General features: G+C 49.7%; 48 protein-coding genes (1 of these 48 running past the window's edge). 14 read left to right on the top strand and 34 right to left on the bottom strand.

The genetic code is table 11. The features are described 5' to 3' along the window. Window positions 1–1,077, top strand: partial view of an FMN-binding glutamate synthase family protein gene (locus WCX19_RS07775; protein WP_373006868.1) — the 3' portion only. 516 nt of this gene lie to the left of the window's left edge; only the last 1,077 of its 1,593 coding nucleotides appear in the window; its start codon lies beyond the left edge, outside the window; it ends in the stop codon at window positions 1,075–1,077. Window positions 1,078–1,153: 76 nt separating this feature from the next. Here WCX19_RS07775 and WCX19_RS07770 read toward each other — a convergent pair whose 3' ends face one another. After that, window positions 1,154–2,302: a hypothetical protein gene (locus tag WCX19_RS07770; protein ID WP_373006828.1), complete on the bottom strand. Its 1,149-nt coding sequence runs from the start codon at window positions 2,300–2,302 to the stop codon at window positions 1,154–1,156. Between the two features lie 325 nt (window positions 2,303–2,627). Here WCX19_RS07770 and ppk1 point away from each other — a divergent pair, with 325 nt between their 5' ends. From ppk1 to WCX19_RS07755, 3 genes are read left to right on the top strand one after another with little or no spacing between them, the layout of a single operon-like run. Continuing rightward, window positions 2,628–4,730 carry a polyphosphate kinase 1 gene (gene ppk1 / locus WCX19_RS07765; RefSeq protein WP_373006826.1) on the top strand — a complete coding sequence of 701 codons (2,103 nt, stop codon included), beginning with the start codon at window positions 2,628–2,630 and terminating at the stop codon, window positions 4,728–4,730. Beyond that, window positions 4,717–6,288, top strand: a complete 1,572-nt coding sequence (locus tag WCX19_RS07760; RefSeq protein ID WP_373006824.1) for a CHAD domain-containing protein — start codon at window positions 4,717–4,719, stop codon at window positions 6,286–6,288. Before ppk1 ends, WCX19_RS07760 begins: the two co-directional genes overlap by 14 nt. Then, complete coding sequence (locus WCX19_RS07755; RefSeq protein ID WP_373006822.1) at window positions 6,285–7,895, top strand: HD domain-containing protein; 1,611 nt, start codon at window positions 6,285–6,287, stop codon at window positions 7,893–7,895. Before WCX19_RS07760 ends, WCX19_RS07755 begins: the two co-directional genes overlap by 4 nt. 136 nt (window positions 7,896–8,031) lie before the next feature. Here WCX19_RS07755 and WCX19_RS07750 read toward each other — a convergent pair whose 3' ends face one another. From WCX19_RS07750 to WCX19_RS07725, 6 genes are all read right to left on the bottom strand, one after another. Then, window positions 8,032–8,760, bottom strand: a complete 729-nt coding sequence (locus WCX19_RS07750; RefSeq protein WP_373006820.1) for a hypothetical protein — start codon at window positions 8,758–8,760, stop codon at window positions 8,032–8,034. A 172-nt stretch (window positions 8,761–8,932) separates the two neighbouring features. Further along, window positions 8,933–9,763, bottom strand: coding sequence for a HEAT repeat domain-containing protein (locus WCX19_RS07745; protein WP_373006818.1), 831 nt, complete (start codon window positions 9,761–9,763; stop codon window positions 8,933–8,935). Continuing rightward, the gene (locus tag WCX19_RS07740; RefSeq protein ID WP_373006866.1) at window positions 9,760–11,118 is read right to left on the bottom strand and encodes a protein kinase; all 1,359 of its coding nucleotides are present in this window, start codon (window positions 11,116–11,118) and stop codon (window positions 9,760–9,762) included. The genes WCX19_RS07745 and WCX19_RS07740 overlap by 4 nt, the downstream gene beginning before the upstream one ends. Then, complete coding sequence (locus WCX19_RS07735) at window positions 11,112–12,041, bottom strand: PP2C family serine/threonine-protein phosphatase (protein ID WP_373006816.1); 930 nt, start codon at window positions 12,039–12,041, stop codon at window positions 11,112–11,114. Before WCX19_RS07735 ends, WCX19_RS07740 begins: the two co-directional genes overlap by 7 nt. A 7-nt stretch (window positions 12,042–12,048) precedes the next feature. Then, a complete protein-coding gene (locus tag WCX19_RS07730; RefSeq protein WP_373006814.1) occupies window positions 12,049–12,831 on the bottom strand; it encodes a tellurium resistance protein in 783 nt (260 codons plus the stop codon). A 78-nt stretch (window positions 12,832–12,909) separates the two neighbouring features. Beyond that, window positions 12,910–13,152, bottom strand: a complete 243-nt coding sequence (locus WCX19_RS07725) for a hypothetical protein (RefSeq protein ID WP_373006812.1) — start codon at window positions 13,150–13,152, stop codon at window positions 12,910–12,912. 220 nt (window positions 13,153–13,372) lie between these two features. Here WCX19_RS07725 and WCX19_RS07720 point away from each other — a divergent pair, with 220 nt between their 5' ends. The 3 genes from WCX19_RS07720 (at window position 13,373) to WCX19_RS07710 (ending at window position 18,050) form a co-directional block, all read left to right on the top strand. Beyond that, window positions 13,373–14,641 carry an ABC transporter ATP-binding protein gene (locus WCX19_RS07720; RefSeq protein WP_373006810.1) on the top strand — a complete coding sequence of 423 codons (1,269 nt, stop codon included), beginning with the start codon at window positions 13,373–13,375 and terminating at the stop codon, window positions 14,639–14,641. Window positions 14,642–14,670: 29 nt separating this feature from the next. Then, complete coding sequence (locus WCX19_RS07715; protein ID WP_373006808.1) at window positions 14,671–16,464, top strand: methyltransferase domain-containing protein; 1,794 nt, start codon at window positions 14,671–14,673, stop codon at window positions 16,462–16,464. 74 nt (window positions 16,465–16,538) lie between these two features. Next, entirely contained in the window at window positions 16,539–18,050 is a 1,512-nt protein-coding gene (locus WCX19_RS07710; RefSeq protein ID WP_373006806.1) for a class I SAM-dependent methyltransferase, read from the top strand. Between the two features lie 57 nt (window positions 18,051–18,107). On the opposite strand, the gene WCX19_RS07705 is transcribed toward WCX19_RS07710, so the two are convergent. The 3 genes from WCX19_RS07705 to WCX19_RS07695 form a co-directional block, all read right to left on the bottom strand. Beyond that, window positions 18,108–18,872: a class I SAM-dependent methyltransferase gene (locus WCX19_RS07705; protein WP_373006804.1), complete on the bottom strand. Its 765-nt coding sequence runs from the start codon at window positions 18,870–18,872 to the stop codon at window positions 18,108–18,110. 352 nt (window positions 18,873–19,224) lie between these two features. Continuing rightward, window positions 19,225–20,421, bottom strand: a complete 1,197-nt coding sequence (locus WCX19_RS07700) for a glycosyltransferase family 4 protein (protein ID WP_373006802.1) — start codon at window positions 20,419–20,421, stop codon at window positions 19,225–19,227. Between the two features lies 1 nt (window position 20,422). Beyond that, window positions 20,423–22,039: a glycosyltransferase gene (locus WCX19_RS07695; RefSeq protein ID WP_373006800.1), complete on the bottom strand. Its 1,617-nt coding sequence runs from the start codon at window positions 22,037–22,039 to the stop codon at window positions 20,423–20,425. A gap of 34 nt (window positions 22,040–22,073) precedes the next feature. Between WCX19_RS07695 and WCX19_RS07690 the strand changes: the two genes are divergently transcribed. Both WCX19_RS07690 and WCX19_RS07685 read left to right on the top strand, forming a co-directional pair. Further along, window positions 22,074–23,786, top strand: coding sequence for a glycosyltransferase family 4 protein (locus WCX19_RS07690; RefSeq protein ID WP_373006798.1), 1,713 nt, complete (start codon window positions 22,074–22,076; stop codon window positions 23,784–23,786). 2 nt (window positions 23,787–23,788) lie between these two features. Next, window positions 23,789–24,595, top strand: a complete 807-nt coding sequence (locus tag WCX19_RS07685) for a methyltransferase domain-containing protein (protein ID WP_373006796.1) — start codon at window positions 23,789–23,791, stop codon at window positions 24,593–24,595. Window positions 24,596–24,813: 218 nt separating this feature from the next. Here WCX19_RS07685 and WCX19_RS07680 read toward each other — a convergent pair whose 3' ends face one another. Next, entirely contained in the window at window positions 24,814–26,997 is a 2,184-nt protein-coding gene (locus WCX19_RS07680) for a hypothetical protein (protein WP_373006794.1), read from the bottom strand. 107 nt (window positions 26,998–27,104) lie between these two features. On the opposite strand from WCX19_RS07680, the gene WCX19_RS07675 reads away from it, so the two are divergent. Beyond that, window positions 27,105–28,070, top strand: a complete 966-nt coding sequence (locus WCX19_RS07675) for a lysylphosphatidylglycerol synthase transmembrane domain-containing protein (RefSeq protein WP_373006792.1) — start codon at window positions 27,105–27,107, stop codon at window positions 28,068–28,070. Here the strand turns inward: WCX19_RS07675 and WCX19_RS07670 are convergent, their stop codons facing one another. From WCX19_RS07670 to WCX19_RS07645, 6 genes are all read right to left on the bottom strand, one after another. Next, window positions 28,071–28,823 carry a class I SAM-dependent methyltransferase gene (locus WCX19_RS07670; RefSeq protein ID WP_373006791.1) on the bottom strand — a complete coding sequence of 251 codons (753 nt, stop codon included), beginning with the start codon at window positions 28,821–28,823 and terminating at the stop codon, window positions 28,071–28,073. A gap of 151 nt (window positions 28,824–28,974) precedes the next feature. Then, window positions 28,975–30,084, bottom strand: a complete 1,110-nt coding sequence (locus WCX19_RS07665) for a glycosyltransferase family 4 protein (protein WP_373006789.1) — start codon at window positions 30,082–30,084, stop codon at window positions 28,975–28,977. Continuing rightward, window positions 30,084–31,025, bottom strand: coding sequence for a glycosyltransferase family 2 protein (locus WCX19_RS07660; protein WP_373006787.1), 942 nt, complete (start codon window positions 31,023–31,025; stop codon window positions 30,084–30,086). The genes WCX19_RS07665 and WCX19_RS07660 overlap by 1 nt, the downstream gene beginning before the upstream one ends. Further along, complete coding sequence (locus tag WCX19_RS07655; RefSeq protein WP_373006785.1) at window positions 31,004–31,936, bottom strand: SDR family oxidoreductase; 933 nt, start codon at window positions 31,934–31,936, stop codon at window positions 31,004–31,006. The genes WCX19_RS07660 and WCX19_RS07655 overlap by 22 nt, the downstream gene beginning before the upstream one ends. A gap of 503 nt (window positions 31,937–32,439) precedes the next feature. After that, window positions 32,440–35,949 carry a beta strand repeat-containing protein gene (locus WCX19_RS07650; RefSeq protein ID WP_373006783.1) on the bottom strand — a complete coding sequence of 1,170 codons (3,510 nt, stop codon included), beginning with the start codon at window positions 35,947–35,949 and terminating at the stop codon, window positions 32,440–32,442. 690 nt (window positions 35,950–36,639) lie between these two features. Beyond that, on the bottom strand, window positions 36,640–36,963 hold the full coding sequence (locus WCX19_RS07645) for a hypothetical protein (protein ID WP_373006781.1): 324 nt from the start codon (window positions 36,961–36,963) through the stop codon (window positions 36,640–36,642). A gap of 1,228 nt (window positions 36,964–38,191) precedes the next feature. On the opposite strand from WCX19_RS07645, the gene WCX19_RS07640 reads away from it, so the two are divergent. Then, on the top strand, window positions 38,192–39,391 hold the full coding sequence (locus tag WCX19_RS07640; RefSeq protein ID WP_373006779.1) for a zinc-ribbon domain-containing protein: 1,200 nt from the start codon (window positions 38,192–38,194) through the stop codon (window positions 39,389–39,391). Window positions 39,392–39,924: 533 nt separating this feature from the next. On the opposite strand, the gene WCX19_RS07635 is transcribed toward WCX19_RS07640, so the two are convergent. The 3 genes from WCX19_RS07635 to rnhB form a co-directional block, all read right to left on the bottom strand. After that, window positions 39,925–42,189 (bottom strand): lectin like domain-containing protein, encoded by a 2,265-nt coding sequence (locus tag WCX19_RS07635; RefSeq protein ID WP_373006777.1) that lies wholly within the window; start codon window positions 42,187–42,189, stop codon window positions 39,925–39,927. A gap of 346 nt (window positions 42,190–42,535) precedes the next feature. Beyond that, complete coding sequence (locus WCX19_RS07630; RefSeq protein WP_373006775.1) at window positions 42,536–43,831, bottom strand: site-2 protease family protein; 1,296 nt, start codon at window positions 43,829–43,831, stop codon at window positions 42,536–42,538. 351 nt (window positions 43,832–44,182) lie between these two features. After that, the gene (gene rnhB, locus WCX19_RS07625; protein WP_373006864.1) at window positions 44,183–44,824 is read right to left on the bottom strand and encodes a ribonuclease HII; all 642 of its coding nucleotides are present in this window, start codon (window positions 44,822–44,824) and stop codon (window positions 44,183–44,185) included. 55 nt (window positions 44,825–44,879) lie between these two features. On the opposite strand from rnhB, the gene WCX19_RS07620 reads away from it, so the two are divergent. Further along, on the top strand, window positions 44,880–45,545 hold the full coding sequence (locus WCX19_RS07620; protein WP_373006773.1) for a TrkA family potassium uptake protein: 666 nt from the start codon (window positions 44,880–44,882) through the stop codon (window positions 45,543–45,545). Here the strand turns inward: WCX19_RS07620 and WCX19_RS07615 are convergent. The 12 genes from WCX19_RS07615 to WCX19_RS07560 all read right to left on the bottom strand — a co-directional run bounded on the left by WCX19_RS07615 (window position 45,537) and on the right by WCX19_RS07560 (window position 54,551). Beyond that, on the bottom strand, window positions 45,537–46,733 hold the full coding sequence (locus WCX19_RS07615; protein ID WP_373006771.1) for an NAD(P)/FAD-dependent oxidoreductase: 1,197 nt from the start codon (window positions 46,731–46,733) through the stop codon (window positions 45,537–45,539). The two genes, WCX19_RS07620 and WCX19_RS07615, sit on opposite strands and share 9 nt — an antisense overlap. After that, window positions 46,723–46,899 (bottom strand): 4Fe-4S binding protein, encoded by a 177-nt coding sequence (locus tag WCX19_RS07610; protein ID WP_012107516.1) that lies wholly within the window; start codon window positions 46,897–46,899, stop codon window positions 46,723–46,725. The genes WCX19_RS07615 and WCX19_RS07610 overlap by 11 nt, the downstream gene beginning before the upstream one ends. Window positions 46,900–47,122: 223 nt before the next feature. Then, window positions 47,123–48,247 (bottom strand): endonuclease Q family protein, encoded by a 1,125-nt coding sequence (locus WCX19_RS07605; RefSeq protein ID WP_373006769.1) that lies wholly within the window; start codon window positions 48,245–48,247, stop codon window positions 47,123–47,125. Between the two features lie 117 nt (window positions 48,248–48,364). After that, the gene (locus WCX19_RS07600) at window positions 48,365–49,123 is read right to left on the bottom strand and encodes a proteasome assembly chaperone family protein (RefSeq protein WP_373006767.1); all 759 of its coding nucleotides are present in this window, start codon (window positions 49,121–49,123) and stop codon (window positions 48,365–48,367) included. After that, the gene (locus WCX19_RS07595; protein WP_373006765.1) at window positions 49,120–49,284 is read right to left on the bottom strand and encodes an RNA-protein complex protein Nop10; all 165 of its coding nucleotides are present in this window, start codon (window positions 49,282–49,284) and stop codon (window positions 49,120–49,122) included. The genes WCX19_RS07600 and WCX19_RS07595 overlap by 4 nt, the downstream gene beginning before the upstream one ends. Next, window positions 49,281–50,078: a translation initiation factor IF-2 subunit alpha gene (locus tag WCX19_RS07590; protein WP_373006763.1), complete on the bottom strand. Its 798-nt coding sequence runs from the start codon at window positions 50,076–50,078 to the stop codon at window positions 49,281–49,283. The genes WCX19_RS07595 and WCX19_RS07590 overlap by 4 nt, the downstream gene beginning before the upstream one ends. A gap of 8 nt (window positions 50,079–50,086) precedes the next feature. Continuing rightward, complete coding sequence (locus tag WCX19_RS07585) at window positions 50,087–50,275, bottom strand: 30S ribosomal protein S27e (RefSeq protein WP_373006761.1); 189 nt, start codon at window positions 50,273–50,275, stop codon at window positions 50,087–50,089. A 6-nt stretch (window positions 50,276–50,281) separates the two neighbouring features. Then, the gene (locus WCX19_RS07580) at window positions 50,282–50,560 is read right to left on the bottom strand and encodes a 50S ribosomal protein L44e (protein ID WP_292423937.1); all 279 of its coding nucleotides are present in this window, start codon (window positions 50,558–50,560) and stop codon (window positions 50,282–50,284) included. Window positions 50,561–50,833: 273 nt separating this feature from the next. Continuing rightward, the gene (locus WCX19_RS07575; protein ID WP_373006759.1) at window positions 50,834–51,529 is read right to left on the bottom strand and encodes a hypothetical protein; all 696 of its coding nucleotides are present in this window, start codon (window positions 51,527–51,529) and stop codon (window positions 50,834–50,836) included. 27 nt (window positions 51,530–51,556) lie between these two features. Continuing rightward, window positions 51,557–52,690: a DNA primase small subunit domain-containing protein gene (locus WCX19_RS07570; RefSeq protein ID WP_373006757.1), complete on the bottom strand. Its 1,134-nt coding sequence runs from the start codon at window positions 52,688–52,690 to the stop codon at window positions 51,557–51,559. Beyond that, on the bottom strand, window positions 52,687–54,267 hold the full coding sequence (locus WCX19_RS07565; RefSeq protein WP_373006755.1) for a tRNA uridine(34) 5-carboxymethylaminomethyl modification radical SAM/GNAT enzyme Elp3: 1,581 nt from the start codon (window positions 54,265–54,267) through the stop codon (window positions 52,687–52,689). The genes WCX19_RS07570 and WCX19_RS07565 overlap by 4 nt, the downstream gene beginning before the upstream one ends. A gap of 5 nt (window positions 54,268–54,272) precedes the next feature. Next, window positions 54,273–54,551, bottom strand: a complete 279-nt coding sequence (locus WCX19_RS07560; protein ID WP_373006753.1) for a UPF0058 family protein — start codon at window positions 54,549–54,551, stop codon at window positions 54,273–54,275. A gap of 95 nt (window positions 54,552–54,646) precedes the next feature. On the opposite strand from WCX19_RS07560, the gene WCX19_RS07555 reads away from it, so the two are divergent. After that, the gene (locus WCX19_RS07555) at window positions 54,647–55,498 is read left to right on the top strand and encodes an ADP-ribosylglycohydrolase family protein (protein ID WP_373006751.1); all 852 of its coding nucleotides are present in this window, start codon (window positions 54,647–54,649) and stop codon (window positions 55,496–55,498) included. A gap of 513 nt (window positions 55,499–56,011) precedes the next feature. Here WCX19_RS07555 and WCX19_RS07550 read toward each other — a convergent pair. Continuing rightward, the gene (locus tag WCX19_RS07550) at window positions 56,012–56,458 is read right to left on the bottom strand and encodes a UPF0179 family protein (protein WP_373006749.1); all 447 of its coding nucleotides are present in this window, start codon (window positions 56,456–56,458) and stop codon (window positions 56,012–56,014) included. A gap of 38 nt (window positions 56,459–56,496) precedes the next feature. Next, the gene (locus tag WCX19_RS07545; RefSeq protein ID WP_373006747.1) at window positions 56,497–57,576 is read right to left on the bottom strand and encodes an NAD(P)-dependent glycerol-1-phosphate dehydrogenase; all 1,080 of its coding nucleotides are present in this window, start codon (window positions 57,574–57,576) and stop codon (window positions 56,497–56,499) included. A gap of 11 nt (window positions 57,577–57,587) precedes the next feature. Between WCX19_RS07545 and WCX19_RS07540 the strand changes: the two genes are divergently transcribed. After that, a partial coding sequence (locus tag WCX19_RS07540; RefSeq protein ID WP_373006862.1) for a DUF63 family protein occupies window positions 57,588–57,671 on the top strand: 84 nt, incomplete at its 3' end.

The raw sequence follows: 57,671 nt of genomic DNA, 5'->3' as shown, positions 1-57,671 counted from the left end.
ACCGCATCACCCGAGATGGACAGGCGGATCACAACCTACCAGAAATATAACGAAGGCTACGGGGAAATTCTCGTCCAGATGAATGTTGAAGACACCCGGCTTGGAACCGCGGAGTATGTCGCAAGCAAGCACAACCTGGACACTATCGAGCTCAAGTGGGGCCAGGGTGCAAAATGCATCGGTGGAGAGATCAAGGTCACCTCGCTCGAACGGGCAATCGAGCTCAAGAAGCGGGGCTATATCGTTCTCCCCGACCCGACATTAAAGGAGAACCAGGCCGCATTCAAGGCCGGTGCAATCAAGGAATTCGAGCGCCATTCGCGCCTCGGTTTTGTCACGAAGGAAGGATTTTTGGAAGAGATCGACCGGCTCCGCGACATCGGATTCAAACGCGTCACGTTAAAGACCGGCGCGTACTCCATGGTTGAGCTCGCGATGGCGCTGCGCTACTGCTCCGAAGCAAAGATCGACCTCCTCACGATTGACGGCGCTCCCGGTGGGACCGGCATGAGCCCGTGGCCGATGATGAATGAATGGGGTATCCCGACATTCTACCTCCAGTCGCTCACGTACGAGTTCTGCCAGAAACTGGAGAAGAAAGGCATGAGAGTGCCGGACCTCGCCATGGCCGGCGGGTTCTCGGACGAGCCCGGCGTTTTTAAGGCGCTTGCGATGGGCAGCCCGTATTTCAAGGCAGTCTGCATGGGCAGGGGCCTTATGATCCCCGGCATGGTGGGTAAGAACATCGAGAAATGGCTTGCCGCCGGCGATCTGCCCAAGTCAGTCTCGAAATATGGCAGCACGGTTGATGAGATCTTTGTCTGCTATGAGGAGCTCAAGGAGAAATACGGCTCGAAAGTCAAGACGATCCCGATGGGCGCGGTGGGCATCTACACCTACGCGCAGAAATTCAGGACCGGCCTCCAGCAGATCATGGCAGGCAGCCGCAACTTCCGGCTCTCGACCATGTCGCGCGACGACCTGATGGCACTTACCGAGGACGCATCCGCAGTCTCCGGCATCCCGTACGTCATGGAAGCCAGGTACGACGAGGCCATGGGCGCGCTGCTGGACTAAACCTGCAACAAAAATATATGCGGGGCTAAAAAAGGCAGGGCCGGGGGAAATCCTGGTTGCCTCCCCGGTCGTTTCCTTATTTTTTTACCGGATCAGTTATAGAAAATGTTTTGAGGATCTCTAATGAGATCCTGGTCCCGAGTGTTGGCTGGAGCGATTCTATCCAGAGGAAAAAACCCACCCGTGACGGTGTCGGACGTTCAAACCGGAAATTGCCAGCCTTTGTCTGTACCATCTTGAGGTACTCTGTTTTCTGCCGGGATCTGAGGTAGATTATCAGCTCGTAGCCGGGGAGATCTGTTGCGAGGATCGCTTTTGAAAAATACGTGAAAAATTCATTGTACTCGATACGCTTGCCTTTGACGACGAGGCCGTACTGGTCGCAAACCGCCTTGATCGCATGCGGGTAGAGTGCCCCGTAGAGGATCTTTTTTACGAGCGCCTCGGTATCGGTTGCCGGTGTCACATTCTTCCTGCCCCGGCCGTGCGTGATCTCGGAAAAGATCCGGTTCCTGAACTCATCGTGGTATTCCCGGTAGTCGATCGGGTGTTTGATCGGGATATCGGTGGCGCGGATCAGTTTGGGGTGGTTGGTGGGTTTTGTGTACAGGATCCGGGGCCGGTAGTGTTTCACGAGCCCCTTTATTTCCTCGCAGGAACTGGTGTTGATAATGGCATTGTCCGGATCCTTTGCAAGTCTCTTTACGACAGAGTAGTTGGAGATGTCAAAGGAGGAGATGAGAAGGAATGAAACATGCCCCTGGCCGTACAGGTACCCGAGCAGCCGTTTCTTGAACGCAATCTCGATCTCGAATTCCTTTAAGTCTGCCGGAGACGTCACGACTTCCCCAAAGGCAACATGATCATCTGAATCAACGAGGATCAGGTCAAATTCCGCAAGGTCCTGGCCGTTTCCCCGGAACGTGATGTCTCCGTACTTTGAGTAAAAGATCCCATTTTGTCCCAGGCATGCCGGTGCACCGGCGCGTGGTGCGTCCGCCCCTTTACGGGCGATGTACTTTATGCAGTCGGATTTCAGGGAGATCCCAAGGAACATCTCGTAAATGATTGCTTCGAACCAGCGTCCCTCAGCGGTTCGCATGGGCTCAATATCGGGAGAAAAAAGTTTTTTGCGCTCGACTGTGTTCATGTGCCGCGTGGCGTTGAGCGCTATCGCTGCAGTGGGTTTAAAATTTTTAAAATTCCCATTCAGCCACGTGATCATGATTGATTCTTTAAGTTTTTGCCGGCAGAGTAAATAACAATCTGCATGAAATATACCAGTTGAGTCAGAGACTCTCCAATCAGCCCAAACTGACCGATTACTACTTTTGAGGGCATTATCATCGACATTTGCCGGCGTGACCGGGAAAAGGATAGACAAAAACTGGTGGCAGGAGTCAGATTATCTTTGCACTCTCTAATGGGAGAGACTCTAAAAAAGCGGACTCCTGCCGGGTGCAGGCTTGATAAACCCGGCCTCCCTACCATGAGTACAATAAACAATATCTCCTGCATGACACCGTTTCGTGCAGCATTCCGGTGATCTCATGACCGATTCCGCACCTCCGCTGGATTCTCCCTCGCTCTACATCAACCGTGAACTGAGCTGGATCCGGTTCAACCACCATGTGCTGGAGGAAGCACAGGATGAGAGACACCCGCTCCTTGAACGGGTAAAGTTCCTTTCCATCTTTGCAAACAACCTTGACGAATTTTTCATGATCCGGGTCTCGGGTCTCCAGCGTCAGGCAGCCCAGGGAGTGCTGAAGGCTCCACCAGACGGGATGACCGCGTCCGAGCAGCTCCTTGCGATAGAAAAAGTCCTTCTCCCCGAGCTTGCTCACCAGTACGACTGCTGGACAAAGGAGATCCTCCCCCGGCTTTCCGACGCCGGGATCTTCATCCATCCCTACCATGCGCTCGACGCAGAGCAGAAAAAAGCGCTCCGCACGTTCTTTATCGAGGAAGTATTCCCAGTTCTCACCCCGCTTGCCTTCGATTCCGCCCACCCGTTTCCCTTCATCTCGAACCTCTCCTTAAATCTCGCCATCATCATCCGTGACCCGCAGGGAAAGGAACTCTTCGCACGCATCAAAGTGCCCACCGGTCTCTTTCCCCGGCTTATCCGGGTGCCGGCGACCAGTGCCGGTGGCCATCGCGATGACAAGCAGGTGCACCTGGTGTATCTCGAAGACCTCGTGGCGGCGCACCTCGACCTGCTTTTCCCCGGCCTTGAAGTAGTGGGAGCCTCTCCCTTCCGGATCACCCGGGATGCGGACCTCGATATTGAAGTCGACGAGGCGTCCGATCTCCTGACCACGGTCGAGGAGATCATGGAGCAGCGCGCCCGGGGGACCCCGGTCCGGATCGAGGTCGACTCCTCGATGCATGAGAGCACCTGCCACATGCTTGAAAAGAAACTGGGTGTCGGGTCCCACATGCTGTACCGGATCGGCCACCCGGTGGGCATGGCCGACCTCATGGAACTCCTCTCGCTTGACCGGCCCGATTTAAAGGATCCCCCCTTCCAGCCGTCAATCCCCCCGGAACTTGCCGAGGAAAAAGACATCTTTTCCGCGATAAAGAAAAAAGATATCCTCCTCTTCCACCCGTACGACAGTTTCTCACCGGTTATTAATTTTATCCGGCAGGCGGCACATGACCCGGCCGTCCTTGCGATCAAGATCACCCTGTACCGGGTGGGTTCGAAATCGCCGATTGTCCGGGCACTCATGGAGGCCCGCGAGAACGGGAAGGCGGTGGCGGCGTTGATCGAGCTCAAGGCCCGGTTTGACGAGGAGAACAATATCGGGTGGGCCCGGGCGCTCGAACGGGCCGGCGTTCACGTGGTCTACGGGGTTGTCGGCCTCAAGGTGCACGCGAAGCTCTGCATGGTTGTCCGGCGCGAGAAAGACGGGATCCGGAAATACATGCATCTCGGGACCGGCAACTACAATGCGACGACAAGCCGGGTCTACACGGATTTCGGGATGTTTACCTGCGACCGGGATATCGGGTACGACGTAGCAAACCTCTTTAACTTCCTGACGGGCTACGCCCGCATCGACCAGTACCGGAAGCTTGCCGTGGCGCCGGTCACCCTTCGTTCCACCATTATCTCCCATATCGACCGGGAGATCGCAAACCACCGGGAGCACGGGGGTGGGCGCCTTATCTTCAAGATGAACGCTCTCGTGGATCCGGAATGCATCAACGCCTTGTACCGCGCCTCGCAGGCCGGGGTAAAGGTGGATCTTCAGGTCCGGGGTATCTGCTGCCTGCGGCCCGGCCTTTCCGGCACGAGTGAGAACATCACGGTCAGCGCGATTGTCGGCCGGTTCCTTGAGCATGCACGGATCTATTATTTCAGGAACAATGGCGGGGATGATGTACTCCTCGGGAGCGCCGATCTCATGCCCCGAAACCTCGACCGGAGGGTGGAGGTGCTCTTCCCGGTCACCGATCCCGCGATCAAAAAGGCCCTCCTTACCACTATCCTCGATACTGAGCTGAAGGACAACCAGCAGTTGCGGCTGATGTCCGGCGACGGGACGTACGTACGGAAACATCCGGAACCGGGAGAGGCACCGGTCGATTCGCAGTTATGGTTCCTCGAACACCCCGGGATATGGTACAATGCTGGCCCCTGATCAAAAAGAGGCGGAGCCGGGCCCCTATGTATTCGGTGCAGGCCGGCTTCTGCCCCTCATTGAGGTTATCTCGACCGAGTGCGCCGGCGTACGGGCCAACGACGATATCGAGCATATCCACCGCATGCGGGTCGCCTCCCGCCGGCTCCGTGCGGCGCTCCCGCTCTTTTCTTCCTGTTTTAGTGAGAAAGATTTCCGGCACTGGATACACGAGATAAAAAAGATCACCCGTGCCCTTGGCGAAGCCCGGGATACGGATGTCCAGGTTGCGTTTTTGAAAAAGTACCTGAAGGCCCAGGCAGTTCCGGTGCCGGCACACTCGGATGATCCCATTGCCGCGCTCCTCTCGCAGCTCCAGAAACGACGCGGGATTCTCCAGCAGGAGGTTGTCTCGGTGCTCGATGAGCTGGAGAAAACGCAGGTGCTCTCCGGGATGCGGGCGGCTTGTCCTGCGCCTGCTGCAACGGGGCGGGGAAGGAAACGGGAGCGGCATTTTGGGACACTCCCGGTTGCCGCCGACCGGATCGGCACGCGGCTGGCCGGGCTGGACCGGTTTGAACCCTTCGTGCACAACCCGGACGCGGTGTTCGAGCACCACGCCCTGAGGATTGCGGCAAAGAAACTCCGGTACACGCTGGAGATCTACGCCCCGCTCTACCGTCGCGGGTTTGAGAAGCCGATCGCACGGGTAAAGAGACTCCAGGATCTCCTCGGTGACATCCATGACTGCGACGTCTGGATCGAGCAGATGACCCTTGCGATCATAAAACAGCGTGCCCGCCGGCACCCAAAAGGAGGTGCAGAGGTATCTTCGGTTGCCCCCCTACGGGAACTCCTGATCAACCGGGAACGGCGCCGGGCCCGGCTCTACCGGCAGTTTGTCCGGTACTGGGACACCCTTGTCCGTACCGGGTTCCGTGATGAGCTGCGGTCTGCGGTGCTTGAAGGACAGAAAACAGCATTCTGTCACCGCACGCCCCTCCCGACAAACGGGGAGCGCGAGGCGTTTATTCGGCTTGCCGGTACGGCGCCCGGCCACATTACCCACGAAAGCACGGTCGCGGTGCTCGCACTCCGGCTCTTTGATGAACTTGCCCCCCTTCACGGGCTTCGTCCCCGCGACCGTGCACTTCTCGATTATGCAGCAACCGTCCACGATATCGGCTGGACAGACGGGCAGGCAGGGCACCAGAAAAGAAGCGCGGAACTGATCCTCGCAAGCGGCGGCCTGCCGGTCCCGGTCCGGGAACAGGGTATTATTGCTCTCGTTGCCGGCCTTCACGGCGGGAGCGCCCGCTGCCTGCCGACAGGTTTCTGGCTTCTTCTTTCACCTGCCGATCAGAACCGCGTCCGCAGCCTTGCCGCGCTCCTCCGGGTAGCCGACGGCCTCGATTACCTTCATGCAGGTACCGTGTCCGATCTGCACTGTACGATCCGCGAAACTGAAGTACAGTGCGAGCTCATCTGTACCAGCGATGCAGCGACTGAAAAGGCCCGTGCTTTAAAAAAGAGTGACCTGTTCGCTGATGTATTCCAAAAGACGCTGGTGATACCGTGAGAGCAAAAAAGATCGGGGCTGCCGGGCGTGTGGTGGCATTCATCGATATCGGGACAAACTCCGTGCGGATGCTCGTCGTCCGGTTTAATGCAAACCATTCTTACAGCATCCTGACCCGACAGAAACAGCAGGTGCGTCTCGGGGATGGAGAATTTGACGACGAGGAGATAAAACCGGAGGCGATTGACCGGGCCAGCCTCGTTTGCCGGAAATTCGTCGATCTCGCCCGTACGCATTCTGCCGAGGAATTTGTCGCTGTCGCAACTTCGGCAGCCCGGGAAGCCTCGAACCAGACAGAACTGCTCGACCGGCTGCGGCGCGAGGCGCTGCTCGATGTACGGGTGGTATCGGGCCGCGAGGAGGCTCGGCTGATCTACCTCGGGGTCGCAAGCGGGATGCATCTCGGCGATCGCCAGGCGTTCTTTATCGATATCGGTGGAGGGAGTACCGAGATCTCTCTTGGGGGCCAACAGCAGTTCCAGATGCTGGAGAGTTTCCGGCTCGGTGCAATCAGGCTGACAAACCTGTTTCTCTCCCAGAACCTGGCGGGACCCGTGCGTCCCGACCAGTACAAGGTCGTCCAGCAGTACGTGAAAAACGCGATCATCCACACGGTACAGAAGATAAAAAAACAGAAGATCGATCTCGCGGTGGGGAGCTCCGGCAGCATTATGAACCTTGCCGACATCGCGCAGAAAGCGCTCCAGAAGGATATTCCCTCCCCGCCCGGCATACTCACCTACAGGGATCTCAAAAAAGTAATAGACCTGCTCTGCTCCCTCCCGCTTGAAGAACGCCGGAAAGTTCCCGGGATCAACCCCGAGCGTGCCGATATCATCATCGCAGGGGCCGTGATCCTTGAGACCTTCATGAAGGAACTCTCGTTAGAATCCGTGACCACAACCAGCCGGGGGCTCCAGGACGGTCTTCTCGCGGATTATCTTTCCAAAATGGAGGATTACCCCCTTTTTGGGACGCTTTCTCCCCGGGAGACAAGTGTGCTCCAACTGGGCCGGTCCTGCGTGATCAACGAGGCGCATGCACGGACCGTGACCCGGCTGGTGCTTGAGATCTTCGATTCCGCAAAAGAGATGAAATTGCACGACTACGGCGAATGGGAACGGGAGCTTCTTGAATATGCTGCCTTCCTGCACGACATCGGGTCGTTCATCTCCTTTACCAACCACCATGCCCACACGTATTATATCATAAAAAATTCCGATCTGCTCGGGTTCGACCAGAAAGAGATCGATATCATGGCAAATATCGCCCGGTTCCACCGCAAGAAGAAGCCGAGAAAGAAACACCTTGATATTGTCGAGATCGCCGACCACGAACAGCGGATGGTGCTTGTCCTTGCGATGTTTGTCCGGCTGGGAGAGAGCCTGGACCGGAGCCACGCCGGGCTTGTGGAGCACACGAAGTTTGTCCGGGCAGATAAAAACGAGATTGTTCTTGACATTGTCGCGCAGAACGACTGCCAGCTCGAGGTCTGGGGTGTGGAAGCCGAGCAGAAGGCATTTGAGAAGGTGTTCTCAAAGCGCCTGGTCATTAACGTAATCTCACCCCGTACCGGTGGGGATGCGAATGGGCACCGGGATATTTAAAAGGTCGGGGCCCGTTCTTTACCAACTCTGATTGTCCTGCAATTCCCTTTTTTGTACTTATCATGCCAAAAGAAAATGTAGTATTTGGCTGAGGTGCCAACAGTTGTTGGTAATAACTCAGGTATCCCGCCTGTTTTCACCGGCTCTTTACGGTACCGGCCACGGGTGAGATCCTGACACTCTTGATCATAGCCTGTGCTTCATCGAGATTTGCCGTATATGTCTCATCTGCCGGGGTCAGGTCTTTCGCCTGGTAGGTGAAGATATATGGAGTTCCTTTAACGATGGTGTAGATTTGTAAGCCATAATCTGATTTGGTACTGTCCTCATGGGAAATCCGGTAATCAATCCGATATGCGAAATTATCGGAGACCTTGGCGGCGGCATCGTGTTTGGTCATCTGCCAGTGAGGATAAGATGCCTGGAGGGCGAGGATCGCGGAGTTATAGTATTTTTCCAGATCCGTTGTCGTTGAGGGGTCGATATCGACACTGAATGTCACGTAGGAATCTTTACCGGGACTATAAAAGTTGACGATATTAATGGTCTCTTTTCCATAGTCACGCACAGCAAGATCCCCGGCTTTCTGTGCTTCCCAGTCTTTTGGATACGACAGGGTTATCCCATACTGGGAATTTGTGTATGTTGTGTACTGGACTGCCGTGGTTGTTGCCGCTGCCGGGAGCGTTGTGACCGTTTCCGGGTTTGTCGTGGGTGACTGAGTCGGGGTATTTTGTGCCTGTACGGTTGTCTGTGCGGGAGTTTCTGGAGAAGTCGCAGGAGTAGTCGTGCACCCGGCAGTAAAAATTCCCAGCACGAGGATTACGACAATGCATACGCTGAAGGCTGTTTTAGTTTTGTTCATTTTAATCAGGTTTCTATAATAAAGCAACCTGTTTAAATTTTGTTATATGTTTTTATCGGTAAATTACCTGGGTATAGATATAAACAGGATATATTTTTGATTGCTGCCATTTTTATGGGTAGTCTTTTGGAAAGAAAAACCGGTTCGGGAACGTATCCCGGCTCGGGTTATCTCACCCGATCTTTTTTAAGGCATCCTCAGCAGCCAGAGTGACCCCGGTGTCCGGGTGGTGGAGCAGTTTCATGAGCGGCGTTATCGCCCTCCTGCTCCCGATCTCGCCCAAAGCCCAGATCGCCGCATCGCGGACGACCGGTGCACGGTCGAGCAGGGGGATGAGTGTATCGATGGCATCCGGGGTCCGCAGGGTTCCGAGAACCAGCGCAACCCTCCACGCGATCCCGTCCGGGGTCTCGGTCAGCGCGTCGATAAGGGTGGCGGCCGAGCTCGTTTCAGGATCCGAGAGGGCATCGAACGCGGCACTCCGCACTGCCCAGTCGTCGTTCTCCAGTGCGCTGATGAGAAGCCGGAGGTTCCCGGTATCCGGGGCACCTGTGAGGTTTGCAACGATCCCGAGCCGGACAGATCGCGGGGCATGTACAAGGTCTGCCGCCCACTGCTCGCGGAGTGCCGGGTTCGTGGGCGTCGCAGGGTGGGGGGTTGCCGGCTTTTGTGGCGTGGCTGCGGGCGGGGCAGGATCGGCAAGCCCGAGGGCCTCTGCCCAGCTTATGACCGCCCAGCGTGCCACATCGGTTGAAAATCCGAGTTCGTCCTCCAGCCGTTTTGCGAGGAACCCTTCGGTGAGGGACAAAGGAAGCGTGTGGCGCGGGGCGAGGAGGTCGTCGGTCACGTGCTGGCGTACCGCATGGGTGAGCACAAAGATCTCGCGGCTGCACTCCGGGCAGGTGTCCCGGAGCAGACCCTCGCACCGGTTCGGGTCATGGGCGACCGAGACCCCGTACCGGGCGACGAGGCGTGCGAGCGTGGTGCGGGCAGAATCTTTCATGGTTCCTCCCGTATCGGTGGCATGATGGTACAGGATACGCCGTCAATCGTTATGGAGGTTTTCGGGTTCAAGGGGACGGCCCGGCCTGGGGACACCTCGGTACTCGTCCCGTCCGGGAACACGGCCTGCCAGGTACTTTTGGAGAGATTCCGGATCCCTGCGGCGCCGGGGATAGACGGGTGGGGGACGACACGTCCGATCGCCTGCGAGCCATCGTCCATCCCGGCCCCCGGTGCAATGTGACGCGACTGGAGGGTGGAACCGGGGGAGAGTGCAAGGCAGGAGTTTCCACCCGGGCGGTGAATAAGAAGGAACGGCGGCGGGGAGATCTCCCGGTGACAGTGCCAGCAGGAGATTTTCGGGCATGCCGTGTCCGTAAAATTCTCGGCCCGGCAGTGCGGGCAGGGCACCAGCCGGTCTTTTAAGGATAAAAAGAGGTTCTGCCACTCCCCCTCGGTGACCCGGCGCCCGGGGTTGGTGAGGCCGTCAGTGAACGCCCGGATAAACATCGCCTTGAGTTCGGGCGGGCAGAGTTCCCAGCGCTTCTTCGCGACCGCATAATCCGGGTCTCCGGGCAGTCGGTTGGCCGGGTTGTCGGGGTCGAAGACAAAGACCGGCGCAATCCCGTAGACCTGCTTTTTCGCCGGGATATCCCAGCAGTGGTACTGGTATTCCATCTCGCCGTGGAAGGGATGGTGCCAGACCCAGACATAGAAGAGGAGGACGGCGAGCGCGTGGAGATCGGTCTCGGTCGACGGGTCGCTCTCCCCCCGGATGAGCTCGGGGGCCATGTACTCCATCGTGCCCCAGACCTGGCACCGGGACTGGCGGTTGACGCCCACGTTGTCGTTGTCGCAGATTAAAACGTCGCCGGTTTTCGGGTCGAACATCAGGTTTCCTGCCGAGATGTCCCGGTAGCAGTGGCCCGAGAGGTGGAGCGCCCGGTAACTGTTCGCAAGCTGGTAGGAGATCTCGCAAAGCGCAGCAAGGCCCGGGACCGGTTTTAGGTGCGCCCAGACCTCGCCGAGCTCGGCGAACCGCTGCGTATCGATCCGGCTCATCAGGTACCCGAACTGTTTAATCCCGTCTGCGGTCACGAGGTCGAGTGGCCAGATAAACCGCTGCCCTGCCGCTCCGTAGGGGGGGCCGGACCGGACAAGATAGGAGATCGCCGTCCGCTGGTCAGGGGTTGCCTGCTCGGGCCTGTACCATTTCACGGTCTGGAACCCCTGCGGGCTTTTTACAAGGTAGACCTCGCCCTGCGTGCCTTCCCCGATCTTTTTTATGACGATTAAGGTCGTCCCGAGCTGTTCGGCATGGAGGCTCTGGCCTACTGCAAGCGGCACGGTTACCATCCCTCCCACGCAGACGCCGGCACATCCGGTACCGGTTCGGGCACGTCCGGCCGAATTTCTTCCGGAGTAATACAGGCCCAGACAAGCGTCATATCGTCGCCGCTCGCAACCGATGAATACCGGTCCAGCCAGCCGGCCATCGCAGCGGCCACGGCTTCTGTTCCGTAGGTATGGATCCGGTCGACAAGGCTGTGGACGAAGATCGAGAACTCCTCGCTCTCCGCGCCGTTGAACGAGTCCGAGATCCCGTCGGTTGCCGCGAGAAGGATACCCCCCTTTCCCCGGTCGAGCGTGGCCGTCCTCCAGAGCAGGTGGGCATCGGGAGACGAGAGCGAGTGGGTCTCGTTCCCGGCAGGAACCGGGTCCCGCGGGAGGGGAAACTCGATGCTGCCGTCAGGCCGGACCAGCACGAGGTCGCCGTCCCCTATCTGGCCGAGCAGGATGCTGTCGTTAACCACGAGTGCAGCGATCAGGGTCGTCCCGTACCGGGTAAAGTTCTGGTCCTGCACGTCAGCCTGCGGCACCGGGGCCGGGGGAAGTGTCCGCCGGCCTGCATCCTGCACGACCAGTTCCCTCCATCTCCGGGTGGCCCGGCGGGGAAGGTCCGTCTTGAAACCGGCCCTGAACTGCTGGCGGGGAATGTTCCCGTCCGCGTACGACCGGTGGAACGCGACGAGTTCGGTAATTGCCGCGTCCACGGCAAGGGCTGCCCCGGTTCTGCTCTGGTCGTGACGGGGGTCGCCGTGCCCGTCGGCGACAGCAAACGCGATACAGGGCTGTGCGCCAGAAGAACCGCTCCAGAGCGCATAGGCATCCTCGCAGGGCCGGCCCGCCCGGATATGGCTCGCCCCGGTCCGGCTGCACCCGAATACCCAGCCAAGGCCGGTATCGCAGGTACAGGAGAACTCTTCCGGCGACGGCATGATTGTTCTAGAACAGATCGGTGTTGGACGTGATCATCTGCGGCGGGGATTCGAGCGAGACATTCGAGGTCTCCTCTGCTGCCGTTGTCCCCCGGCTCCGGCCCCGGGACGATGCCACCGATGCGCTGACCGAGGCCCACTTGATGTATGCCACCAGTTCCTCGGGGGAATGCGCCTTGAGGAGGCCGACCGATTCCTGGTTGGTGAACTTGAGCAGTTCGGGCGCGTTATAATCCGATTCGTCGCCGATGGCAATCGCGAGCCTGACCGCCTTGATCCCCCAGGGGATCTTCCCGAGTTCGGCAATGGCATTATTGTACTCCTCGCTCGGGTCGGTGCAGAACCCGTCGGAGATGAGGATGCAGACCGGCGGGAGCCCCCGGCGGGGCATGCGCTCAATGGTGAGTTCGCCGGCAAGGAGCCGGAGCGCTTTTGCCGTCGCGGTAAGACCGCTTGTTTCGAGCTCGGGCCAGACAAACTCGTCAAGGGGAACCGGGTCGGGTCCGACATGCCAAGCGGCATCGTCAGAGAATTTTATTGCCCGCATCCGGATATCGACCTGCGGGTATGCAGCGACAGCCTTCTGGATCTCGGGAAGTGCCTCGCGAATGGCCTGGTTGAGTGTTGCGATCTTCTTTCCCCGCATCGAGTCGGAGCAATCGGCAAGCCAGAAGAAGTGCAGTTGTTTGCGTGCTACCTGACCGTCAGGAATCGGTATGGTATCTTCGATAATAGTTCCCCCTTTATCCGCACTAATTACACATTCTATCCGGTAACAATATAAGGTCACCGGTTGAAAGGACGGCGCGGCAGGAACACCCGGTATCGTTAAGAATAGTTCGTAAAAAAAAAGAAGGAGATTATCCGTTTACTGGGTCGGGGCGGCGCTCTTGATCATTGCCTTGACCGGCTCCGGCAGGTTCATCCCGTCGACAACGGACGGGAGAATGCTCATGATGACCTGCTGGCCCTGTGAGGTCGCGGCAAAATTCTTCAGAAGCGTCATGCCGTCCGGTGTCGCGAGGAAATTTTTTATTGAGGTCTGTCCTTCAGGTGTTGAAATGAAACCGGCAGCCGAGGCGCCGATTCCCCCCAGATTTCCAAAGTCCATAATAGTTCACTCCGTGTAATGTTTTCTATACACTTTGATGATATTGGTTCTTATACCTGTGGGCAGGATTCTCAAATAAAAACGTTAGATGTCATCAGGCAGGAAAATCTTCGGCATTCTCTGATTAGACCATCCGGGGAAATTTATGTGTTTTTTATCACCCTCCGGGACACTCCGATATTTTTAATGCACCTGCGAATCAACCACGATACACGCACCCATGATAAAAGTCGAAGGGATCTCAAAGCAGTTCAAACTTTACCGCTCGCCAGCCGACCGGCTCAAGGAAATTGTCTACCGGAAAAAGTACCACAAAAAATTTGTCGCGCTTGACAATATCTCCTTTGAAGTGCGTAACGGCGAGACGCTCGGGATCATCGGGCAGAACGGCGCGGGCAAGTCAACGCTCCTGAAAATCCTCTCTGGCATCGTGATCCCCGATCGCGGCACCATCCAGGTGGACGGCAAAGTGACGGGGCTCCTCGAACTCGGCACCGGGTTCAATGCGGAGATGACCGGCTTAGAGAATATTTACATGAACGGAACGCTTATCGGGATGACCAAAGACGAGCTCGACCGGAAAAAACAGACGATAATTGACTTTTCCGAACTCGGCGATTTCATCAATGAACCCATCAAGACATATTCATCCGGGATGACAATGCGACTTGCCTTCTCGATTGCGATCCATGCGGATCCGACATGCTTTCTGGTTGACGAGGCGCTGTCTGTGGGGGACGCCTATTTCCAGCAGAAGTGCATGCGAAAGATCCAGGAGTTCCGGGCGGGAGGGGGATCGATCGTGTTTGTGTCGCATGATATGAATGCGGTGAAAACGTTGTGCGATTCGGCGATTATGCTGGATCATGGACGGGAGATCGATTGCGGAGAGCCCAAGGATGTCGTGGATTTTTACCAGAATATGGTTTTAAAGAAAATGCACCAAGGGGATGTACCGGTTCAGGTGCTGGTAAAAAAAGGTGGGAAAGAGTGCACGGAGAATAATTCCGGGATTTCAACCGGAGAGGTTGAACTGGTTTCATTTAAAGTGTGCAATGAGAAGGGCGAAGAAATTTCGTATATCGAAAGTGAAAATGTCATTAAGATTATTTACGAGATCAAATCTCACAAAGATCTGGATGAGCCACATTATGGGCTTATGATTCGTAACAATCTGGGACTCTCGATTTTTGAGACGAATACGTATTGTATGAAGATGAAAACACAAAAATTATCTGAGGGTCAAACAGTAAAAATTGAATGGACTATGGATTTTCCTTTATCACCCGGAACGTATTCGTTTTCCGTTGGAGTCGCCAATAAAGGATTTGATATAGGATCTTTTGAAGAATATATTCAATTAATTCAGGATATTGAGATTATTAAGGTTTTAGTGAATACTCAATCAATAATGTACTCCGGAATTTTCAATCTAAATCCAAAAATATCTTTGGATACCCATGCTCCAAAAAATGTATTTGCAAAATAGTTAAAATTTAAAATTCAGGGGGTTAAGAAATGATTGATAAAATAAAAAAAATATATTGTGAAACTGATTTTGATTTTCGCCAGTTTACAAATCCCTCTGATGAACTTTCATATCTGTTTGAAGAATGGGTTCCCTACTACCGCATGAAATATGCTGTTTGTAAAGCAATAGCGGCAGAGTCAATTCTGGAAGTCGGTGTTCGCTATGGGTATAGTGCCATCACTTTTTTAGAGGCTTCTCCCCATGCAAAATATGTCGGAATTGATAATGATTCTTCCACATTTGGCGGTAAATATGGTGCGATCAACTGGGCAAAACAAATTACAAGCAAATTTAATGCAGATTTTTTACTGAAAAACAGTCAAATGTTATCGGAATTTCCCGGGGACTATTACGATTTAATACATATCGATGGGCAGCAGGATGGAGATGGAACCATACATGACCTTGAACTGGCCCTCCCAAAAGCAAAATTTATTCTTCTTGATGGCTATTTCTGGTCAAAAGAAAATATGTTGAGTGCCACGTATTTCCTTGAAAAATACAAACAGTTTATCGAATATTCACTTATTATTCCTTCATATGCGGGTGAGTTGTTAATAAAAACAAACGATTCTGCTAAAGATATCCGAATTCGCGAGAAAAATTATACTGATCAAACAATACGTGAAAAGTACGATCATACCTATTTTTTGCAGGATTGCGGCGGGTACGATTCGTATAAAAAATATCAGGGTAAGCAATTAACCGATGAAAGACTTCTTGCCGCGATGTATCTTGCGGCTCCGACACATGGGATCTCAATTCTAGACATCGGTTGTGGGAGGGGAGAACTCTGTTATGCTCTAGCTCAAGCCGGGGCAAGCGTCACTGGCATTGATTATTCCCCTTCGGCGGTAGCAATAGCAGAAAATACATTCCACGACTCAATCAATAAAGACAAACTGGAATTTATTTGCGAAGATTTCCTTAATCACCAGTTCGATCAGAAATATGACCGTATTATTGCCACAGACTTTGTTGAGCATATCGAGAAAAACAGATATGATCTGGTTTTGCAAACCGTTGCCGGTCTCCTCAAATCCGGAGGACTATTTATAGTTCATACTTCCCCCAACGCGTTGAATTATGATGTTCCCTATGAAGAAAAAAGGGCCCAGGCTCGTTCGGTTGGAAGTTATCTACCCAAGAATCCTCGGACACACTATGAAGATGTGATGCATATCAATGAGCAGACGCCGGATTTGCTCAAGAGAAGCCTGAACGAACATTTTCCCTATTCGATCGTATGGGTTGCTACCACTCCGGATATTGCAGGATCGCTTGGAAGAGAATTTTCATTGAATGAGACGGAAAATGCCCGAAGCATTTTTGCGGTCGCATCTCATTTCCCACTTGATCCTGCATATATTCTTCATCAACTGATCCAAAATCCACTGGATACCAATGAGATCCATGCAAAAATTTCTGTTCTTGCATATCCGGAGACTGTTGCACCAGATGAACATTTTTCTATCGATCTCACTTTGGATAACTTAAGTAAAGAGAGTTGGGTATCCCTCCCGCCAAATCCAGTACATCTCGCATATCACTGGCTCGATAAAGATGGAAAGTATACGATATTTGATGGAATCAGAACAGTTATACGATATCCTCTTTTACCCGGAGAGAGCCGCAATTTTTCCATCGAAGTAGTATCTCCAAAAACATCTGGCGATTATGTTCTTCAGGTAACATTGGTCCAGGAAACCTGTTTCTGGTTTGAGAACGTCGTACAGGATCTCCCGATATCTCTGATGATCAAGACTAAAACAAATGAGTAGTACATTATTTTAGAGATTTGTGAAAAATTCCCTCTGTCAATTGTATAAATCAAGATTCCACTATTGGTGACATCATGGACGATAATACCATAGAAATCCACGATGATGAGATTAATGTCGAAGAGATCATGGCAAAAATCCGCGAGAATATCCGGAGGCGGCAGGCAGCAGGAGAACTGCCCCTGGATCCGGATTCGGTAATAGAATCTCCTTCAAAAAATTGTCCTGCGGGAGAATCGGACGAAGCAATTGGACGTGATCTCTCCAACATTAATGCCAACTGGGATATCCACAATAACAGTTACTTCATCAGCTCTCATCATCCCTGCATCGGAACGGTGCTCGTGAAAGGGCGTCAGCTTGTGCATGGAGAAGTCCGTCGCTATGTTGACCCGATGATCTTCCGCCAGACCAGGTTCAATTCAAGTGTAGTCCGGCTTCTCAACCATACTTCACAGAACTGCGCGGAACTGGAACATAACATTTCACATCAAAATGAGGAATTAACCCAGAAGATCTCACAACAGGATGAAGTGTTAACCCAGAAAATATCACAACAGGATGAAGTGTTAACCCAGAAGATCTCACAACAGGATGAAGTGTTAACCCAGAAGATCTCACAACAGGATGAAGTGTTAACCCAGAAGATCTCACAACAGGATGAAGTGTTAACCCAGAAGATCTCACAATGGGAAGACGTGTTAACCCAGAAGATCTCACATCAAAATGAGAACCTGAACACCAATATTCAAAATTGTGTTGATTCAAATTTCCGTGAAGTTTTTTCACATCTCGACAAGGACATCCGGTTACAAATGGGGTTGACCCAACTCCTTGAAGAGCGGATGCAGAAAGGGCTTGCACAAAGGAGCACTCCTTCGGAATCGACCGCCACCCCAAACGATACGAATTATTTCCTTTTCGAAGAGCGATTCCGGGGTTCACGCGAAGATATCAAACAACGGCAGCTGGCATTCCTTCCGTACTTCGAAAAATGTTCCCGCGTACTTGATATCGGCTCTGGAAGGGGTGAATTCCTTGAAATTCTCAAGGACCATGGTATTGGTGGTATCGGTGTAGACATTGATCCCGATATGGTGACGTACTGCCGTTCCCGTCATTTAGAGGTAGAACATTCAGATGCACTGACCTATCTTGAAACGCTTGAAGACAAAAGCCTTGATGGGATCTTTATCGATCAGGTCGTGGAGCACCTTGAGCCAGACTATCTTATCCGATTGATTGCACTCTGTCACCAGAAGATGAAATTTGGATATCATATTGTCATTGAAACGGTGAACCCCTTGTCTTTTGTATCGTTTGCCAACTTCTACATCGATTTGACCCATAAGAGACCCATACATCCGGAGACGTTGCAGTATCTTATCAGTGCAGTTGGATTCCGTGAATGCGAGAAGAAATTCTTCTCACCGGTTTCTGATGCGGGCAGACTGAAAAAGATAGAGATGACTGTGGATATGCATGAAACGGAAAGGAAGAACGTGGACGTGTATAACCATAATATTGAGATGCTGAATTCAATATTGTTCGGCGCTCAGGATTATGCGGTTGTTGGGAAAAAGTGAAATCCGATGTATTACTCATATTTTAATAGCAGAAGCATTTTATTTTTTTGAGGGTTGTTATTTTCTATTTCTTAACAAAAAACTTCCTCCATATGTTGAAAAATCCAGATAGGGGTAATATAATTTGCGTAATTTGTCAAGTACGTCTTGAGGAATACTCATGTACATTGTCTCAATTGCAATAACATAAAAATAGTAATTGAAGAGCAGTAAATATTCATCAAAAAAATTTCTGTTAATTATAGATGTTTTGTAAAACCAGTGAAGCACTTCATCACATTGAGCATCAGAATACCCATTTTGTTTGTAAAATTCTACAATTTCTGGTTCACTGCTCAACAAATGAATATGACCGGGCATTTTCCACTGATTAAAATCAAGGAGAGGATCCCCGGGTTTTGCATATATATGATGGCCGACACAAGACGACCATGCGGGCCCAAAAAATGAATAAAAAAAACCATCTGGCTTTAATATTCTTTTAATTTCTGAAAAAGCCTTATTTAATGAGGCTACATGTTCAAGTAGCGATAGTGTAATAATTGCATCAAATTCATTATCATCAAATGGAGTTCTTTTCGTAATATCACCGATAATTAATTTGAAATTATCGATATTTGCATCCTTATGATCAGTCCACAAAGTCAAACAAACAATTTCTTTTGGTTTATATTTTTCAATATATTCTTTTATTTCTCCAGCGGAATATCCAATACATAGACATTTTTTCCCTTTAATTGAATTGAGATGCTGGAATCTCAATACGACATCTTTGTCGGTATTAGTAGGAACTTGAATTACAGGCAACAAGTCCGGCTTCATGTATTCCTCAATTAACAGGTTTGATTTATGAGATTATAATTGATATGTCGATTCTGAAACACAACCATTTGAACTCAACGGAGAGATACTCTGCAAAATCCCCTGTATGCATACGGATAACAGGATCGCAAGTTAGGTCCACAATTCATTTTTTCAGATGAACATTGATTGTTTAAGGTCGGTTCAATTCCAGTTATTCGGGTTCTTAAAGGTACAATGAGTGTCGCACTCCTTTACCAAAAAATGGCTCTGTTGAAACCAATCCCAAAAGACGATTTTGTGACCATTTTTGATGAGGGGATAGGTTAGACATTTTACACGTAATTTGAGAATTTCAATAAATCTTAAAAAATTATTTTTTTTCCCCGGTTCTCTTTTCAATTTCCTCTATCATCGAATTAGCAATGTTTTTCCAGCAATAGTGATCTTTAACCAATTGTCGCCCATTCCTCGACAACACTGCTAATACATCCTTTTTATTAATTAAATGAGAAATCTCTTCGGGAAATGTCTCAACATCGCAGATAACGGCGTGAACTCGATTTTGGATGGAAATTCCCCGTGCACCAATACCTGTTGAAACAACAGGAAGTCCCGCCGCCATATAATCAAGCATCTTCAGGTTTGTACCCGAACCACTCATCATGGGATTAATGGCAATATCTGCAAGACGGAATAATTCTCCTTTTTCTTCATCGGTAATAAAATATGCAAGACCTACATTTTTACCCAATGTGCCATTATGAATCATCCAACAGACACTTCCGGCAATGAGAAAATATGCGTTCGGCAGTTTGGGTGCAATATTTTTAATAATCTGTTGTGCTGCTTCAACATTCGGGGGATGCCCACTAGCCAGAAAAATGATGAGTGGAACGGGAATAATCCTTTCTTTTTTGAACGTTCGTTCTGCATAAACATTTGCATAAAAATCTTCATCCACACCATTCGGAGCAATGCTGATTTTTGATGATTCCACCCCATAAATTTGTGTAAATTTCTGTTTATCTTCATCACACATTGAAAAACAAAGATCACACCGCTGTAAAAGATCCTGTTCAGTCTGTTTTAATCGATCCAGCACAATTTTTTTTAATAACGTATCAGGAAGAATAGAATCTTTTAATCCAAATTCAACATTAAGTGCTTCATAAATAACAATTTGTTTTTGAAGGTATGGTTTTACTGAAGGGTACATATAAGGATGGCATAAAATTACAACATCACATTCCTGGATTTGAGGTTTAATTATTTTTTTTAGTTGAGCGTTATATGATGCGAAAAAAAGCGCAACAAAATCATCAACAGAACCACCCATCAATTTCTTTGCAATCAGGATAATTTTTTTATAAAAAAACGTTTTCGGGACAGAAATTTCCCTAAAATTTTCCGATATTTGTTTTTCCTCAATTATTTGAGAATTCCCTAAACAAACATACGTTATTTGAAATTTGGATGAAATGTTTTTATAAATATTGAATATCCTTACTTTCCCTCCATGAACAATCGGGAAAATTGGAAAATCATTCACAACAAGAATTTTTTTCATTCTAGATTCTCGCAATTTTTTCTGACATATCGTTCACAATAGTGTTCCAATCAAATTTTTCTTCAACAAGTTTGCGCCCATTCTGTTTTAATGACTCTGCAAGATAATTATCCGCGAGCAGTTCATTAATTTTTTTGGGAAACTCCACAAGATCGCAGATTAATACATGCTCACGATCAATTAAATTTAATCCTCTGGCACCCGTAGGTGTTGTAATGGTGGGAATTCCTGCCGAAAGGTACCCTAGGACTTTGATATTTGTTCCGGAACCGCTTATCATTGGATTCAAAGCAATATCAGCAATTTTAAAAATCTCCGTCTTTTCTTTATCACTTATCTGACCGAGTATATACACATTTTTTGAGTTGATAAACGTAGAGATTTGATTCCGTGAATCATTAAAATCAAGATTAAATTTGAGTCCAGATTTAGTATATCCAATTGATTGGATCGCAACCCCTAATATCCTATTTGGATCCGTAAGTTCCTTTTCACAGGTAAGCGATACCAGAGTCTCCTGCTGTGCGGAGAGCAGAATGTCAAGAGTGTTCCATCCATACCCAAGAGAAAAAATCGTTTGAACTGAATCTCCGGATACACGGATTGTCTGACAGTGGGGTGAAAATAATTTTATTGAGAGAGATTCAATGTTTTGCGATACTGTTATTTTTGATTCGGGTTTTGTCCAGACAATCGGTGTGGTATCCCAACATTCAAGGGAGTAAAAACCATCAATAAGACGGATATCCTGAAAATCTCCGAAAAGGGGAATCTCTTTAGGTACACACCGTTCTGTTAATCCCTCTTGATTTGTAAAAAATTGTGAAACATTTCCTGCGATTAAAAATACCACATCTGGCAATAGCGCAGACATTTTGACAATCTGATTTACGGCTTCAATGTTTGGGGGGTGATAACTCCCGATAAATAGACAAATCGGGGGAGTTTTACATCCGGATCTCTGGTAAAAAATTGGATTATATTCCGCAACAGGAATACCATTGGGGACAAGGGAAAATTTTTCCGGATTCGCGTTATAGGTTTGAATCAAACTGTTCTGATCATCGTCAGATACAACAAATATCAAATCGCAGTTTTTCACAAGTTTTTTTTCTATGTTAAAGACATATTTTAATAAAAAAACACCTAAAATAGAATTTGAAAAACCTGGTTTCATCAACTCATATTCGTTATTATACGCATTATACACAATTTTTTTCCCGGTAAAAATACGGGCAGGGGTTGTAAAAAGAAAGGGTGATTCATACATCAGAATATCAAAATTTTTCAATTCATCTTTAAGGATTTTTTTAAAATTTTTGTTAAATCTGCTTTCGATAGAGGTAATAACTGCAGAGCATTCTTTTATCGGGGAACATTTATTCACGATATAATGAAGAAATAGAGAAATATTCGTTTTCGGAATTCGAATTTCTTTGAAACGGGGAGAATGATTTACCGTTTCGACAGTATTTTCCTTATTTGGATACGTAAAACTTACAAGAGTTACATCATAATATTCTGAAAGCCCGTTTAATAGATAAAAAAGTCGTTCCTCACCCCCACTTTTTGGGGGTGTAAATGCAGGATGGAAACTTAAAGCAAGTATAGCATGCATTAATACCCTATTTGTTTAATAATATTTAGAAATAATGAAAGCATTACACATTACATTTCGATACGGAAAAGATATTTGCGGAGGGGCGGAACTTTATTTCAGGCACATTTCTGAGGAACTTTCAAAGCGCGGTGTCGATGTCGATATCTGTACCACGCAATCCCACACACTTACACCATTCATAAAATCGGGAACAGCGTTTGATAATAGTCTTGAAAATGAAACAATTAACAATATTAAAGTTTTTAGATTTCCGGTTAAGCACCAGAACCGGTATCTTTCATTCTTTTTTGAAAAAATAATCCAAAAACAACTGGACAAAGAAGAGTTAGAATCTTCATCTGAAATTCGAAAAATTATTCAAGATTCTTTTTTAGAGAACGGGGGCATTCTTGCTGATGGCTGGAATCAACTGGAACGCTATGGTGATTTTTCTATGCGGTGGACAAAATTCGATGCAGTTTTTATGATTAATGATTCAAACATTTCAAAAATTACTTTTTTATTAAATAATCCAAAAAAGATATTCACGCAAATTGAAGTATCCGCAAATGGGCATTATGAGTGCAGGGATATACAGACAATACATCAATGGGATACCATATCATTTCAACTACCAGACGTTTCAGGTTTGGTTACGGTTAAGGTACATTGCAGGAACGTATGGCATCCGCTCAAGGATTTTCGATCGCTTGGGGTTTCAATTTCTCATATCGAATATGAAACCCCCCCGGGAAAACAAAATGTCGATTTGGAACACGATTACCGGGTTTTTTTGATCAAACAAAAGAAGTACATCCAACTCCTGATGCGCCATGCAAAAACTCGTCCAAAATATTATTCCAGGATGTTTGATTATCTCAGGGGACCGCAGTCTCCGGATATGGAACACTGGTTGGAGAAAAACATTTCAAACTATGATATTGTATTGGCACAGATGTTTCCGTTTAACACAATACATTACTCATTTATTGCGAAAAAATTTAATAAACCCCTCATACTCCTTCCCCTGATGCACGTCGAAGATGAATTTTACCACTGGGGACATTACTATGATATGCTTAAAGAGGCAGATTGTGTTTTTGCGCTTACATCTCATTCAAAAACAGAGGTTTTTGATATTCTTAACGCAAAATGTGTTAACATCGGTGCGGGAATTGAACCGGGAATTTTTTTAAATAGTAACGTCAACGGATCAAGCTTCCGTAAAAAATTCCATCTGGAAACTAAAGAAATAATTTTGACGGTATCCCGAAAGTCATTACAGAAACATTATGACTATCTCATACAATCTATTGATGAAATCCACAATGATCATCCCGATGCGATTTTGGTTATGATCGGTCCGGATGATGATAAAATTCCAATTAACTCAGCAAATGTTATTTATTTAGGAAAAATGAGTGATGAAGATCTTGCCGATGCGTATGATGCATGTGATATCTTTGCAATGATGTCAGACAGCGAGAGTTTTGGCATGGTATTCTGTGAAGCATGGTCCCGAAAGAAACCTGTAATTGGTAACAAAAATTGCGGTGCTGTGGCAACATTAATCGAAGATGGACGGGACGGGCTATTGTGTTTAGATAAACGGGAATTGAATCAGGCCATAATACAATTACTAACGGATAAAAAAATTTCAGTTGAATTAGGAGAAAGAGGGTACCAAAAAGTAATTAAAAATTATACCTGGGATAAGCTCGCGGATCGAATTTTTAATTGTTATAATAAACTTATATCGAGGTAATAATGGTCAATTTAAAGAATTATGCGTTGGTTGATGATTTTTCACACCATAAAGAAGAATTTTCCCGGACATATGAGATCATCAGACAACATACCATATTAGAGAATAAGATGACCCTTAATCTCTGTTCCGGAACCGGCTTGCATACCGGATTTCTGGTTAGAAATGGTGCAAAAGTGATTGGGGTTGATCTCCTGGATTATGAGACGTTATGGGGTGGAAATTTCAAAGAAAAATTACTGGAAATTTTTCAGAATAATGAAGAACCCTTTGATGGTTCAAAATGCCAATTCATCCATATGAATGCAGAGAATCTCTTGTTTAAAGATGAATTGTTCGATTTTGTTTATTGTGTTAACGCCTTTGAACATATTCAGGACCCAAGTAAATCTTTACTTGAAATCTGGAGAGTGTTAAAACCGGGAGGATTTGCATTTATTCAATTTGACCCTCTTTATTATTGTGATACGGGATCTCATATGTTTGATTTTGTTCCGGAACCCTGGGGGCACCTTATTTATTCTAAAGACGAGTATATTCAAAAACTCCGTCTTGCAAATTGTCCCGAAGAAATGATAAACGATTTCAAATCAGGACTTAACCGAAAAAGAAGAAATTATTTTATAAAACTTTTTGCCCTTATGACCGATAAAAAATTAAAAGTATTTGAGAAAAAAGTATCGTATGAATGGTCCGGTGTTGTAAATCCAGAACATTTGCATCATAAAAATTTTGTAGATCTTCAAAAAATGTACTCAAAAGAAGATCTTCTTTTCAGGGGAATGAATGTCTTGTTAAAAAAAGTCTGAAAACAGGTAGTGTACACGAAGTGCTATAAAATCAGCAGCACCTGTACTTGTATTCAGAGAGATCATCTCCCACATCATACATACCGATTACCTGTAACCCATTCCTCATTGATATCAATGAGGAGAGAGACAGCGAATCTTAATAATGACACATCGATCGGGCAATCCCCAAAACCCGTCACCATACTATGAGTTGCACCCAGATAATCAAAGCCATGTCACTCAATTGATAATGGAATGGATATATTTTGTAGAGCAATACCTAAACATCGGGTATCCATGCTGTTATAGGATGCATTGTCAACCGGGCGTTCACATCCCTCTTGATTGATAATATCAAGAGAATTCATCCCTTTGTTTATCTCTATAGGAATAGATAGATTACTATAACTAGGGGCGATAAGGTAAGACCCGATACTCACATTATTTAATGCTATTGAAATGGGTCTCTCTTTTGCAAAGCTAATCGCTGTGAAATTCAGCCACGTAAATCTTGCATTATCCGAGTACACAAGGATGCTCGCATTGTTGCTAATCCAGCGGGAGGGGGTGCCTGCATAGTTTTCAATTCTGTTCCATCCAGTCCCAAGAACCACACCTGTATCGTTTTGCACGGTCTGGTTTTGTCCATAAACAACCAGCGAGTCATCTTCATAGACTTTTGGCAGCAGGGGGTTACATTGAGCAAGATACGATTCGGTCGCCTGCAATTGATCCTCGGACAAATAATTTTTATGTAAAATAATATACCTGATGTTGTAGTAATGTAAAATGGAATTTCCCACATCGGTATCATTTTGATTCACAATATCTTGAGGTACTGACAGATTAAAAGTCAAGTCTCGGATAAATTGTGTGTTTGGTTCAAAATAATATGCAGTTTTGAGAGTCCGTGCAGATTGTCCACCTACGATAGCTTTCCCATGAATTGTCTGATAATAAATAATATTTACTCCGGCAGTATAATTGTCAGTTACGGGAATTTCCAGTAATGCATAATGATCGGGATCCTGCCCGATTTTCTGATAAAATGCTGATGGGTCAATCGGGGATGTAGGATAGGGAACACCCAGGTATTCAAAGAGGATAAATGCACACAGAATGATTACGATAATTATTTTTTTCGTATCATACCTTTTCAGGAGTTCGCTGCAGCCATACCCGGCAAGTACAGCAAATGCCAATGCCGCAACAATGAAAAATCTGCCGGTTGTACGACTGTTCTCAATAAAAGGAACCAGATAGTATAAGATGAGATGGGGGAGGGGCACAGAGATCTTAAACACCGTAAAAACGGTTTCACCATTCACATGGAGAACAGGCCCCATACTCAACAATGAAAAAATTATGGCAATTAATCCCCAGAATCTAGCGGTAATATCCTTTCTGAACACGTATAATCCAAATATCGATAGAAGAAGAACTGTATATCCGATATAGGTTGCATTTTCTGCAGCATTTCCGGTAAAATTTTGATTAACCGGCTCAACCAATCCCCCAAAAACCGGGTGCAAAACCGAAGGTAAAAAGAAACTCATGAGATCTGTTGAATACGTGACTACCTCCGTGGCGTTTGGTTTTAAATAATTACCCTCAGACGATGCAACTTGAATATCAGACATTGTAAGGGGTAGTATAACTGAAAATGCAACTACTCCGATGATCAGATATTTAATAAGAATTGATTTATGGGCTTCAAATTTAAATCCACGATTTGAACTGATGTTAACATAATTTTCATAGATGAACAAAAGTACAATAAAAATTCCCATGAAAACCATGTATTGTGTATCGCTCATTGCAACAAGGATATAGAAAATTCCGGCAAGGATGCAGTTTTTTATTCCACCTTCACGGAACACTTTCATGAAAAAAAGAGCACAAAATGGTATCCACTGGATTGTGGCCGCACCCAGGTGCCCCATTCCATGAAGTAAATGGTAGGGGATAAATGCGAAAATGATCCCTGCAAGGAATGCTGCATAATCATTATGCGTCAAATATCTGACAAGAAGATACGTGCCAAACGCAGCGAGAATAAATGTGAGAAGCCAGAGAAGGGAATAAATAACGTGGATTTGACAGATGGGAAGGAGGACCAGGGTAATTATCTGATTGAATGCTGAAGGAAACGGCGTTACGGGAATACCCGTCGGGTAATAAATCATATTGTTATGGGTCAGCGTTGTAATTTCCGGATGGAAAATTGCGTAATTTGTGTACCAGAGTGTGTCCATCCATTGAAACGCATCCCCGCCCCAACTGGGGATATCTGTCCCAATCGTAAATGCAACCGGATATGTCAGGATTACGGTGAACACAACATACAATAATAGTACTAAGCCGGTCAGTTTCCAGCCAGAAAACATACGTTTAATTTGTGTAAAATCAGGAATTTTCAAGATTATCCTCTTCGGAGTGGCCGTAATTTATAACCAATTATACATAGATGTACGTAAAGTATGATCCGCGAAATAAATAATCTAATCGTACGGTTTGTTGACTTTTCATGATTGCACGTATCCGCCCATATACAAAATATATCGCGCTCATTCTTACTATCATCCTGGTTGCACTCCTTTTAACGCAGGTTTCGCTAAAAGATGTGATCACCACCCTCACACAAATCAATCCGTTGTATTTATTGGCGGGATTTGTGTTATATACCTGCACTTACTTCTTCCGTGCATGGCGCTTTCATGTCCTGCTCAATAATGAAGTTTCCCTTGGAGAGTTGTTCAATATTGAATGCGTGCATAACATGATGAATAACCTGCTTCCGGCACGAACGGGGGAACTGTCGTATGTGTACCTGTTAAAAAAGAAAAACAACCGGACTACCGGAGATGGTCTTGCTACTCTTTTAGTTGCGAGGATTCTTGATTTTATCGGACTTGCGATTATTTTTTTTGTATCGATACTCCTGATAAAGGATGTCCCCGGGATCATAAGGAATGCACTATGGCTTATCGCACTTTTCACCATTGTGGTACTCGTAATTCTGGCTGTGCTGCTCTTTACAGGGAGGGCCGTTCTCGCATTCCTGCAAAAGATTGCTGGAAGATTCCATATCGAAAATAACCGCGTTATAAATTATTTGCTAAAGAAAGGGAATGAAACTGTTGAAAGTCTTGAAAAAATTCAGATTAAAAAAGGGGGATTATTCTTAATAGTTTTATCACTCCTTATCTGGGGTCTGAATTATGTAATGGTGTATCTCCTCATTACAGGGATGAATGTTCAGTTTCCGTTTTTGCTTGTAACGGTAGGTTGCACCTTTATTTTATTAACAACCCTCCTTCCCATACAAGGACTTGGGGGATTTGGAACAACAGAGACGGTCTGGACTCTCGTCTTTGTACCTCTCGGAATGTCTCTTAATGATGCTATCATTTCAGGTTTCTGTTATCATATTATCCTGATATTTTATTTTATAATTCTGGGAATTTACGGCTGGAATAAAACACGTTCTTGATCACTGCCTTTTCATGGCAACCGCTATGATATTTTTTGTAAATATTTTGGTGGTCGTTCTGCCATAAAACAAGAATAACAAACGTAATATGCAGTTTATTACAAAATTCAGGAATTTTGCAATATAATTAAGGGGGTTTCGGGAGAACACATACAGGTCCTGGGGGTAGATCATAATCTGATTAAAACCAGAGATTCGTAAAACCTGGGTCATACTCTCTTCCGTGAACAATAATTCATGGGTGAAATCCATATACCTTGTACTGCTGGCTAATATCGGGTTTGCAGCGTTTGGCACTTTGAGGATCAGCTTTCCCCCCGGGCTGAGCCGTTTATACGCCAGATCAAGAAACTGGAACACTTCGGGCTTTTCGAAGTGTTCAAGTACATCATTCATAATGATTGTATCAAAGAGCTCACTTGTCTCTGCAAGAAAACCGAAGATATCCGCTTGAGTAACGTTAAAATCCCTCTCCCTGCAAAACCGGATATTTTCTTCACAGATGTCAACACCAAGATAGTTATGATATCCTTCCATCTTGAGAAAATTCAGAAAATGCCCCATGCCAGATCCGAGCTCAAGGATACGACTGGCTTTTTGTTGTGGGAGATACGGCAGGTAGTTCTTCTTAAAATATGAATAGTAACGAGAAAACTCCTTTGTATCTCCGGGATGAATATCTTTGAAATGGCTGGAGAGATATGAGTCATAGAGCTGTTTTTTTTCTTTACGATCCAAGGCAGTTCCTCCCACAACAGATAATTGTGATAGTTTATCATTCTCTCGTTATTTAATTGCGGCGAAGATCGGGCGCTCAGTACCATCCCGCATTTCCTAACCCCATTATGGGCTCCCACGTTATGACCACTCGCTATGCTAATTAAGAGGGGGGATAAAGACCTGCCTATCCTCGCTCAAGCACTCTCTCATAGAGGTGGACATACTTCCCGGCAACCCTGCTCCAACCGAACTCACGTTCGACCCGGACCCTCGCCCGCATTGCAAGGTCTCTTTGTAAATCCCGATCATGGAGGAGAGTGAGCAACGCTTCCTGAATTCCCTTTGAATCTTTTTGCCGGACAAGTAACGCAGTATCACCAACAACTTCCGCGCAGCCTGTTGCATCAGAAGTAACGATTGCACACCCCGCAGCCATCGCTTCCATCAGAACCATGGGAAAGTTCTCAGATGACGATGGCAACACAAAGACAGAGGCAGATTCATATTGCCGGATGAGTTGATCTTGTTCGAGATAACCACATAATTTTATTTTATGGCCAAGATTTAGACGTTCAATCTGTCGTTCTAAATATGGCTTGTAGGGACCGTCTCCACATATGGTGTATTCGAACCCTTCAATCCCTGCCATCGCTTCAATGACATACTGTATACCTTTTCTCTCGAAAAGTCTACTTACGGTGAGGATTTTGTTCTCTTTTGTTCGTGGATGATAGGACTCAACTGATAAACCATTTGGAACAATCGCTACCTTTCGTTCACCAAAATTTTTCAGTATTTTCTCTTTGAGATAGATCGAGGGAGACGTTATACAACTGGCCCTGTTCAGTACCATATTTGAAAAAGGTTTGAACAGATGGTGCTGAAACTGAAACCGGTCCGGATTATAGCCCGGAACATCGCTTCCGTGAGTTGTAATAATATAGGGGATTCGTTTGTAATAGAGGCTTGAAACAATTCCCGTGGGAATAATAAAGTGCGTGTGGTTTATATCATAATTATTCTCGTTTAGCAATCCTGGCAAAAAGCGCGCTGCGGAGATAACATATGAAAGCATTTCGTGGGATGTACACATTTCAAGTTTTTTGCGTATACTCTGAACACGGTAAATTTGAACCCCGTGAATGACTTCTTCCCGGGGTAACGTCTTATACCCCATGGTTACGACGTCGACCTCATGCCCCAGATGCACGAGTTCTTCAGCCAGGGATTTTGTAACGGGTGCCGCGCCTCCACCAAGTGGCGGGTACTCGTAATTAAGCATTAAAATTTTCATCAGATAATCTCATCAATCAGATAATTTTTCCGTTCATTCTGACCATAATAAATCCGGAGCAGAATATCGGCAATGATTCCCAACGCAACAAACTGTATCCCAACGACTAACAGCACCAGAGCAACAAGAAACAGCGGTCTGTCGGTGAGCCCGGTCCCAAATAAAATTCGTGATAATCCCAGATACAAGGATAATAGTAAACCAATTCCCCCTATAATCAGACCGGATCCACCAAAAATATGCATTGGTCGAACCGAATACTTTTGCCAGAACGCAATAACAAGAAGATCCAAAAATCCTTTTGTAAGTCGCTTCCAGGTATATTTGCTTTTTCCAAATTCACGCAACCGGTGGTTGGTTTTCACTTCCCCGATACGGTACCCCTTCCAAAGAAGCAAAGCCGGGATATACCGGTGCAATTCTCCGTTTAATTCAATATCTTTGACCGCCTCCTGTTTGTAGACTCGAAGGGTACATCCCGAATCATGAATGGTCTCGCCGGTCAAATATGCCCGAAAAGAATTTGCGAATAGGGAAAATATTTTTTTAAAGAACGGATCTTTTCGATTGTAGCGCCATCCACACACCACATCGTAATCTTCTTTTTCCAGTTTTTCAAGCATTTGTGGGATATCATGGGGATCGTTCTGGAGATCTGCGTCAAGCGTGATGATGATATTCCCCTCAGCCTGATCAAAGCCCGCTTTCATTGCGGCACTTTGTCCAAAATTTTTACGGAATTTTATAATTTTCACATGAGCATCGTGGGCATGTAGTTCTGATAATCTCCGGTATGTCGCATCGGTGGAGCAGTCATCAACAAAAATAATTTTATAGTCACGGTTCAATGTGCAGAGTACGCTTGTCAGTTCTTTGTAGAGGATAGTAACATTTTCCTCTTCATTGTAAGTAGGGATTATCACTGATATGTCGATACCCATTCAATGTACCTCGTTAAACCTTGCTCCAGGGATGTTTTTGGTTTCCATCCGAGTTCTCGTTGAGCTTTTGTGGTGTTTGCATATGTATGTTCAGCATCGCCTTTTTTAGATTCCTTGTACTGTATAATTGATGAGCTTCCCGTTATTTCAATTATTTTTTCTGCCAGTTCCTGAATTGAAACCCTGTGTCCTCCCCCAATATTATACACGCCGTTGCCTTTGACCAGGGATATCAGATTTGCATTGATAATATCATCAATATAGGTAAAATCGCGTGTTTTATCTCCTGTTCCAAATATTGTGAGGGGTTCATTTTTGAGTGCCTGCCGCGTGAAGATATTTATCGCAAGATCTGGTCTCATGCGAGGACCATAGACCGTAAAATATCTCAATGCGACAGATGGCAATCCGTAGAGTTCGGAAAATACTCTGCAATAGTGTTCTGCCATCAACTTAGATACACCATAGGGTGAGACCGGATATGTTGGATGATCTTCATCAAACGGGAGATATTTTACAGTACCGTAAACTGATGATGATGAGGCATAGATAAACCGCTTTATATTTGCCTTTACAGCGGATTCGAGAAGATTCAGTGTCCCGGTTGCATTCACTTCATGGGACTTCAAAGGATTTTCTGTTGATATTGGAACTCCGGCCTGAGCAGCTTCATGAAAAATAACATCAACATCGATGAGAAGTTCATGCAATAATTTTTTGTCCAGAATATCTCCGTGGATTAAGGTAAAACGTTCATTACCCGGAAATGAAGAAATGTTTCGTTCTTTGATTTTCGGATCGTAATAAGGGTCAAAATTATCAAGACAGATTACATCATGTTGTTGATGGAGTAATCGTTCAATAATATGTGAGCCGATGAAACCTGCGCCACCGGTTACGAGATATTTCATATTACTCACTCTTTATGTTTTTCCAACTATAACAAATTCTCGGGTTTTTAGGTGGGTTTGTTAAAAAATTGAGGGATCCTTACTTCAGAATAGAGTGCGATTTGTACCAGATCTATCCCGAAATCAGGTAACAGTTCTCCGGCTTTGTTGTAAATATCGTATATCAACTCCTCCCTGTTCAGCATTGCCACTACTCTCAAACTCTTGCTTAAAGGTTATCAGCCGGGGATTTTTATTCCGCCGAATGTGGGGAATTTTCCACCGCCATACAACTCGCTCTGTTAAAAGGCCGGTTTTCAAATGTATTTTTATTCGGTCCCGTTATTTCGTTGGGTTGTCGCTTAAAAAGACGTAAATTCAGAGCTGGCTGACGGGTTTCACTGGGGGAAGAGTTAATTCCGGAATTGTCGCTGAAACGAGAACAGAAGATCTCAATCTGAAAAAACCCGGGATTGTCTCCACGGTTTTTCGGAACAAAAAAAAGTGATTCTAACTGGGTAAAATTAGTGTTCTGCCCAGCCCTTTGTTGCAACTTTGGGCGTGTCTCCAGTCTTGCCGAATTGGAACTGCTTGTCGGTTGTTGAACTGAAGGTGTAAGCCATGTACCAGTATCCGGTCGAGGGACGGTAAACACCGATCTCTGAGTGACCGGCATTGTTCCAGTCGCCCACGATTGGCGTGTCGCCACTCTTGCCGAACTGTGCCTGGTGGCTAACAGTTGCACTGAAGTCATCATTCAGATACCAGGTTCCGGTCGAGGCACGGAAGACACCAATGCCAGAGGTCCCGGTTACATCCCAGTCTCCGACTACTGGCGTGTCGCCACTCTTGCCGAACTGTGCCTGTTTGTCAGGTGTTGCACTGAAGCTGGTAGTTGCATACCAGGTGCCAGTCGAGGCACGGAAGACACCGACATCAGAATATCCATCAGTGTTGAAGTCACCGACAACAGGTGCGTCGCCGGTCTTCCCGAACTTTACCTGTTTGTCGACGGTTCCATCGAAGTTGTAATTAACATACCATGTGCTTGTGGATGGACGGAAGACACCGATCTCTGAGTGACCGGCCTTATTCCAGTCTCCGACTACTGGCGTGTCGCCGCTCTTGCCGAACGTTACCGTTTTGCCAACGGTTCCATCGCCATTGTAATCGAGATACCAGGTGCCAGTGGATGGACGGAAGACACCAATCTCGGTCTTGCCGGCTCCGTTCCAGTCACCCACTACAGGGATGTCCCCAGTCTTGCCAAATGCTACTGACTTGGTGAGAGTTCCATTGGTATCAGTGAGATACCAGATACCGTTCGAGTTCCGGAATGTACCATATGCTGTGGATACAGTCGGGACTGCAAGATAGGTGTAGGCATTCGTCGAGGTTACAGCACCACCGGTTGTGGTGACTGTGACGTTAACAGCTCCGGCTGCGGTCTGTGCCGGGGTGGTCGCAGTGATTGAAGTAGCGCTGACTACGTTAACATTGGTTGCTGCTACGCTGCCAAAGGTAACTGTTGCTGGTGCGGCAAAGCCTGTCCCAGTGATAGTTACCGGGGTGCCACCAAGAACCGTTCCGTTTACCGGCGAGATGCTGGCAAAGGTCGGGGCTGCTACATAGGTGAAGGTCCCAAATCCAGCGCCATTGGGCGTGTTAACCTGAACGGTAACGGCTCCGGCTACATGAGATGGGGCGGTTGCCGTGATCGTAGTATCGTTAACAAACACCATATTGGTAGCCACTGCACCGCCAAAGGTTACTGTGGTCACACCAGTAAAGCTTGTCCCGGTGATGGTTACATCAGTAGTGCTGTTAGCCATGCCGGCTGCCGGCGAGATACTGGTGATGGTCGGAACTCCAATATAAGTGAATTTAGTGGGACTGGTTGCACTGCCACTGAGTGTGCTGACGGTAACATCAACAGCTCCAGCCGTTGAGGCAGGGCTCCTCGCCTGGATCCAGGTATCGTTAGACATACCAGACCAGTTGGTAGCCGGTATACCGCCAAAGGTTACTAAGGTCACGCCGGTAAGGTTTGTCCCTCTAAGGGTTACCTCGGTACCACCGGAAATCGTGCCGTTCAGCGGTGAGATACTGGTGATAGACGGGCCTGATGCAAAGGTAAAGGCGTCATTTGTAGCGACAAAGCCACCGGTACCTGAGAATGTGGTGATATTAACGGTAGCTTTTCCGGCAACATGCGCCGGAGTGATCGCGGTGATCGAGGTAGCCGTGGAGGTACCAACAATGGTTGCCGCGGTGCTGTTGAAGGTTACGGAGCTTGCGCCGGTAAGGTTTGTCCCGGTGATAGTTACCGTTGTACCGCCATTAACCGTGCCGTTCAGCGGTGAGATTGACGTGAAGGTCGGAGATCCTGCAAAGGTGTACGCATTCTGCTTGGTTATGGCGCCACCAGCTGCATTGACGATAACGTAAACAGTTCCAGCTGAATGTGCAGGGGTTTGCACGGTTAGCTGAGTATCATTGAAAACCGTTAGCGCTGTAGTATTTTGTACATCGCCAAACTTTACCCATGACGTCCCAGTAAATCCTTCCCCGGTAATGTTTACCCATTGGCCACCGTTATCCGAACCCATTGCCGGTGAGACGGTGGTAATGGTCGGGGTTCCCGCGGCATAGGTGAATTTAGCTGTATCGACAGTAGTGCCTGCCGGGGTGGTTACGTTGACATTAACGTCCCCAATTGTACTGCTCGAGGGAACGGTCGCGGTGACCGAAGTACCATCGGAGCTAACTGTCAGTCCTGCGGTTGTGTTCGCCAGGTTACCAAAGTATACTACCTTCGCTGCGGTAAAGTTTTTCCCGGTGATAGTTACCTGGTAACCACCGGCTGTCGAGCCGGTTGTCGGTGAAATGCTGGTGATGTTCGGTAATGGAATATTGTAGGTGAAGTTACCGAAAATATCGGTTGTGTTGCCAGCCATTGTGGTGACATTAACCGGAACCTTAAGGGTGTTGTTCGTCGCCAACCAGTTCGTCCCCGTCGAGAATAGCGGATATGCCGGGCTGGTCACGGTGATCGATGTAGCCGTGGGGGTACCAACAATGGTTGCTGCGGTGTTGTTAAAGTACACTGCACTCGCGGTGGTAAGGTTTGTCCCGGTAATGGTTACCGTAGTACCGCCAAGAACCGTGCCATTGTCTAGCCCGAACCCAGTGTTTGTCGTTGAGACACCGGTAATGTTCGCGAACCCGTAATACTTGAAGACTCCACTGTTGTCTGCCGAGACGCCACCGGGTGTGGTGATATTAACTTTAACCCATCCGGCTACACCGGTCGGGGTAGTCACTTTGACCGAAGTACTAGTAATACTCGTCGGAGTTAACAGTGTCTCGTTAATGTATACCTTCGACGCTCCGGCAAGGTTACCTGTCCCGGTGATGGTTATAACGTCGCCACCTGCAGTCGTGCCGAATGCCGGTGAAACGCCGGTGATCGCCGGGACGTCTTCATAGATAAAGCCAGTTGAGTTAGTTGCACTGCCACCAGGAGTATTGACGATAACACTCACAGTCCCTGCGGCATGAGCCGGGGTGGTCACGGTGATGTTAGAGTTGTCGCCACCAAGTGCGGTTACATTTTGGGTAGTGCCAAAGAGTACCGATGTCGCGCCGGCGAGGTTTGTCCCCGAGATGTTGACCACATCGCCACCGGCTACCTTGCCGTAAGACTGATTGAGTATGGTCACAGTTGGGGCGAGATAATATGTGTAGGCATTGTTCAGGGTTCCAGCGCCATTGGAATTAATGACCTGAACGTTAACGACTCCCGCTCCATGGGCAGGGGTAAACGCGGTGATCGTGGTATCGCTGGTAACATTCACACCGGTAGCCATGTATGCTGCCGTGTCTGATGTTGAATTAAAGTTGATAGTCGTCGTTCCAATGCTCGAAAAGCCAGTCCCGGTGATAGTTACGCTGGTACCACCAAGATTTGTGCCGGCTGTTGGTGAGATGCTGGCAACGGTCACTCCAGCTGCAACTGCAGCTGGAACCACCATCAGCAGGATCATAAGAAGGAAAAATGCCCTAATAGAGGGCTTTGTCAATTTCTCCCCCAATAATCCTTTTACTCTCCAATCCGTTGTGATTAGCGATCTTTTAATAGTCATATAACAACCCTTTCACTTTCATTGGCTTCCAGACGCAATGCACTTCATGACGATCATTATGGTCTTTCAGCACTAGCATCTCATTTTGTGTTACGGGTATTTATACATAACGAAATACTCTCGGTTTAACGCCCTGAAAACCGGCAAAAATGAGCAAGATTACCCCCATCAGGGCCCTCTCGGGACACGACGGGACAAGGGATTTATTTGTATTGCTTTCCCGCCATTGATCCGCCGCGGAAACAGCGGAACACAACATTCATGAACGGGTAGGAACGATCCCTATTTCATATATGAACAATTTGGTATAAAAATGCCGCTGGATTTTTTTATCTGCTGTAGCCCTTTCAGCATTATGTCCATTTTCATGGGAAAACGGGTCCTGAACCAGAAGCTGCCACAAAAGTCCCGGTTGGTAAAAATGCGATATCGCCAGGATATCATTATCAAACCTCTTCGTTCGGTATGGATTTAACTTCGCGCACAGGGATCGCGTTACTTCATACGCGGCCAAAGCACATCAGCCGCAATAAGAAGCGATTGTTTCCCGTGACCCGTATAAGAGCCCATCCGTAGATTTTATGCCAGTTCCGGTACTCCATGTACCCATTTCTCGACCCGGACCCGTATCGCATCATCCTCGTATGATGAGAGCGTCACCCGGTCGCGGGCGAGGTTGATAAAGAACAGTTCGCCACCGGGATCGTGGCATTTCAGGGTCACCGAGAAGAAGTCGGAACCGGGGATGTGCCGGGCCTTCCCGCCATGGGCCGATGTGTTTGCCATGTTGGAGATAACAGCGGCGATACCATACTGGTAGCCATCAATGGAATCATACATATCCAGCCCGTACCCGATCCGTTTCCCCTTTGCGTTCTCATGCACGAATTTCGCAGTGTACATCTCCCGCACCTTTTACCACCTCAAGCGAACCATCCCCACCCGGCCCGGGACCCAAGAGGGGGTACCCCCCATTCATACGAAGGTGGCACCTCCCCACCCCGGGCCATAAAAAGGGGGTGGGGAGGTCAGGCTTTTAAAAAATCGGTCGGGTGGTGAGGTACCTCCTGTTTTTGTGGAGGGGGTACCCCCTTGCCAGAAGAGAGAGTCCGACCCCCTGCGCATCAGCCCGAAAAATTATGTTTTCAGAAGATAACTCCACGCGAAATACGAGCTGCGGAGGTGCAATCAAAAGGGGGGGAGCCCCCCTTATGTGCCCGGCAAGGAAAGAAGGGGGGTCTGGCTTTTAAAGAAGTGGTCGGGGGGAGGGGTACCTCCCGTTTTTCTAGAGACGGGATGTGGCCACCCCGGGCTGGCATGAAGGGGTACCCCCCAGGGGCCTGGAATCATTTCGGAAAATCCCATCAAAAATCCCGTCAAAAATCCAGGCAGGTTCGTGGAGGACGATTTAGAAAAGTACTGATTATGGACACCCGATACGATCTTCTGGAGAGCCACCGGTTGATCCACGAGTCCCTGAACTTATGTTCGCTTATCCCGATCAGAAACAAAAATACATAAACGAATCTTTCGGGCATTACCGAAGAAGAAGCGCCCACGCATTTGATCGGGACAAATATCATCAGAAAAACAAGGTCAAAATAGTATTTCCAATCCTTAAACGAAGGTTCTGATAATCGCCGAATGCAAGAAAATACCGGCTCGAAGTAAGGGAGATTAAAATCAACGTGATTCTCTGTAATCCCTCAAGAATGATCCCAATATTTGTCATTTATATTTACATTATGGGATTCTATAGTTGCTGTTGCACGGTTCGAAAAAAAAATAACCCAATTGTAGAATTCGCATAAAATGGTACGCGTTCTAATAAATTTTCAACGATATTTTAAAGGTCAATTTACACAAATGTAGAATTGAAATGGTCTATGCAACAACCTCTATAGAACCCCCAATATTATTTCTCATGAACTCACGTTCCCGCGACGATTACCGGGAATAGGCTCTCATCGGTACCGCTATTAGAATTTTGATTCGTGAGTGGATGATACGATTAAGTTCTCTTACGCAAAGATTATTTCAAGACTTTACGACCATCGGCATTCTTCAAAAGCCATATATTTTTCTCGGCAAACAACCCACTATTAAAAGATCAGGGGGAGGAACGTCAACTATGGATGATCCAGAACTACATGGAGACGAGATGATTCTTATCCGTACTCCGGGAGTCCGTGTAAAATCGATTCCATTTGAAGCAATTCTCACCAACAAACGAATTATCCTCGTTGACAGGAAAAAAAACCTTTTGCCCCCAAAAGAGATACCACTTGCCACGATCCAGGCCATAGAAGTCGGAGAGAATGCGATCCGAGACTCGTTAATCACGCTTGCCGTGGTCACAAAGACCAAAGGGACAAAGCAGATGGTGCTGACATTCTCCCGCGAAAGTGGTGGAAACCGGGCAAAAGAATGCAACGAATGGGTTCAATTGATAAAGGAGAATAAAACACCCTATCCCGAACGGGTTATCCGTAAGGTTATTCCCGCTCCCGACCCGACAGAAAATGCCGGCCCGGTCTCCCCAAAAAGATTTGAGATTGTCGGATCCCCGTTACCGCCGACGCCCGATGCACGGTACGAGCAGCCTGCAAAACCACAGCCGGTTAAAAGAGTAGAAGCACATCCGGAAGTATCATGGCAGGCCCCTGCCCCTGTACCGTCTCCTGCACCGGCTCCCGCACCAACATCCGATTCGATACTCGGTATCTATTGTACCCGATGCGGTGCGAGGGTAACGGAGGATTCCGGTTTCTGCAACAAGTGCGGCTCCCGTATTATACGCCCGACAGAAATACCTCAGGTTCCGGTCGTCAAACCCACACCCGCTGCATATGTGCAGACGGCAAAAACAGAGTGGCCAATTGATCAGGAGCGCGCGTACAGTGAACCCCCTGTCGAACGCCCATCCGTAACAGTTCCCCGGGATTCCCAGCGTACAGCCCCGCGGGAACCGGTTCCAGTACCGGAACAACCAGCGGTAGCCCCTGAACCAGTGCAGCCGCAAAAAAGATTCATATCCCGGCTCGATTCTCCCGAGGATAATTTCCCGCCATCGCGTGCTCCCGGGTTAATGCCCCCCGCAAATCCCCGGAGCAGAAAGAAACTGGTTTTAGCCGTGGTTATCGTTATTATCATCATTATAGCGGTTGTGGCAGTCGTCGTTTTCCTGCCAAATCAGGGATCCCCCGGGAGCATCCTGCCAGCGTTCAACAGTTCAGGAAATTCAACAACGGCAACACCACCAGCGATGATAAACCAGGCAGCATCTATCATGACATCGGTGACAGAGAAGGTCACGATATCCCCGAGCTGATCATTACCGGGAACGTAATGGTTGTCCGGTATGAGATCCCCCTCAATAAAAAACCGGAATGGGAGGGAGGGGGCAATCTCCCCGGTTTGTACTTGATGGGGGTACTCCTCATGACCCGGTTTTTTTCGTGGCGCTGGTTCTCTATTTAGATAAGCCTCCCGGGATTGCCTTTAAATGAACAGGGAATTTTTAGCCAGCATGGGCTCCGTGCCTGCTTTTGGGGTGTTTACCTGCATCTGCCAGTCACTCCTCTTCATGGAGAAACAGTATGATGTGAAAAGAGTTCCTGAAACCCTATATCTCCGGCGGTACCAAACGACCGATCATTCCCGGCCTGAAGATCTCCCGGCACCAGTCCCGGGATATTTTTCACGCTTGAAAAATCCTCATACCGTGTCACGTGTTTGACATTCCAACCTCTGTGCCATGGACAAATGATAGAACTCCAAAGAGAGCCATAAATTGATCGGGAATACGCTCAACTCCTCTTCTCGTATTCTGATCGAAAAAAAAGGTGATTCTGACCGGTATCTTTACGCCCAGTGTCCCGCTACTGGCGAGTCCCCGCTCTTCCCGAACTTTACCGTTTTGTCGACCGTTCCATCGAAGTTATAATCCAGATACCAGGTGCCCGTCGAGGGTCGGAATACACCGATCTCTGAGTTCCCGGCTCCATTCCAGTCACCGGCAACCGCCAGATCCCCGCTCTTCCCGAACTTTACCGTTTTGTCGACCGTTCCGTCGAAGTTATAATCAAGATACCAGTACCCGGTCGAGGGTCGGAACACGCCGATCTCTGAGTTTCCGGCTCCGTTCCAGTCCCCGGCAACCGCCGGGTCACCACTCTTCCCGAACTTTACCGTTTTGTCAACCGTTCCGTCGAAATTATAATCCAGATACCAGTACCCGGTCGATGAACGGAACACGCCGATCTCTGAGTTTCCGGCTCCGTTCCAGTCCCCGGCAACCGCCAGGTCCCCGCTCTTCCCGAACTTTGCCGTTTTGTCAACCGTTCCGTCGAAATTATAATCCAGATACCAGTATCCGGTCGATGAACGGAACACGCCGATCTCTGAGTTCCCGGCTCCGTTCCAGTCCCCGGCAACCGCTGTGTCCCCGTTCTTCCCAAACTTTACCTGTTTGTCAACCGTTCCGTCGAAGTTATAATCCAGGTACCAGATGCCCGTCGAGGGTCGGAATACACCGATAGTAGCCACGCTGTGATCTGCCAGAGTAGTGGTGTATCCCTTAACGCACACATTCGCATTCGTAACCGCACTCGTCATATCGGTCCATGTCGAACCATCGGGGCTGATGTAACTCTGGCCGGCAGATGCAGTCGCATGACTTGAGTACCCTTCAAGGGGATATTCAACAGGAATCGGCCAATTATATCCCGGTGTCGTCACCAAAACAACAATGGAAAATTTCTGTCCCGATGAAAGGGCGACTGCCGGCACCGTCACCGTACGATATCCCGGTGATGAAAGTGTCCCGGACGTCTGTGCTGCATATCCTGATGTGTTGACCGGCCCGCTGTTGGGATCGAGATAAATGCTCACCGTGTATGCGGTGTTGGTAGTCGGGGTAAAGAACTCGACGGCCTTGAGGGTCTCAGTTGAGTTGGACGTGAAAACATTTGCATAATAGGCACTTGTTTTACTATATCCAACACTATCAACCCTGCCCAGGGGATCGTAACTGTATTCTTGGTTGTAATCGGATGTCGATTCGCCGGTAAACGCTGCGCAATAATTACCGACAGTCAGATCATAATACGAGATATAGAAATACCCCTCGTCCCCAAATGCCGTACCCCATGAATTTTTCACAATAAACGCACCGTCACCGGGAGGCTGGGTTACAAAGTTGGTCCTGCTGTAGGTGTCATCCCATCCGACAAGGGTAATAAGATGATTGGTAGCGGCAGTTCCTGAATTATAGAATGCAGTAGTCGAGGGATTGTAATAGGAATCATCCCAATAGATACCCGCCGCCACAGCACCCCACGTAGTCAGGGCATATTTTATATTGTCGTTATCGGTTGAGCTGGCCCGTTCAGGCAGGAAATACACATTCTGAACGTGTTTAACCGGGGACAGGCCACCGGGGGATATCCCGGAGACATCATTGTAGGGATCATCTGATTCCCTGACCGGGCCGCTCCACCGGGTAAAGTATGCCGCGGACATATAGGAATTACCTCCTCCGTCCCAATTCCGGTCAAATCCATCCGTATAGGTGCTGGCAAGGGTATTTTTAAGATTATTTTCTGAAAAATCCCAGGATTCATTCGTAAGGAAAGACGACTCAAGCGAGGCGACCGATGCAAATGCCCAGCATGCACCAGCTTTACCCTGATCTTTTACCGAAGTGACTTTCCCAAGCGCCTTTAGATCATAAGAGGCAGGATAGGTACCCCGGTTGCTCTGGATTCCGTTATCCGGCCCGATATGCTGGCCGGCAGTATATGCGAGCGATACCGGAGACGGGATAGAGCCCTCCACAAATACATGTGTGGATCCATTATTCAGAACAACTGACGCCATCGTCCGTGTCGTGGATTTTAGTTTTGAGCGGTTCAGGTACTCCGCAAATTCGGGATTTTCCGGGGCGACAAATAATCCACCGGACAAAGCTTTGCCGGTTATCTGATCCGAACCGATGGCGGATGCATCCCTCGAAGAGGCAGATGTTGAGATTTGCACGGGGGTATCATTTTGCGTTATTGTGAATGATGAGGTAGTTTCCACGAGGGTTAATGCGGTTGGCGTCGCGGTTATTGATTCTGATGCCATTTGTACTGTAGTCACATTTACCGGTATACTTGATGGAGAAAACGCAGTCACGGGATCCTGAACGGCAATTGTTGTCACGGAACTGGAGTCAGCACATACTCCAGCCCCGAACAGCACAGTCACCATCAGAAAAAGAACGAGACTTGCATAGATCCTGGGAGACAGAGGGGGAAGGATCATAATGGCATATCATTTTTTTTTAGAAATATAAAGGTTGCCCAATGATTCCCCTTCCGAGGATCGCACACTGATATCACGTCCTTGTAAAGATGCAGGAACTCTTTTTAAAAAACGGGAGAATGTGCCCGGGTCTTAAAAACACCGGGAAAAATCCCGACAGTTCCCCTCACATATGCAGCAAATACGGCAGCATGATCAGCGATATCAATGCCACGATCATCACGTAGCTGACCGCCCCGACCACGTATCCCGAATATTTTATGAGCCCGCGCCGGTCAAGGATCCGGTCGACACCCTCCTTGAAGATGTAGCCGCCATCCAGCGGAACCATCGGGATCGCGTTGAAGATCCCCACGTTGATATTGATCCACGCACACCAGAAGAGGAGGTGGATCAGTTCCCAGAACCCGACAAAGGGAGCCTGGTAATACGAAGTATCCGGTGTATCGAACGCGAGAATGCGGAGGTACTGGGATCCATCACCACTGGCAAAGGGAACTATCAAAAATTGCAGGAATCCAATCGGTGACAGCATCGTTCCGACTGCGGTCTTTACGGCTACACCATCGTAATACTGGACCCCCATGAAACCGCTCGTCTGGTTGTTGCTGTAATCCGTCGGCCACGCGGCAAGCGTAAGTTTGTAATCCGATGCAATCCCGTCTTTTGCCGTCGTCAGGGTGACCGCATCCCCCGGTTTTGTGGTGTTGAGGATTGCGGACACATCAGCCCGGGTGGCAACCGGTTCCCCGTTGATCGCCGTCACCACCGAACCCTGCGGCACGCTCGCGTTATCCGCAGGATATCCTTTGTAAATCCCGTGAATCGCCGGCTGGGTTGCCGGCACTACCATACCAAACACCAGGATCAACAGCACAAAGCAGGAGAAACCAACGACAAGGTTATTGGTGATCCCGGCGCCGAACATCCGCACCTTGGGCATCCCTTTTTTCTGTTCGAGTTCCGCATCGTCAGGCTCGACAAAAAATCCGATCGGGATCACCGCGATGAGCACGCCCATTCCTTTGACCTTGATGTCCTCTACCCTGCAGAGGATTGCATGCCCGAACTCGTGAACCACAATGGTGATAATAAACGCAAGCCAGACTGCAAACGTTGAGGGAACATAATCGTTGATCCCGGGAAGCAGGAGGATATTCTGGGGCTCGTAAATCCCGGTTGGCTCAGGCCTGAGCATCAGCGTGTACCGGACCGAGAGAAAAACCATGACTGTGATAAAAACTGAAACGATGATGACCGCGATGACACCGATCGTCCCGTAGATCCGGAAAAATGTGCGCAGTGCGGTAAATTTATCGAAAAATTTGACCCGGTTGGTCTTTATTGCCATGATCGGGCCGTAGAAAATAATATGATCGGCCCAGATTTTTCGGGAATGAATATAATACGCTGCGATGGCGTAGATGGCCACAAGGGCAATCAGGATAAGGATCCAGTCCATCCATATCTGTTGGACTGGGGAACCACATAAAGGAATGGTGGCGTAAAAAGATTCACAACGGTGGCTCCATATAACCAGAGATACGCCAACCTGATTCACTCTGGAATTTTCAAAAAAACAATAAAACGGGTGCGATAACTCCCCGCCTCAGGGCCTTTTCTGGAGGCCCTGCGGGAAGAGTTTTTTAGTATTTTTTTGTTGCCGACCCGCCGCAGGGGCGCCCCTTTTTGGTGCGACGGCACTCAATCGCAAATGAGAGAAGAGAGGTACCCCCATATTTCATTCGAAAATTTCGGAAAAATTGGACAGATACTGGTTTTCTCCAGAACAAAAACCGCAAATACTCCCGATCTAGATAAATGCAGACAGGCTGCTCTGGGATTTTTTCCCCATCATCGTACTCACTGTCTTCCAGCTCTTCCGGGCAATCGGTGGGGGGGATTTGTGCTGGTCAATATATGCGGAGAGGTACGCGATGGTGATCGGATCGGACGGGTACCCGCTGCCAATCTTACCATATTTTTTTGCGAGTTTTGTAATTTCACGGTCCCGGGTGACTTTTGCGATGATACTTGCAGCAGAAACGATCGGATAGGTATCATCCGCGTGGTGCTCCGATACGATTTCGCACGCGATGTCGAGATGGCTTTTTACCGTTTCCGCATACCTGAACGGGTTGACATCGCACGCGTCAACATACGCAGTATCAGGGGCAAGTTTCTTGATCACCTGTGCGTGTGCCCGGGCAACACAGGCATTCATGGTCATCTCGCGCCGGATGGCGTCAATCTCCTCTGCGGGAATGATAACCGTAGCAACCCGGCACCGTTTTTTTATGAGGGGAAAAAGCAATTCTCGTTCTGCCGGTGTGAGCTTCTTTGAATCCTTCACACCAAGATCACAAAAGATATCTGCGGATCGCGCCCCCACCGCAGCGACCACCATTGGCCCCAGCACCGATCCTTTCCCGGCTTCGTCAACCCCGCAGATCACAAAAGTAAGGTTTATGCGCAAATTATTTCAATGGCGATGATGGTAACCGGTAATCATGTATATTATCATCGTGGGGCTTGGCGGCATCGGACGCAGCCTTGTCAAACAGGCGGTCGAACATGGCAACAACGTTGTCGTTATCGACCATGAAGAAGCCCGGTGCAGCGAGATTTTGGAGCACTACGATATCCTTGCAATCACCGGCAACGCTACCGACAAGTCCACGCTTGAAGAGGCAGGTATCGACCGGACCGATGCGTTTGTTGCCACGACAAGCGACGATGCGGTCAACCTCATGACCTGCTGGCTTGCAAAACGCTTCCATGTGCCAAACGTAGTTGCAATCGTCAACCAGACGGCCCACTCGGATTTTTTCAAGGAAGTTGGTGTCCGGATCAGCGAGAACCCGGACGATCTCGTGGCATCGCGTCTCTATTACTGGACCGAGAACCCCAAGCTCCAGCAGCTCGCCTCGATCCCGGGCGGCAGCATCTTTGAGATCGTGGCAGAGGAAAATGCCCCCATCGTCGGCCACGAGATACGGGAACTTAAAGTAAAGGACTTTGTCTTTATCGCCATACGCAGGGAGGGCGGCACGCTGATTATCCCCAGCGGAAACGTGCGGATCCAGCCTGGCGATATCTTCACGGTCTTTACCAAAAAAGAGGCAGAGGATGACTGCCTGCGGCTCTTAAACAAACAGTTAAAAAAATCAGCGTAGTGAGGCGGCAAGCGCCCCGAGCTCCACGAGAAGTTTTGGATTGGCCTTCAACAACTCTTTTACTAAGGTGAGTGTGGAGAACTCCTTTAAATCCAACTTTGAAACAGAGTGGACGATCGTGTTGAGTTTCTCGTCTGACTGCTTGATTAAATATTCCTTGATGAGGTAGTTACGCTCGATTCCTTTGCCCATCTTTGAGGCACGCCATGCCTTGTCGTAGGCCATGAGCGCTTTTTTGGAGACATCGCCTTTCGCAATGCAGTCAGCCGCTACTTCTGCTGCGAGTTTCCCCGTATACATCGCATTGTAGATGCCGCCTCCCGTAAGCGGATCGACAACCCGTGCCGCATCACCGGCAAGGATCAGGCCATCGGCAACCGTGCATTCCAACGGGCGGCAGACCGAAACCCCGCCGACAATGCATTCGATCGTCTTTCCATGCGGGAATTTCTGCTTCACGAACCGATCGAGGTAATCCTTTGCCCGGTGCCCCTTGCCGCTCTTTTTCCCGGAGATACCGATACCGACATTTGCGATTCTCTTGCCTTTCGGGAACACCCAGAGATATCCTTCAGGTGCGACTTCGTTACCCAGGTAGAAAACCGTGGCGCTTGGATTGATATCGATATCTGCCATGACGTACTGGACAGAACTCATGATCTCCCGGACCGGCACTGTCGTATCGATACCGCACCATTTGCCAAATTTCGACTCGACGCCGTCTGCTGCAATGACGACATCTGCATTGACCTTGGTGACATTCCCGCAGGACTCAAGCTGCGCACCCTTTATCCGGCCGTCATTCATAATCGGCGCGGCTGCACGTGTCTTGACAAAGACATCAGCCCCGGCATCTGCCGCCTGCCAGACCAGCGCACGGTCAAACACCTTGCGATCAAGGATATATCCGACTTTTGAACCGGCCATGGAGGACTCTAAAGACATCTCAAAACCGTCAGGGGCGACAATAACGGCACCGCTCATATCCGCAGAGATCCAGCGCGGGTCCGGTTCAATAAACTCGGACAGGGATTCCTTCCCGATCCCTTCCGCACAGCGGACCGGAGCGCCAATTGCCGGGCGTTTCTCGACAAGGCAGGCAGAGAGTCCTTTTTCTGCCGACGTCTTTGCGGCAAGGGCCCCGGCCGGGCCACCGCCTATGATCAAAACATTGTAATTATTTTTCATGCACGACCTCCAGTGCACCAAGCGGACAGACCTTGGCGCAGATACCGCAGCTCGTACAGTTTTCTTCAACAGAAAGGTATGCGTCGATCAGTTCAAGTGCACCTTCGGGGCAGACTGACACACAGCATCCACAATACCCGCAGATATCCCTGTGTACGTTGAGCATTCATGAATATGTTGGAGGCCGGTTTCATTAATCTTTACGGCTTAAAAAACCGGGCATGCGGATCGTTTCCGGTTCTGCTTCCCATAAGAGGGGATACTCCGTTTCAAAACGGAATGGACATCTCCCCCATCATCTTTTTTAATCCGGATTAAAAGCAAAAAAAGTGGAATGAAGTTCCCTGTAAACAAGGTACAGGATCCGGTTTATTCCAATAGCATGGAGATTAGGGAATTAAGGAAAATGTGCCGTACTTCCCACCGCCGCCCGGGTGCAGGGTGACGCGATTTTCCCGGAGGGCTCCAATGGCGGATGCAACTTTCGGGTGGAGCGCCCGGATCTCGGAAACCGGAACGGTGATAAGCACATCGATCTCGTTTCCGAACGCTGCGATGAACGCTGCGTAGATTGCACGGCATTTTTTCGTACCTGGTGACGAGACCCCTTCCACAGTCTGGATGATCTGCCCGAGCGGGACGAGGTGAAGGTACGGCGGGCGCGATCCGGGAGTGCCACGTGAAAGTTCCCGGGCACGGTCGTACACGCCCTTCTTGATCAGGCCGCCATCGGCCGGGCAACGCCATTTGTGCTGCTGTGCCTGTTCGAGAGTATACTGGGTAAAGCAGCGGACGCAGGCAGTGCGGTTGTATTTCCCTTCCTCCGGGAAAAAGCCGGCATTTGCCTCGATGGCGCCGTGCCGGATACTATCCAGCACGCCCCGTACAGAGAGTTTCCCGAGAAGCCGGATCCGGTTAAACTCGCGGCCGATTTTTTCCGGTTGCGGGCTGTGGGCATCCGAGTTTGAGAGGAACGGAACGCCGGCGAGCTCCGGAATGCCCGCACCATACGAACTGTCAGCAGATAGCCCCAGCTCAAGGAGATCGATCTTCTCGCTGCCATAACAACCGGCGACCGAATCATGGTACGCAAAGAGCGCAGTCCACGGTGTGAACGCATGGGCCGGGCCGATAAGGACCCCGACCTCGTGTGCCATCTTTGCAATTTCTTCTCCTGAAAGATACACATGCGGGCGCCCATTCGTGCTGATACTTTTACTGTGGGGTTTGAGCAGCTCGCGGAGCTGGGTAAACTGCCCGAAATCCTCGGCAAGGATCAGGTGGTGGACCCGGTGCTCATCCTCAACCTCACCGGTCGGGACAACACAGATACCAGCCTCGTTTGAAAGAAACGGTTCCCATTCTTTCTGCCAGGCCGGGTGCAGGGCATCACCGGTGCCAAGGACATGGAGTCCCTTTGTTACAGAGACAGATAACAGGTTTTCAGGATGCATCGCTCCCGATACTGCCATGGAGTACGGGGAGTGGATGTGCAAATCGGTATTTGCAAGCATGGGTACCTTCCTGATTGCATCTTTTAAGGATATAAGGGATCAGGGAATCCGGCTTGCCGTGAATTCCGGCGGGCTTCCTTTAAAACAAAAAAGACTGCCAGATTTGAGAGCGGGCAGTTACCCAATGTAACTGAGTTCTTCGTCCCGCTGCATCTTCTCGCTTTCAAGAAGGCCCTGAACGACTTTCTCCATTTCAGCTGCGCGGTCGTTAAGCTGGGTCGGATCAACCGGCACTGCGATGAGTTTTGAGAGAACCGAAAGCACGCCTGCCGCACTCATCGGGTCAACAATGTATCCGCTCGTCTCGCCCATCAGGCAGACTGCATCGATTCCCCGCATGCCACCCATGCCGAGGAGAAGCCCTGCGGCGCCAATAATACCGCCGCCCGGTTCTTCGCGGTCAAACGTCACGCCCGCCGCCTCGATCTCCGTTTTTAATTCCTCGCGGTTGGCGGCACCCAGAACCCGGGGTGCATTGACCAGGTGCCCGACACCGAACCCCCCCAGCGTGTAAATCCGTTTTACCCCGAGTTCGACCGCCATATCGAGATACGCATCGGCCATGCGATAGTGTCCCTCGTTTGAGGTGCTCTGGAAATCCCCCACAAGGAAAACAACGTGCCGGTCCTCTGCCTTGTATAGGTAAATCTCGTTTCGCGGCAGCCGGGCAACGCCGTTTTCCTCGATGATTACCTGAGGGGGCAGGTAAATCGAGTGGATCTCTCCGATCTTTTCTGCGCCCAGCATGTGGATCATGTACTCGGCAACAAGTTTTCCCACCTGCCCGATGCCGGGCAGCCCCCCGATAAGGACAGGATTAGTGAGATTTTTATCCGTAAATGTATCGAGATACCGGATGCTGATGTCATCGATCATATATCAGCCTCCTGTTTTGCAATCCTGCGGTATTTACCAAAACGGTCCTGTACCGAAAATCGTGCAGGGTGGGCACTTGATGTCGGCCCGCCGCACACGGGACATAAAAGAGAAAGGGTATAGGTATTGTCTACACCGCAGCGACGGATTTTCCCGTTCATTGACTCTTCCCGGACTTGGGTTTTTTGATGAGTTTGCCTTCGCCGCCGGATTTTTCAAGAACTGCGATTGCGGCATTGGCAGATTTCTCAAGCGCTTTTTCCGCTTTCTTGTAATCGGATGCTGTTACTTTGATACGGTATGCGGGAGCACCCAGGTACAGCAAATCGATATCTGCCCCGGCAGTTTTTGATTCGCTCGCCTTTTTTAAGGCAGTCCGTATGACCATCACGCCATCGGGTTCTGCAGACATGAGCTCCAACTGGCCGGTCACCTCGACTCTGGGGATCTTGACATTTTCGTGGGCGATATGCACCAGCGCTTCGCTCGCTTTTTTTGAGAGCCCCAGTTTTTTGACCGTCGCATCGCTGTCGGTGACGATATCCTCGAACACCGCGTACAACTCGCCGTATTTATCGAAGATTACATTTTCTATTTCCACGGCAGGTTCGCCGGATTTCTCTGCGACAAAGCCGATCCACTTGCGCGCCTTGGACTCATTTTTCCACTCGCGGATCTTTTCGCGGCGCTGGTGCTCGTTGACATCCTTTTTGGAAAGATCGATGTGACCCCGGGTCCGGTCGACATTGAGGACCTTACAGACAATCTTCTGGCCCTCCCGGATGTGGTCACGGATATACTTGATCCAGCCGGTTGCAATTTCAGAGATGGGGATGAGCCCCTGCCTGCCACCGTACTCGTCAAGCGATACGAATGCAACGAAATCCTTGACGTTTTCTACGGTGCAGACTACCAGTTCTGATTCCTGTGGCCACTCCCTGTCTCTTTCCGGCATGAGCTGGCTCACTTGAACTCTGAGACGATCTCAGCCTTTAAAGTCGCCTTTCCGCCCGTCGGGGTCGCAAGATCGCGTCCGCAGACAACACACTTGACGGTCGTGCTCGCCTTGGAGAAGACCGTCTGTTCATTATCGCAGTCCGGGCACTTTACTTTTAAAAAGCTGCTCCGGTTTGCCCGTGCTTCACGTACCATATTACCTCACTCCGTCAACTCAAACTTGGCAACCCGGTATCCTTTTCTCAGGTGTGCTTTTCCGCAGGTTGTGCAGCGGTACCGGACGTTGATCTTCTTTGTGGGCTTGTCGCCACCGGGGACCTTTGAGAATTTTCCCATGTTGCCCACTTTGCCTCTGCGTGCCTTCTGGCGGTCGATCCAGTGGAGGCCGGTCGTCTTGCTTTTCTTGACCTTCTCCACTTCGTGGATCTGGTGACTCCTGCAAAAAGGACAGTAAGTTTTGAATTTCACTGGCATCTTCATGATGTTTTCACCGAATGTGCTCTAATATTGAATCCCAGTATTATTTACTAAGGTTCATATTTAAGATATGGGTGCCGTCGGCAGTACAAAGTATTGCCGTCGTCCCGGTTTTTTAGTAATTCTCATCGTGGCGAAGAGTGTAAAGTTTTAGTGCCGGGATCATAAAAAGATTAGGATGGTGAGGATCTCCCCGGCTCCAGATGAGATACGACATCAGGAAAAAGCGGCCTCCCGGAAACTACGGTGCAACAGAGACCCATAAAAAGATCCCGGTTATTTGCATGAGGGGAGGGGAAGCGCGACGACAATGTTCCGGTCGCTTAAGACGGAGGCATTCCTCTCGGGAAGGGTCACGATATCGCCTTTTAAGAGAGTGTAGATCCTCCCGTCAACACCCATAAACGAATCCATATCCCCGAGCACCCGCACGAGCATATACGGAGGGGTGAGGGACGGCGCATCGGTTGAGGGGGCCGGGGATGACGGCACCGGTCCTTCCGTGGCCGGAGAGATTTCCTCGTATACTGCATCCCCGTCATCCTCCAGGGTATCCACACCGGCAGGAACCACCGGGGGAACCGGCACGAGCGGCTGCTTGGTATTGTGGAGCAGGATTCCCTGGCATTCCTCAAGACCTGCTGCAACCCGGTCAAACATCTCACGCTCGGAGGGGATCATCCGTTTGACCTCTTCCCGGTCATAGTAGTTGCCCTCCGCATGCATGAGGGCAAGGGCAAGGATCTTGCGCGAGCGGATGGCGAAGAGCTCGTGCATGGTCTCCTTGATCGCGATGGTCTCTTCTATGAGTGCACGTGCCTCATCGGACAGCGGATCTTCGATCGCATAGACTTTCTTTAAGAGTGCTGCGATCTCCGCGTGGGTGTGGTCGAAGATGTCCGGGGCTATCTGGAGGAGTTTGCCGGTTTCGCGCTCTGATAGCAGGATGCTGCGCAGATCATCAAATCCCATGGCAGGTACCCGAAGGTGATTACTCTTTTATGCAATTTCCGCGATGCCGCGGCAGCAGAGGAAGACTGCCACAGCCTCAGGTACTGTAGAGATCCCTTTTTGGATCTGATAAGTGCTTCCAAGCATCGGCATGGCAAGCGGGAACCGCGAGTCCACTTTGACCTCACGGGTTGAAAAGACCACGGCATCCACGAGAGGGTCAAACCCGGGAAGGTCACGCACCTCAAGAGGCTGTACCCGCATCCCGCTGCCGCCGTGCAGGGAGGTCGGCATCCGGATCAGGCGTTTTATGTCGGTCGTGACCGGCTCATCCGCAAGCGCTGCCCGGTCGTTTAACCGCTTCCGGAACTCCCCTTCGGTTTCGTGCACGATCGTTTTTATGACCCGGTCCTTGAGGATCACCGGATCGATCTGCCCGCCTCCTTTGAGACCAGCGATCATCTCCATCCGCCTTTTTAAAAGCCCGGCCGCAAATTCCTTGCCCACGCCATCCAGCGCGGTGAGATATACCATTGCGTCTTCCTCGCTCTGGCTGCCCAGCCACGTGAGGTACTCGATGAGCGCCTCGCGGAACCGGGCCGGCCACCCGGACGAGGAGGATGGACCTGATGGCAGGACCGCAGGATCGAGCCCGATACCGCAGATGTAGTCGACCATTTCCCGGCGCTCGGCGCTCCCCCACCCGCGGAAGGCGAGATCCTTCACGTGCACATGGTATCCCCGCCCACCTGAAAAGACCAGTTCGATCTGTTTTGGATCGATCCCCAGTTCTCCGGTGAGCATGGCCAGCAGTTTTTCCGTCTCGGTCTTGACCCGGGCAAGCATCTGGTCGTAGGGCCCTTTGACGATATGATCGGCATCAAGGTCGAAGATCAGGTCGGCCCCGCACCAGCCCTTCTCGGCCATGGTGGGTGCATCCGGTTTCTCGTAATAGGCGCTTGAATAATAGAGATGGGAGGGCACGAGGTTTTTGATATAATCGAAGAGCTCCAAACGATCGGTAAAGCCGATGTGCCGGCGCATCCGCATCTCGGCAGCGCCGGGATTAAAGAGGACAAAACCCCATTCCCGCTGCTCAAGCGAGGACGGGGAGACCAGTATTGCTTTCCGGTAATACTCGGTAAACCGCTGCCGCACAAACTCCGTGGTCGCCGGGTTCATGACATCTCCTTTACCATATAGGGGCCTCTGCGTTCATATCCCTGTCTCCGGTAATAGGGCCGGACGCCGATACCGCTCATGATCGCGACGCGCTCAAAGCCTGCGGCTTTTGCGATCTCCTCGGCACGGGAAAGGAGTACCCGCCCGAAGCTCCGGTGCTGCCATTCTTCGGACTCTGCCGCATCAAGCCCAACCGGGACGAGACTCCCGTAGACATGGAGCTCGCGGACGAGCGCGGCGCCATGAAGCTCGGGGCGGAACTCCGAGGACGGGAACCGGAGCCGGGCAAACCCGATGAGGGAGTCACCTGAGACCGCGGAGATGAAATGTTCGGTCCCGCCGCAGCACTCGTACTGTGTCACCCGTATTTCCGATTCCACGACAGAGGGGAGACGGCCGATCTCCCGGCACCGGATGCAGCGGCAGTGCCGGCCCTGCGCGGCAAGACGGTTCTGGGCCAGCTGCCGGAAGTTGGAGTGCTTTGAGCCGGCCACGATCAGTTTTGCCGGGATGTCGCGCTGCACCCGCGAGAGCCGGGTGTATTCCGGGATGAGCGATTTCGCGTAGGCGATGAGATCGATGAGCTGATCCTCTTCGTAGGGGGCATACTTTTTTCGCTCCCAGAGTTCCTCGATCTCGGAGCCGGGCGTGACAAGCGTCGGGTAGATCTTTAAAAAATCCGGTTTGAACCGGGGATCGGAGAAGATCGTCTCGAACATCTCCTTGTCCGCGGCAATGGTCGAATGCGGGAGGTTGGGCATCATGTGAAACCCGACCTTGATCCCGGCATCCCGGAGGAGCCGGTTGGCCTCCACCGTATCGGCTACCGTGCAGCCCCGGCGGTTGAATGCGAGGATCTCATCGTTGACGTGCTGGACGCCCAGTTCCACCTTCGTGACCCCGAGGTCAAGCATCCGGTTGATGTGCTCTTTTTTGCACCAGTCCGGCCGGGTCTCAAACGTAATTGCAATACACCGGACATCCGAGGTCTCGTTTGCCGCCTCGACTTCTGCGACAGAAGGCACTGCTGCTGCCCGGGTGTCGCCGGGATAGACGTTCATCGCCTCGATGCACCGGGCGACAAACTCGTTCTGGTATTCCACGGGACGGGCGGTCATCGTCCCGCCCATCACGATCAGTTCCACTTTTTCGACCCGGTGGCCCAGCGTCTCGAACTGCCCGAGCCGGGCGTGGACCTGCGCGAACGGATCGTAGTTGTGCTCCCGGGCCCGCTTTGCTGCCGGCTCTTCCCCGGTATAACTCTGCGGCGACCCGAACGGGTGCGCCGGCCCACCCGGGCAGGGCAGGCATTTGCCGTGCGGGCAGGGATACGGCGACGTCATCACCGCAACCGGTGCGACGCCCGAGAGGGTACGGGTGGGCTTGACAAGAAGGATCCTGCGCAGGGTCTCCCGCTCAACCGGAGTCGCAGCCGCGAGGATTGCAGAATTTTTTGGAACTGCCGTAAGCCGGTACTTCCGGCAGATATCAATTTTTACGGCAATAATCCCGCTGTCACCAGGAGGCAGGGAGAGGATGCGGGAGATGATCTCCCGTAATGCCAGTGCCTCATCCATAACAGTTAATGTTCGACTGCGACCTGTTGAGTCGGTGCTGTTGCAGTCTCAGGAGAATAGTTCACCACATGCACTGCATGGTGTCCGTTGATATGGGCAACAATCTCTTCACCCAGCGTGAGAAGAGCATCCTTATGGGCTTTTTTATCTTTATGTATATGAACCGGTGATATTTCGAGAGTGTTATAGCGTTCAGTTTCGATTTCCTCATTCGTAGTGTTCTCGTAATACTTCTTGATATGTACCATCAGCATATGCAGATGCAGTAACTCTTCCTTTTGCACACTATCGCCTTCTCTCTGAAAAGTTATTTTTTCTGTGCGACAGATATACCTTACTGGTGAAATTTATAAGAGAAAACATTCACCCAAGGGGATTATTGGCGGGACTCGCAATTGGGGACGCGTTGGGTGCGCCTTTGGAAGGATCTGCCCAGCCTGAAGCGTGGGTGACAAATATGCGGCCCGGAGGACGCCATTTCCGGAAGGCCGGCCAGTACACGGACGACACGCTGCAGGCACTCGCGGTCACGGAATCGCTCCTCACATGCAGGAGTTTTAACTCATCGGACCTTGTATTGCGATTGCTTTCCGGGTACAAAAATCGCCCGGAATGGTACGGCCCGACCTCTTCTGCATTCTTTACGTTTGTACGCTCCGGCATCCCACCGCAGCGTGCCGCATGGCTCGTGCACCGGCGCCATAATGGGAGCAGGAGCAACGGGAGCGTGATGCGGGGATTTCCCCTCGGGATCTTTTACTCCGCAGATCGGGTGTACGAGGTAAGCATTGCGTGCTCCCGGCTTACTCATTTTGATCCGGTCGCGGCCCACTGCTCAGCGTGGCTCAACATGATGGCAAGCGATCTGTGCCGGGGGGTTTCACGCAGGCAGGCGTTCGTCCACGCCCGCTCGCGGTGCCGGGATCCGGAAGTGCTGGATAAACTCGGGAGTTACGAGCGCTACCAGCCCGAGCCCTCGCTTGACGCGGTACTCTGCTCACACGCGGCACTCTCCTGTTTTATGAATGCCCGTACGTTCGGGAACGCGGTACTCTCAGCCATCAATCTCGGGGGAGATGCGGATACTGTGGGTGCCTGCTGCGGGGCGCTTGCCGGGGCATACTGGGGACTTGACGCTGTGCCGGAGCGTTGGAGCCGGGTGGTCGAAGGATACGAAGATTTAATCCGGATTGCAGGAGCGTTGTGGGAGATAAGAGAGGATAGCGGATAACATAAGTACACTGCCCGACCCCCTGCCACCCCTCCTGCCATTTTTACACACAATTTGCATGTCCATCCATGATACAGGCCTCGCATTTTTACGTCGCTATTCTTCCTGAAAACCGGGTTACAGATTCCATCAACTCCACCAGGGTTTGTGCGGCCGTTTTTTAATTTGTACCCATCTGACCCCCTCCATCACGCCCCAAAAAAGAAGATCTTTTCAGGGCAATTTTACGATGATAAACAGGGGAAATTTTCAAGAAAAAATGCATGGGGGGGGTCAGTGGGGGAATTTTTGCTGGATAGGCTGCAGATCTACTGATATCGTACGAGACTCCCGTGATCGTTCCACATCGCGACAAATATCAACAGATTATATTACGCAATGGTATCCGGCACGTTCGAGAGTATTATTCCGGAGATTCCACTTCCTGATGATGAGGTGCATGTGGCGTATCACGACAACATGACAAAAGAGGGACCGGGCGCGGAAATATCAGAACGATCAATAAAAAAGGTATCACGTTGGTTTAATCTCAACCAGCTTCAGGGCCCGGCCTTTCCCGCAGATTTCGGAAGCGTTGCCCAGTACATCGGCAACCACATATTTTTCGCCTTCGACCACTCCGTCCGGCCGGCATAACGGGTAACTTCTGCACTCCGCCTTGTTGCAGGAGAACTCAATCTTTATCTTGGAGTTGACAATCGCCATGTCAGCACTGATAAGCATGGTGACAGGAGCATCCATCACCTCAACAGCGGTTGCCCCGTTGAAGTGAATGGCGCACTCGTGATGGGTACTCCGGACCGTGACAATCCGGTACCGGTGGCCCTTGTTTAAGTTGTGGCACGCCTTTTTGACCTTACAGGTTCCGCACTCGGGAGTCTCTCCCTCGTAGATAAACTCCACGCCGGGTTTTGCCAGCACCGTCCCGACAAGCGTCACTTTGGTTTTTGTATCTGCCATGGCAAAATCCCTCCACTTCATTTTGTTATTACACCGGTTTATTCTGAATAGAGCATCTGCACGAGTTTCTCCGCAGATTCTCTGGTGATCCCCATATCAAAGATTGTAAAGCGTTCCGGGCGGATAGTCTTTGCCATCAGGAGCGCCTCGACTGCGACCTCATCGCTGATCCCGAGATCGGCCGGGGTGGTCGGGGCGCCAATCGTCTTCAGCGAGGCCCGGATCCCCCGCCAGTCGCCGCCGTGCAGGTACATCGAGATGATGGTACCGATCCCGCAGCTCTCCCCGTGCAGCGCCTTTCCCGGGGCAAGCCGGTCAAGGGCGTGGGAGAACTTATGCTCCCCGCCGCTTGCCGGCCGGGACGACCCGGCAATGCTCATCGCAACGCCGCTTGACACGAGGGCCTTTGTGACAAACCACGCCGACTGCTCCTGGTGGGGTTTGATGAGATCGGCATTTTTGACGAGGATCTCTGCGGTCATTTTGGAGAGCGCGATCGCATACTCGCTCATCGGCTCGCCCTTGATCCGGTGGGCCAGTTCCCAGTCGAGGATTGCGGTGTAATTGGAGATTACATCCGCACACCCGGCCGCGAGAAGACGGTGCGGGGCGGCAGCGATGATACCGGTATCCGCGATGATGGCTAGAGGCGGATGTGCCTCAAGGGAGACATTGCCCTCCCCGGTCGGCACCGAGGCCCGGGCAGACGCGATGCCGTCATGGGATGCCGCGGTCGGGACGGAGACAAACTGCCGGTCGATATTGTACGATACGATCTTTGCGGTATCGATCACCCGGCCGCCCCCGACTCCTACGACAAAATCCATGCCCTGCGCCGCGTGCTCTGCCTCATGGATAATCTTCGGGCTGATCTCTTCTGCAATGAAAACTTTTACCGTCCCTGTACGGGAAAGGTACTCCTGAACAGTTTTTCCTGCACGTTCCATGGTGCTCTTGCCGGAGATCAGGAGGGCAGACCTGCCGAGTTTGAGGTCTTCGCAGACCGGGGTGATCTGGTTAAGGACGTCGTGACCTATCACCACATCCCGGGGTAACTGCATCCACTTGGACTTGTCAAAGACCTTCTCTCTGAGTAATTTTATAGTATCCGGGCTCATCGGTATAATGAATGATTAGTGATTTCATATACAAATACTACATCGATCCCGTCAAGTACGGCGAGCCCTATAATATTGTCGAGACGCTCACCTAC

The organism is Methanoregula sp. (assembly GCF_041663825.1).
GTDB lineage: Archaea > Halobacteriota > Methanomicrobia > Methanomicrobiales > Methanospirillaceae > Methanoregula.
This window is presented reverse-complemented; position numbering and strand designations above follow the sequence as displayed.

Bases quoted from the DNA above. Each gene is read 5' to 3' on its own strand.
- WCX19_RS07715 (WP_373006808.1), top strand. From the start codon at position 14,671: ATGATTGATAAAATAAAAAAAATATATTGTGAAACTGATTTTGATTTT.
- WCX19_RS07585 (WP_373006761.1), bottom strand. From the start codon at position 50,275: ATGGTACGTGAAGCACGGGCAAACCGGAGCAGCTTTTTAAAAGTAAAG.
- WCX19_RS07695 (WP_373006800.1), bottom strand. From the start codon at position 22,039: ATGCATGCTATACTTGCTTTAAGTTTCCATCCTGCATTTACACCCCCA.
- WCX19_RS07630 (WP_373006775.1), bottom strand. From the start codon at position 43,831: ATGGACTGGATCCTTATCCTGATTGCCCTTGTGGCCATCTACGCCATC.
- WCX19_RS07750 (WP_373006820.1), bottom strand. From the start codon at position 8,760: ATGAACAAAACTAAAACAGCCTTCAGCGTATGCATTGTCGTAATCCTC.
- WCX19_RS07645 (WP_373006781.1), bottom strand. From the start codon at position 36,963: ATGTACACTGCGAAATTCGTGCATGAGAACGCAAAGGGGAAACGGATC.
- WCX19_RS07570 (WP_373006757.1), bottom strand. From the start codon at position 52,690: ATGAACCCGGCGACCACGGAGTTTGTGCGGCAGCGGTTTACCGAGTAT.
- WCX19_RS07590 (WP_373006763.1), bottom strand. From the start codon at position 50,078: ATGCCGGAAAGAGACAGGGAGTGGCCACAGGAATCAGAACTGGTAGTC.
- WCX19_RS07565 (WP_373006755.1), bottom strand. From the start codon at position 54,267: ATGGATGAGGCACTGGCATTACGGGAGATCATCTCCCGCATCCTCTCC.
- WCX19_RS07580 (WP_292423937.1), bottom strand. From the start codon at position 50,560: ATGAAGATGCCAGTGAAATTCAAAACTTACTGTCCTTTTTGCAGGAGT.
- WCX19_RS07725 (WP_373006812.1), bottom strand. From the start codon at position 13,152: ATGGACTTTGGAAATCTGGGGGGAATCGGCGCCTCGGCTGCCGGTTTC.
- WCX19_RS07720 (WP_373006810.1), top strand. From the start codon at position 13,373: ATGATAAAAGTCGAAGGGATCTCAAAGCAGTTCAAACTTTACCGCTCG.
- WCX19_RS07735 (WP_373006816.1), bottom strand. From the start codon at position 12,041: ATGCCGTCGCCGGAAGAGTTCTCCTGTACCTGCGATACCGGCCTTGGC.
- WCX19_RS07640 (WP_373006779.1), top strand. From the start codon at position 38,192: ATGGATGATCCAGAACTACATGGAGACGAGATGATTCTTATCCGTACT.
- WCX19_RS07660 (WP_373006787.1), bottom strand. From the start codon at position 31,025: ATGGGTATCGACATATCAGTGATAATCCCTACTTACAATGAAGAGGAA.
- WCX19_RS07760 (WP_373006824.1), top strand. From the start codon at position 4,717: ATGCTGGCCCCTGATCAAAAAGAGGCGGAGCCGGGCCCCTATGTATTC.
- WCX19_RS07635 (WP_373006777.1), bottom strand. From the start codon at position 42,189: ATGGCATCAGAATCAATAACCGCGACGCCAACCGCATTAACCCTCGTG.
- WCX19_RS07600 (WP_373006767.1), bottom strand. From the start codon at position 49,123: ATGATCGATGACATCAGCATCCGGTATCTCGATACATTTACGGATAAA.
- WCX19_RS07545 (WP_373006747.1), bottom strand. From the start codon at position 57,576: ATGAGCCCGGATACTATAAAATTACTCAGAGAGAAGGTCTTTGACAAG.
- WCX19_RS07615 (WP_373006771.1), bottom strand. From the start codon at position 46,733: ATGAAAAATAATTACAATGTTTTGATCATAGGCGGTGGCCCGGCCGGG.
- WCX19_RS07665 (WP_373006789.1), bottom strand. From the start codon at position 30,084: ATGAAAATTTTAATGCTTAATTACGAGTACCCGCCACTTGGTGGAGGC.
- WCX19_RS07595 (WP_373006765.1), bottom strand. From the start codon at position 49,284: ATGAACGGGAAAATCCGTCGCTGCGGTGTAGACAATACCTATACCCTT.
- WCX19_RS07675 (WP_373006792.1), top strand. From the start codon at position 27,105: ATGATTGCACGTATCCGCCCATATACAAAATATATCGCGCTCATTCTT.
- WCX19_RS07690 (WP_373006798.1), top strand. From the start codon at position 22,074: ATGAAAGCATTACACATTACATTTCGATACGGAAAAGATATTTGCGGA.
- WCX19_RS07575 (WP_373006759.1), bottom strand. From the start codon at position 51,529: ATGGGATTTGATGATCTGCGCAGCATCCTGCTATCAGAGCGCGAAACC.
- WCX19_RS07655 (WP_373006785.1), bottom strand. From the start codon at position 31,936: ATGAAATATCTCGTAACCGGTGGCGCAGGTTTCATCGGCTCACATATT.
- ppk1 (WP_373006826.1), top strand. From the start codon at position 2,628: ATGACCGATTCCGCACCTCCGCTGGATTCTCCCTCGCTCTACATCAAC.
- WCX19_RS07700 (WP_373006802.1), bottom strand. From the start codon at position 20,421: ATGAAAAAAATTCTTGTTGTGAATGATTTTCCAATTTTCCCGATTGTT.
- WCX19_RS07745 (WP_373006818.1), bottom strand. From the start codon at position 9,763: ATGAAAGATTCTGCCCGCACCACGCTCGCACGCCTCGTCGCCCGGTAC.
- WCX19_RS07650 (WP_373006783.1), bottom strand. From the start codon at position 35,949: ATGGTGGTTCCAGCTGCAGTTGCAGCTGGAGTGACCGTTGCCAGCATC.
- WCX19_RS07740 (WP_373006866.1), bottom strand. From the start codon at position 11,118: ATGGTAACCGTGCCGCTTGCAGTAGGCCAGAGCCTCCATGCCGAACAG.
- WCX19_RS07710 (WP_373006806.1), top strand. From the start codon at position 16,539: ATGGACGATAATACCATAGAAATCCACGATGATGAGATTAATGTCGAA.
- WCX19_RS07620 (WP_373006773.1), top strand. From the start codon at position 44,880: ATGTATATTATCATCGTGGGGCTTGGCGGCATCGGACGCAGCCTTGTC.
- WCX19_RS07685 (WP_373006796.1), top strand. From the start codon at position 23,789: ATGGTCAATTTAAAGAATTATGCGTTGGTTGATGATTTTTCACACCAT.
- WCX19_RS07770 (WP_373006828.1), bottom strand. From the start codon at position 2,302: ATGATCACGTGGCTGAATGGGAATTTTAAAAATTTTAAACCCACTGCA.
- WCX19_RS07605 (WP_373006769.1), bottom strand. From the start codon at position 48,247: ATGCTTGCAAATACCGATTTGCACATCCACTCCCCGTACTCCATGGCA.
- WCX19_RS07550 (WP_373006749.1), bottom strand. From the start codon at position 56,458: ATGGCAGATACAAAAACCAAAGTGACGCTTGTCGGGACGGTGCTGGCA.
- WCX19_RS07610 (WP_012107516.1), bottom strand. From the start codon at position 46,899: ATGCTCAACGTACACAGGGATATCTGCGGGTATTGTGGATGCTGTGTG.
- WCX19_RS07705 (WP_373006804.1), bottom strand. From the start codon at position 18,872: ATGAAGCCGGACTTGTTGCCTGTAATTCAAGTTCCTACTAATACCGAC.